This window comes from Alteromonas sp. G4i35 (assembly GCF_054960375.1).
Window position 1 is genome coordinate 1 of sequence record NZ_JBHNZD010000028.1, and the last position, 57,671, is coordinate 57,671.

Genomic DNA, 57,671 nt, shown 5'->3' on the forward strand with positions numbered 1-57,671 from the left:
CACTTGAAGCCATTGCTTCTTAGTGACTCACCCTGTTCGAGTGAGGTGCGCATTATACGCTGGAAGTTTTCGTTGTCAACACTTTTTGAAAATTTATTTTCTAAAGCGTTTCTTCTAAACTCCCGTCCTTACTGGCCTATAAAGGTAGTAGAGACTTACTTCAGGAGGCTTGCTGTTTTGCTTTTCCCCCGAAGCGGATGCGCATTTTAGGGAAATGAGCGCTCACGTCAACAAGTATTTTAAAAAAATCCTTATTTTTCGATCGTTTGCATAAACAATGCGCAATACGTTCATAAAAACCACTAATTCACCGCGCTTTTCACGATCTATAAGGTTAGTTAATTGGTAAGTCACGCTGTGTACTATAAATTAATAGAGCAGTATTTGAACGTGTACGTGGATTATTGAGGGGTTGGCATGAAGGTTTCTGAATTTAAAACCGCTGGAAAACTCATAACGGGTCTTGGCGCTATTAAAGCCCTCACGGATGAAATGGCGAGATTATCCATAAAGGAATGTGCCATCGTTACTGACAAGGGCGTTTCTTCATCTGGTCTTCTTGATCAACTACTCACACTATTACCCTCTTCACCCTTACTTATTATTGATGACATTCCACCAGAGCCTGAAGTGAATATCATAGAAGATAAGTTAGCGATACTTCGTGAGAAGCAAGTAGACGGAATTATTGCTCTTGGTGGAGGTAGCGCTATTGATAGTGCAAAAGTACTTGCAGCTACATACGATCATACTGGCTCCCTCAGTGAACTCTTCGGTGAAAATACGCTTTCAAAACGGCGTTTGCCTCTTATTGTTATCCCCACTACTGCCGGTACAGGTTCAGAAGTTACCAATATTGCTATCTTGTCAGATCCGATAGCACAGATGAAAAAAGGAATTGTTAGCCACTGCTTGCTACCCGATGTTGCGATCGTTGCACCTGAAATGACAAAAACCTGCCCCCCGTCCATTACAGCAGCGAGCGGTATAGACGCATTCGTTCACGCGCTTGAAGCTTATATAAGTGTAAATGCCAGCCCAATTACCGACGCATTAGCAGAGAAAGCACTGAAGCTTATCTTTAATTCATTACTTCACGCTTATAACAATGGTGAGAACTTAGCAGCACGTGAAGATATGGCCACCGGCAGTTTAATGGCCGGTCTTGCGTTTGGAAACGCGGGCGTGGGTGCAGTACATGCCTTAGCTTATCCACTAGGCGGGCGCTTTCATTTATCACATGGCATGAGTAACGCGGTAATGCTACCTCATGTGTTGAAAGTAAATGCGCCGTTCTGCCAAGACAAACTTTATTGTGTGGCTAAGCTTTTAAAGGTATGTGAGCGCCACCACTCAAAAGAGGAAGCAATTAAACTATTATTAGTTGCTATAGAAAAACTGTGTCGCGACGTAGACATTCCCGCTTCACTCACCCACTTTAATATTCCACCTTCTTGTGTAGGTGAATTAGCAGAAGAGGCGAGTAAAGTAACTCGCCTTCTTCGCAATAATCCCAAGCAATTGAGTATTGAAGAGATTGAAGATATCTATCGGCTTGCTTTTTAAAGTGGTCTTACCCACATATTTTTAAAGCTTACTAAATTGCCGTGATCTTGCAATTGAAGCGGCGCGCATCCGTGAGCTTTGTACTTAGGTGCACCGATCCATTCTGTTGTCCCTTGAATTTCAGTATGGTTCTGAACCACTACGCCGTTATGTATTACCGTAACATAACCTTTCGTTGCTAGCGCTTCACCGTTAAAGGTAGGCGCTTTATATATGATGTCGTAAGTTTGCCATTCGCCAGGCGCCTTCATAGCGTTAACTAAAGGAATAGTTTGCTTATATACGCTTGCCGCTTGTCCATTTGGATAGGTCTTATTCTGATATGAGTCTAAGACTTGAATTTCATATCGCTGCTGCAGGAAGATACCACTATTATTGCGCTGTTGTCCTTCCATACCTGCTTCTGGCTGTGGCGCTTTCCACTCTACGTGCAACTGAACATCACAGAACTCTGCTTTCGTTTTGATATCGCCTGTTCCCGGCTTCACTGTTAGAACACCGTTTTCCAGCGTCCACTTAGCATCACCTTTCTTTATTGAAGTCCAGTTAGATAAGTCATCACGAATTAAAGAGATGGCATCAGAGGGCACGCCTGCCTTATCAAAAGAAACCACTTCAGGAACAGGTTCCCAAACTTCCGTTTTAGCGGCCTGTTGTTCTCGGGTTAAACGCGATTCGCTTTTTTCAGTATCTGCATCTGTCGTTGCGCATGCAGAAAGTGGCATAAGCAAAGCCACAGTTGAAGCGACGAGTGTTTTATTCATAGTGTCAGTACCTTGTTTTATCCGTTGTATAACTGTGTTGTGTTTGGCTGCTCGATAGCGCAGGTTTAGGTTGCCCACGCTTTGTCGCCCTTTTTATAAGGGAATGCACCGTCGTAACGTCCAGGAATAGCCACATATCGAAGTACTTTAGTCGCGCCAACTTGAGACGTGAAAAAGCAATAAAGTGTTAGCTGTTTTAGTAGCGTAAAGTAGTGAGGGGTAGGCTCATCGGTGCCTGGCTCCCACTGACTTGGCTTTCCTGTTTCAACACCTTGATAAACACCGTTAGCAAGATTCGCTGCTTTTGCTTCTACATCCAGGTCGTTAAATAAAGCCTCTCGTTCTTGCTTGGTAAGCTGAACAAATTGCTTGTTGAAACGACTTTGACTTAACGAAGATATTTTCTTAATGCCATCGAGAAAGGTCTTTTGAAGTAAAGGTGTGTAGCAATCGGTTACCAACACAGCCATTGTCGCGCCAACGTTGGCTGCTTTTGCTCCAGGCGTGTCAGTTTGAGGAATGATCACCTCACCCATTTCATTCAGCAAGGCCACATCTTTTTCATTAAATAATGTGTCGCTAAGCGGTACAGCGGGCACATCTGTGTAGGCAAGTACATTACCTGCGAACAATGCTGTGCCTGTAGCAGTTGCGATGAGTTTAAGTAGTTCTCTGCGTTCCATTATAGATTTCCTCGCTTTAACTCTTCTACGGCAAAGTCTGCGGCTCTTGCCGTTAGTGCCATATAGGTCAGTGAAGGGTTAACACAACTGCCTGATGTCATTGCTGCGCCATCGGTTACGAATACGTTCGGTGCATCCCACACTTGGTTGTGTGCGTTAAGTACTGAGCTTTTGGGGTCTCTTCCCATACGCGCCGTACCCATTTCATGAATGCCCATACCAGGTGCGTAGTCTGCATCCCAGCCTTGAACATTTTTAAGGCCAGCCGCTTCAAACATCTCAATAGCGTCTTGCTGCATGTCCTTACGCATCTTAAGCTCGTTTTCTTTAATCTCTACATCCATTGCGAGTACTGGTAAGCCCCATTTGTCGGTGACTTTTTTATTCAAGTACACTTTGTTCTCGTGATACGGAAGAATTTCGCCAAACGCTGTCATGCCTATTGTCCAAGGACCTGGCTCGGTTATCGCATCTTTAAGCCCAGCACCTATACCAAGTTCAGCTATGTCTTTGCGCCAACCTGAACGGCTTGCGCCGCCTTGATAACCAAATCCACGCAAGTAATCTCGCTTATCACTTCCCCAGTTTCTAAACCTTGGCACATAGAAGCCACTCGGTCTGCGACCGTAGGTATATTTGTCGTCAAAGCCTTCTACGTCTGCCGAAGCACCTACTCTAAAGTGGTGATCCATAACGTTGTGACCCAACTCGCCGCTGCTGCTTCCTAAGCCACCGTCCCATACGTCTGTGGCAGAATTCATCAGTACCCACGCCGAGTTAAGTGCTGACGCATTTACAAAGATGATCTTGCTTTTAAATACATAGGTCTCGTTGGTTTCAGCATCGATAATTTCAACGCCAGTCGCACGTTTCTTGTCTTTGTCGAACAAGATCTCTTTTACTATCGAAAAAGGTCGAAGGGTTAAGTTACCTGTTTTAACCGCAGCTGGAAGCGTAGATGCTTGTGTACTGAAGTAGCCACCGAAAGGACAACCCAACCAGCACTTATTGCGGTATTGGCAATGAACACGCCCTTCTTCGGGCTTGCTTTGTGTCATGTTTGAAGTGCGGCCATGCACCATGTGCCGCGCGCCTTCATAGGCCTTTTTCACCCGCGCCGCGACACTTTCCTCTACAATATTCATTGGCATTGGTGGCTGGTATACACCATCAGGCAATACATCTAAGCCATCGCGATTACCACTGATACCCGCGAATTTTTCTACGTAGTCATACCATGGCGCCAAATCGTCGTAGCGAATAGGCCAGTCGACAGCAATGCCTTCTTTAGCATTGGCTTCGAAATCTTCTTTGTTCAAACGGTAGCTTTGGCGTCCCCACAACAGTGAGCGTCCACCTACGTGGTAACCTCTGTACCAGTCGAAGCGCTTGTCTTCGGTATAAGGGTTTTCTTTTTCATTTGCCCACATACCGTACGTTTTTTCATTTAGCGGGTAGTCGCGCTTAAGCACGGGATAATCCACTTTCATTGCTTGAGTAGGCAAGTCTCGGTGAGGAAAATCCCAATCTTCTTTGTGCGCATTTTTATAATCTTTAATGTGCTCGATATTTTGGCCACGTTCTAACATGAGCACTTTTAGGCCCTTCTCAGTTAGCTCCTTAGCAGCCCAACCGCCACTGATACCAGATCCAATAACTATTGCATCATATTCGTTACTCGCCATAACACGTCCTTAAAACTTAATTCGTCGCTGTGCCTGTTCGCACGTTACACATCACAGATATGGATCGCTTGTTGTAGCGACGCTATTCTGTTGGCTTTGGTTTTCGGTGTGGGTATAAACTCTTGTGCTAAGTAGCCTTTAAATCCGGTCTCGACAATGGCTTTAGCAATTGCTTCGTAATTGAGTTCTTGTGAAGCATCTATTTCGTGACGCCCAGGTACGCCGGCCGTATGGTAATGGCCAAAGTACTGATAGTTATCTCGAATAGTTCGGATGATATCTCCCTCATTAATTTGCATGTGGTAGATATCGTAAAGCAGTGAGAAGTGCTTAGAACCTAGGCGTTTGCAAAGTTCTATCGCCCATGCAGAATTGTCGGCCATGTAATCAGGGTGGTCGACTTTGCTGTTAAACAGCTCCATGAAAATCACTACGTTGCGTTTTTCAGCATGAGGTAAAATGCGTTTTAACCCTTTAACCGCATTTTCCAGTCCATCTTCTCGTGACATGCCTCGGGCGTTGCCGCTAAAGCAGATAAGGTTTGTATAACCTGCATCAGCGACCAAATCGATGTGCTTTATATAACGCGCTTCTAGTTCGTCGTGGAGCTCACTGTGAATGAAGCCGTCTTCAAGACTTATCTCGGCGCCGTTACACATAGAAGAGTCGATGCCGTACTGCTTTAGCACAGGCCAATCTTCAGGGCCTACCAAGTCAATGGCTCCAAATCCTAATTGCTTAACGGTTTGGCACAACTCTTCAATGCTTAAATCGCCGTAGGTCCATCGGCTTACCGAATGGTTTACATTTCCTTTAAGCGGCGTATTCATGGTGTTGCTACCTTTCGTGCCGTTTGTACTCGCTATAGCAGGCATCGCAGTGGCTAAACCAGCTGCTGCTAACCCTGTTCCGGCAATGCCTGCCCCTGTCATAGCCATACTTTGAAGTAATTTTCTGCGGGTAATGTTATGCATCTGCGTTCACCTTTTCCTTTCTGAACAGAATGGCGAATAGCACTAACACAACCGCGGCAAACCCTGCTGGGAATAACCAGACCTGCTGCCAACTATGCGCACCGGTTTCCATCGTGTAGGTATCGGTAATTGCGCCTGCCACTGCAAAGCCCACCAGCATACCTACGCCATATGTCGCTAAGGTAATTAGCCCCTGCGCTGCACTTTTTACGTTTTCTCCCGCCTTTGCATTGGTATAAATTTGCCCTGATACAAAGAAGAAGTCGTAACAAATACCGTGCAGTGCAATACCAACAATAAGCATGAACAAGCCTTCGTCAGCGTTTCCGAATGCGAACAGTGCATAACGTACAACCCACGCTGCCATGCCTATCACTAACGTGGCTTTAATGCCGAAACGGTTCAAAAATACCGGCAGGGCCAACATGAACAACACTTCGGAAACTTGACCTAGTGTCATTTTGCCCGTTGCATTTTCAACGCCTATTTCAGTAAGGAAAGGGTTTGCATTCTGGTAGTAAAACGCCAGCGGAATACAAATAAGTACAGATGAAAGAAAGAATACAAAGAAGTGTTTGTCTTTTAACAGTGCCAACGCGTCCAAGCCAAGAATGTCGCGAATAGTTACCGCTTTACCGCTAGATTGAGGTGGCGTGTTTGGCAGTGTAAAACTGAATACGCCCAACATTAGCGAGGCAACGCTGCACAATAAGAACGTGTTTTTGAGCATACCATCGGCAATAGACTGTGCAGAATCCCATGAGAAGACATAGCTAATCATAAGGCCTGCCACAATCCAGCCGATAGTGCCCCACACACGAACTTTTCCGAACTCTTTTGACGGGTCGACCATTTGTCCGAATGACACTGAGTTAACCAATGCAAGCGTAGGCATGTATGCAATCATGTATGCCAACACATAAGGGTAAAAGCTGGCAAAATCATTCGCTTGGTACATACAGTACATAAGCACGGCGCCAACAATGTGTAGTAATCCGAGGATCTTTTCTGCATTAAAGAACCGGTCAGCAATAAGGCCCACAATAAAGGGGGCAATGATGGCGCCCCAACTTTGGGTTGAGAAGGCCATGCCAATTTGCCCACCATTGGCAGACAGGGTATTCGATAGATACGTGCCTAATGTTACAAACCAGCCTCCCCAAATGAAGAACTGAAGGAACATCATCAAACTAAGGCGTAGGGTTATCATAGTTATTGTTATCCTATTGATGGCGCTTAGCGCTCAAGGCCTAAAATACGATTATTCTTCGCTTCGCTAACGTCTCCACCAGCAAAGTCGTCAAACGCATATTTGCTTGGCTCGATAATGTGTGAAGCGATAAACGGTGCGCCTTCTGCCGCGCCTTGCGCACTGTCTTTTAAGCAGCATTCCCACTCTAGTACTGCCCAACCTGTGAAGCCATACTGGGTGAGCTTGCTGAAAATACCTTTGAAGTCGACCTGGCCGTCGCCAAGGGAACGGAAACGTCCCGCGCGGTCTTGCCAGTCTTGATAGCCGCCATATACACCGTTTCTACCGTTCGGATTGAATTCGGCGTCTTTAACGTGAAACATTTTGATCCGGCTGTGGTAGCGGTCAATGAAGTCAAGGTAGTCAAGCTGCTGTAAAACAAAGTGACTTGGATCGAAAAGAATATTTGCTCGCGGGTGGTTATCTACCGCTTTTAAAAACTGTTCGAACGAAGCGCCATCGTGCAGGTCTTCCCCAGGGTGAATTTCGTAGCATACGTCAACACCCGCATCGTCGAATGCATCGAGGATGGGTTTCCAACGCTTGGCTAATTCAGCAAAGCCTTGCTCAACCAAGCCAGTAGGACGCTGAGGCCACGGGTAAACCAAGTGCCACATTAGTGCACCAGAAAAGGTAGCGTGAGCTTTCAATCCCAAGCGCTTACTGGCAATAGCCGCACATTTGAGCTGATTAATTGCCCATTCGGTTCGCTCTTGTGGCTTGCCGTGTAAGTGTGCCGGCGCAAAGTTATCGAATAACTCGTCGTAAGCGGGGTGAACCGCCACTAGTTGACCTTGTAAGTGCGTCGAAAGCTCAGTGATTTCTACGCCTGCGTCTTTACAAATTTTAGCAATGTTGTCGCAGTACTCTTGGCTCTCCGCTGCTTTTTCTAAATCGAACAGACTAGGATCAGTAGGTACCTGTATTCCCTTGTAACCAAGCGACGCAGCCCACTTCGCCATATTTTCGAGCGTATCGAACGGCGCTTCTTTTCCCATGAACTGAGCAAGGAAGATAGCCGGCCCTTTTATAGGTTGTTGATTAGTAGCCATAAACGCTCACCTTTTTCATTGTATGTTTTAATTGCATTACTGCGTTCCTTCCTGACTGACCGACTCCCATTTGGTGTCGCTGTCAGTACTGGCAAGCATGGCATCTATAAATACCATTCCGCGTATGCCTGAATTTATTCCTGGAACGCCATCAGCTTTGCCTTTTTGATTCGCGCGTACCGCTTTAGCAAAATCGGTATACAAGTTTGCCATTGCTTCTAAGTAGCCCTCTGGGTGGCCAGCTGGAACACGGCAACGTGCAGATGCAGCATCACATAACCCAACTTGACCTTGGCCGGCTCTATACACTTGATAAGGGGCATCAACAGGGCGATAGATAACGGAGTTTGGTTCCATTTGACGCCACTCCAAGCCGCCTTTGTCACCGTAGACGCGGATCTTCAATGCGTTTTCTTCACCTGCACAAACCTGTGAAGCAATCAACACGCCTGACGCGCCCTTCTTAGTTTTAATAAGCGCGGCGCCGTCGTCATCTAAACGACGTCCTTCAACATGGGTGTTTAACTCGCCACATAACGAGGTAACACTATCGTTTAATACAAACTCAACAAGTCCAAAGGCATGAGTGCCGATGTCGCCCATTGCGCCCGTTGCGCCAGAAATTGCTGGGTCGGTACGCCACTGCGCTTGCTTATTGTGCGTTTCTTCTTCGCCAGACAACCAGCCCTGTGGATACTCAACATACACTTTTCGAATTTTGCCCAGCTTACCGCTTTCAACGAGATGACGTGCTTGCCAAACCATAGGATAACCAAGGTAGGTATGAGCCAAGCCGTATAGCGATTCACTGGCGTGAATAACATCTTGAAGCTCTTTTACTTCTGCAAAGCTAACGCCTGCTGGTTTTTCACAGAAGACATGAAAGCCCGCCTTTATTGCGGCAAGTGAAATAGGTACGTGAAGATGATTAGGCGTTACGATAACCACAACCTGCATGCGCTGCTGCTCAGGTAATTTGGCTTCTTCTTCTAACATTGACTGCCAGCTATCGTATGTACGCGATGTTGATACGTTCAATGCAGAAGCAGTACGCGTATTATTTTCTTCGTTGCGGCTAAATGCGCCACACACCAACTGGTAGTTCCCATCTAACCCTGCGGCATGACGATGCACGGCACCGATAAACGCGCCTTCCCCGCCTCCGATCATTCCCATTCGAATTGGTTGCATTGAAATTCCTCTGTGTGCAAACGCACTATTGGTGTTACTAATGCCACAAAATGTAACCCGTTACATTTTAATGGTCAATACAAAAAACAGCATTTTATTAATCTAAAGTTTACAAATGGCGAGGTAATACCGGGGCTTTACTATCTTTAACCACCTATTCCTGCACCAAATTTGAACATTACACTAGCTCAGATTTACATAAATCCTACAAATAACCTTTGACGTTTTAATGAAAGTGCGTATTCTTTTGCCTAAAATGAAAACGGTTACATATTAATTTCACGTAAATTTTGAATTCGCTACCATCGTATAGACCACACCTCTACTGGGTTAGGTTTACAATGCGCGAGTGAATTAACAAACAACAATAACGTAAATGGCAAATATTAGAGATGTAGCAGATAGTGCCGGCGTGTCCGTCGCTACCGTATCAAGAACATTGCAACAACCTGAGCGTGTTTCTCCTAAAACGCGCAATAAGGTGATGGCCGCTGTTCAGGCAGTTGGATATAAACCTAACTTAATGGCAGTTAAGTTTCGTTCGGGAAAAACGCACAATTTAGTGGTACTGGTGCCTACGGTAGCAAACGTATTTTTTGCCCGTGTTATTAGCGGTATGCAGGAAGCGGCAGCCGAACTGGGCTATTCCATTTTACTTGCCAATACGCTTGGTAATAGTGAAATAGAAAGCCATTACGCCAAGATGGTAAGTACTTCTCAGGCTGATGGGCTTATACAGTTACGTGCGCACAACCCATTTGATGCCACGATGATCAACGACAATGGCCTACTTCCCATGGTGAATGCCTGTGAGGTGATTGACGATGGCCAATATCCTGTTGTGTCGTTAGACAACCGTGCTGCAGCCAAAGCAATGACCGAGCACTTAATTTCATTAGGCCATACCCGTATAGCCATGATCAAAGGACCTAATTCAAGTCCGCTTACCCAAGAACGCTTGGTTGGATATAAAGACGCATTAGCGCAAGCCAATATTGCCTTTGATGAGAGCTTGTTGTTCCCGGGGGATTTTACATTACAGGCCGGATACAACGCAGGGGAAACCATTAGTCACCTTGAAAGTAGACCCACCGCCGTATTTTGTGAGAACGACGAAACGGCTATTGGTGCCATGCAAGCCTTCAAGCAAGCCAACCTACATGTTCCTAATGACATATCGGTGGCAGGTTTCGATGACATTGCGTTTTCAGCATTTGTCGACCCACCGCTAACCACTATTGCCCAACCTGCAGAAGAATTTGGTAGAACGGCGGTTACGCTACTGGTGGACCTTCTTAACGGAAAAATTCGCAAGGCCCCCAAAGTTATTATGCCGTTTGAACTTATTGTGCGTGAGAGCACGGGCAAAGCTTTGGGTTAATTGATGATAGCAATGCGTCATCACCAATGTACCACTACAGAAAAGGAGCAAGCAGTGAATTTAAGTAAAACAAACTTAAGTAAGACAGCAATTTTAGACGCGGCCAGTAATATTGGCTCTGGCGTTTCAAGACGACAGTTCATTAAATATTCATCTGGTTTACTGGCGGCTATGAGCGCTCCTGCTGTTTTGGCGCACGGGCATGGTAGTGATAAAGGAGCTATGATGAAGGGCATGCACAAAAGTGCTGTTGGTCTGCAGCTTTACACGCTTAGAGATATTATGAAAGTAAGTGTGCCGGCTACGCTTAAACTGGTCGCTGATGTTGGTTATTCGGAAATGGAATTTGCAGGCTACTTTGACCATAGCGCAAAGGAAATTAAGCAACTGCTTGATGACAATGGCCTAACTGCGCCTTCGGCTCATATTCAGTTAGACGCGTTCGATACTAACCTGTCACAAATTTTAGATGACGCACAAACCGTTGGTCACAAGTACTTGGTAGTTCCTTGGCTTAGCGAAGCCCAACGTGGTACGGGAATTGCGCCATACCAAGCCCTTGCCGATAAGCTAAATACCATTGGCGAAGCGTGTAAGAAGGAAGGTATTACTCTTGCCTACCACAACCACGATTTTGAATTTGAAGTACGCGACGGTAAGACACCATTAGACGTGCTTATAACTCAGACCGACCCAGACCTTGTTGCCATGGAACTGGATTTATACTGGACGGTAAAAGCAGGTAAAAACCCCGTTGATTACTTTAAGCAGTACCCAGGCCGCTTTAAACTTTGGCATGTAAAAGATTTGGCTGAAGACGGCAGTTTTGCTGATGTGGGCACAGGCACGATTAACTTTAAAGAGATATTCGCGCACGGCAAGTTAGCCGGTATTGAACATAAATTTGTAGAGCGCGATCAAACTACCGACCGCATTGCCACTATTGAGCAAGGCTTTAAAGCAGTAAGCGCACTTAATAAAGGCGTTAGCTAACGCTTTTGACCTTACCGTGGTTATAATGGGCACACAATAAAAACGTCATAATAGTAGTAATTTTATGAGTGAACTTTTCAGTGCCCTTTCTCGCGCCTTAAGCCCCTATTACACCGAAATGAGCATTATGCTTATGGCCACTATTCTAGTGGTGTACGGCGACCTGATTAACGGCCATGTAAAACGCATACTGGCACCTTACCATTTCACTATTCGCGTTAGTTTGTTTGTAGTGCTGTGTGCCTTTGGCTATGGCGCACTGACCTTGTACGGCGCACCGTTCTTAAAAAACACCCTAGCCTACTTGCCCTGGCAGTACCAAGGTGCAGGCTATGTGGCATCGTTTCTATTGATTGGTTTTTTGGCGGAACGGCGTAGGTATATTTAGTTCTTTTAGATACTACCTTTACGCTACTGTTTTATTGTATTGCTCCACAAACTTTTTGGGTGGTAAGCTCATAACCTTTTTAAAGGACGTCGAAAAATAAGCTGCGGTGCCGAAGCCAACGTCTAGGCAGGTATCTAGAATGCTATTTCCCTCTAACAGTAACGGAATAGATTTTTCGATTCTGAAGCGTGAAAGAAACTCGCTGAAGTTGTATTCAAACAACTCTGACATTCTTCGATTCAAACTTCTAGGACTTATCAATAACTGCGATGCAGCTTGGTCTCTATTGAATGATTCATTGTGGTAGTTCTTTTCCAATACTGCGATAAAGTTCAAAAAGAACGCCATATCCTTTTCGTTATCAAACTCGGGGATTTTCAGGCATCCAAATTTAAATGCAGGCTCTTCGCTTTCCTCTTCCTCGCGTTCTTTTGCCTCTCTGACCGACAATAAATGCTCCACCCTAAGAGTAATTTCCTCTTTTGATGCAGGTTTTGCCAAAAAGTAGTCCACTTTTTCTTCTAGCGCTGATTTTTCTAATTCAGTTCCGGTTTCCGCAGTTAACATCAATATAGGAATACTGGCATAGCTGACGTTACCGCGAATTTCTCTTATTAAACTCAGCCCGTCCATTTCGTGCATCATTTGATCTGTGATAACTAGATCGACAAGGTAATGCTGCATAACGTCTAACGCCTGCACACCATTTCGCGCAACTAAACAGCGATATTTGCTAGAAAACAAATCAAATAGATAAGAGCGGAACTCTCTGCTGTCATCAACTATTAATAGTGATTTCTTGTTCGATTTGGCATTTGCGGGTGACAATTTTTCAGCATGCGAATTTACATACTCAATATCATCAATGGGTAACGTTACGGTAACTTTAGTTCCAATGCCTTTTTGACTCTCTAACGCAATTTCGCCCTGGTTCAGTTCAACTAAGGTTTTCACCATTGCTAAGCCAACACCATGACCTTCATGCTCACTGCTCCCTTTAGTGAATCGCTCGAATACTTTTTTGTGAAAGTGCTCATCAATTCCTTCTCCGTCATCACTAACGATAACTTTAAGTACTTTACTATCTTGTATAGCGGCTACTTTTATTGTGCCAAGTTCTGGTGTGAACTTAATTGCATTTTGAATTAGATTTGCCAGGATTTTCTCTAAGCTGTCGTTAATGAGCGATATTTCTTTTTTCCCTTTAATACGTAACTCTAAATTCTGCCGCTTCTGCTTGGCTAATGGCTCTAGCGATAGGACGATGAATTTTATGTTGTCCGGCGAGTAGGACCTGTAGTAGTCGGCAGCAGCCAAGGCTTTAGGGACATCTTGACTCATTTGATTAATCAACTGTTCGACCCTTTTCATATTGTCCTGAACACATATCAGTTCTTTGCTCGCTGCATGAGCTGTTTTGGATATGCCTTCTAACGATCCATTGATGAGCTGAATTGGGGTGCGAAGTTCGTGAGTGATTTCGTTAATGAAGCGTTCTTTGCTGCGAAGCATCTTTTCAAATTTAGAGTGCCCGTCGGTTATTTCGTAGCGGGTAAGATGGTTGTAGAGTTTAGTAGTTTTGAATTTGTTATATAGCCTGCCTAAAACCCCTATTCTCCACAAACTCAAAACCCCAGCCAATATAAATAAATATATAGTAAAGCCGATATAAGAAGCCCAAATAGGTGGATCTATATCAAAACTAATTGTCAGTTCATTTGTAGTACTTTTATCTGCTGGAACACGGACTCTAAGAGTATGCACACCAACGTTCATATCACTTAATGTTAAATTCATTACAGGTTTATTGTGAGAAACCCAAGCGTCATCATCCAATTTAAATTCAATACTGCTGCTTTCATTGTAGAAATCACTGACGATAAAGTTGAATGTTACTTCCTTAAAGCTACTTTTAAACTTGAAGTCAAAGTCCTCAGGAAAATATGTGATATGTCGTCCTTCTCCATCTCCCCATTGAACATAACTAAGAATAGTAGACATCTCCCCAATTGAATTTGCATTGAGACTCTCAATTAGCTTTTCTTCATCCAACAGGTAACTATATTTATCCCCCTTAACTAGCACTTTTTCACCAAGCGCTTCAAAGCTCTTATACTCAAAGTCTGTATCGAAGAGTCCATAACGAATACCCACTTTAGAAGCTGAGTTGCTTATATTGGGCTTAACAAACAGGCCCATGTTAGACGCTACCCAGAGGTTTTTCCCTTCGGTAACCATGGCACCTCTAATGAACCTTAGTTTCTCTAGGCCCAATATCGTGGAAGAGCTAACTTTTCCATTTTTCTTGTTGATTTCTTTTAGTCCAGCACCTGATGTACATACCAAATAGTTTTCTTGGAACTCTATTAAACATTGAAGCCCGAACCAGCCACCTTCTTTAGAGGTAACAGTACGCCAGTTGAATTTGGACAATTGAAAATGAACGTCATCAAATTCATCAATCGCAACGATTTCTCCACCACTCAACAAAGAGCTGAAGACCACTTTTTTAGGGGCTTTAATTGTGTCACGTATGGTGTTGTTAGCGATATAGTAGTAATTGGCATCGAGTCCATCATCAAAGTAGAAATAAAAGGCATTTTTACCGGCTTCTATATAATGGGAAAACTCGCTATTGCAGAGAACAGAAGGGTCTATTTCATTGAGACGTATAAAAGCTCTTTCCTGCCAAGAGGTACAAAACTCTGCCTTGTCTTTATCCAAATGAGTATTGACTAACTCCCCACTCTTCTCGTTTAACTGAAAGAGACCTTTTTCAGTTCGAACTATAGTTCCGTTTTCATTTATTGATGTCTTTTGAATATTTTCCCTTACAACGCTCCCATTAAATGACACTAGGTTTGTCACTAGCTTTGTTTTAGGTAATGAAACTAAGCCTAATTGTGAGGAGGCGATGAGGATGGAATTGTAGGGGTCTATAGCTATTTTGGTTACTGACCTTATCGCTTCAGACGTCAATATAGGATTCATGAAAGGGGGAGCCGATAGTTTTTCATCTTCTAGCAGTAAAAGGCGACCGTCGGAAACCCAGATCACCCCATCTTCACCTTTAACCACATCTTGGATGTAGGTGCCACTAATTCCCTCGGTTGGAACGAAGCGCTCGTTACTTCCTAATATGTACACCCCTTGTGGACCGCCGATATATAATTCATCATCAATTACTTTAATAAACGTTGCATTTGATAGTAATGGTAGCTTGCTACTCAATTTAAATTCTTGCAGATTATCTAATGCCCCTTCAATTGAAAGATAGCCCTTATTAGATGCTACATACGCATTGTGATTGTTTGCAAAAAGCGAGTAAGTGCCGTTTAACTTGAAAGATTCTAATTTGGAATTTAGGCTTGTCGTTTGCCCTGTAGTTCTATCTACTGCAATGACATCGTCAATGACTGAGAAATATAAATGACTAGATGTCATTGCCATAGTCCAAATAGAACTCGACCATTCACGATCACTAAATACTTGCTGCGAGTTTTTATTTTCTAGATTAACTTTAAAAACACCAACTCCATATTCAACAACCCATAGGTCCGTTCCATTCAGTTGAATATCAGAGATAACCCCTGTGGCGTGATTAGAAGTGTTGAAGTCTAATTTCTCAGACTCGTGTCCAACAACTTCAAACACCCCGTTTTCTGCCGCTACATAAACTACTTTGTTTGAAACCTCTAAGTCTCGAATAACACCTGATGGAATTCCATCAAATGATGTCCTCCCCTCTAAGTTAATACCGATAGCATGGCTCAATTTTGGAATAACTAAGAAAAAAATAAGAAATATTGGGACACAAGTATGGATTTTCTGTCGATAAGGACAAACTGTCTCAGTAAACATGTCTTACATCCCTGTTTAATTATTACTTTATGTGTGCTCATTCGAGCTTGAGAATCAAAAAACAAAAAGGAAAAGACATGAATATCGAACAAAAAACAAACATGCAAGAGCTTGCCGAGGCAGAGTATACTAAAGTATATGCTGGAACTAATGCACCAACGTTGGAAATAGACTTTTACGTTATATTACCAATTGGGCCTATCAAGCCAAAGAAACCAGATGTAAATAGTTAATACCTAAACCAAAAACCACTTCATCCCAGCATTCTCGGCGGCTTGCTGGTCATAAATAAAGTCGCCTACATACAGGCAGTCTTCAGGTTGAAGCTGCCATGTGTTCGCCACCATCAATAATGCGGTTGGGTCGGGCTTGGCTGGGGCATCTTCGCGGGTTAGCACGTAGTCGATGGGAATGCTGTTATTTGCTACCTTAATTGCGGTGGCTTGTCGGCAGTTGCGGGTAACTATTGCCATGGGAAGCTTGTGTGCCTGCACCTTTTCCACCATGGCTTTGCCAATGGGTAACCACTTAGCATTTTGCGCATCGTCAAGTTCGTGCTGCAATATAGCTCGGTGTGCACTCGCTTTGGCTTCGGCGCAGCTAAGGGCATCTACAAAGGTAAGAATATCTTCGTTTTGTGGGCAGCCTACGTCGGCGCGCATTTGCGTGAAGTTAAGGCTAGATTCTACCAAGGTGCCGTCTAAATCGAATATTACACCTTTAATACCGGTTAAATTCATCTGCTCAACGCTCACGCTTTTCTCGTCCTTTTACTTCACTGTTATTCTTAAACTTCGGTTAACGCCCACTTAATTGAGAACAGCGCTTAACTTACTCACGGATCTTACCACTAACATAATGCCACGAATGCCTTTAGCCTTCTGTTACGTTTGCTTAAGGCTTCAATATATTTAGTTAAAAACTACTGATGTGATTTAAGTTTACCCCGCCCACACCTTGCATTAGCATAGCCGCTCTTTTTGGCAAGCTACTTATTTGCCCCAGCGTTTTTGGGCAAAGTTTTAACAGGTAATTTATGGGTGTTTTTGCTGCGCTAGGTACAGCGCTTTGTTGGGCAATTGCTGCGCGTTTATTCCGTGGAACGGGTAACGCATTTTCGCCGCTTACCATGAACTTTTGGAAGGGGCTTATTTCTATTGCCATTTTGGCAGTGGTTTTAGTAGTGGTTCAGCCAACGGGGCTTAGTACTCATGCTGTTTTGTGGTTATTGCTTAGCGGGCTTATTGGTATAGGCATTGGCGACACCTGCTTTTTTAAAGCCTTACAAAGCATTGGCGATAGTCAAGCGGTGCTGGTCGCCGAAACTCTTGCGCCTTTATTCACTGCCCTTTTTGCTATGGCGTTTATTGGCGAATGGATTACCTGGCAGCAGTGGGTTGGCGTTGCAGTGGTACTGTTTTCGGTAGATATGGTTATAAAGGTACGTAAACGCAGCACTACTCATGTATTTGCTACCAGTGGCTATTTGTATGGTGTGGGCGCGGCGTTATGTCAGGCAGTTGGTGCCGTAGTTAGCCGCGACATTTTAAGTGCCGGTGAAATTGACGCTGCCAGCGCTGCGTTCTTACGCTTAGTGGGCGGTATGGTATTTGTGGTGCCGCTTATAGCCATAACCAAAACGCGCTACATGCCCGTTATTAACTATGAAAGCGACAGTGGAAAACGTGTATGGCCTGCTTTTGTGTTAGCCACGTTACTTGGCACTACTGTTGCTATTTACCTACAAATGTTTGCGTTTGCTTATGCGAAAGCGGCCGTGGTTCAAACCCTTATTGCTACAAGCGCATTAATGTCGCTAGGGGTTGCTTGGGTACTTGGTGAACGGGCGACTAAAGCAACTATTGTATGGTCTGCCGTTGCCTTGGTTGGAGTAGCTATATTGGTTAGTTTTGGTTCGCCTACCCATTAGCAATATAGCGTAAATACCTAACACATGCTTATATAGCCCAACGTTTTAGAGAATAGTAGACGCATTAAGATACAAAAAATACGTAACTTTTAGGTGCCCCGTGTAGTAGTTCTGGGCTCAAATCGATATTATGAAGAAAAAACAAAAACGTTATTTCTCATGTTTCAAAGGTTATCTTTAACAGTATTCTCTTTTTTGAGCGTTGCGCTAGCTTCTTTTGCCGCGTTGGCAAACGACAATATCGATGCCGTTATCGAAAAGGTACGCACGCCTTCGTATGATTGCCCTAATCAGTCTCTACTTCCAGAACTTGAAAACACACTTGCGCTTGAGTCACTTACATCACAACAACGTTTTGCCTTAACCGTAGCCAAAGGGCAGTTTCTAATTTGCCGTGGCAAGTACGAAGAAGCTGAAACTATGCTGCTTAAAGCCATTATGCAAAGCAATATTGATGAAAGCTCTTATGCGTTTGCATCGGCTATTTATCAAATTGGCTTTTCTTATGACGCCAGAGAAAACCCTGCACGCTGTAAGTACTACCAACAAGCCCAAGAACTATCATCGCCCGAGCGCCACAGCGATATCTTTACCAGCTCTTCTTTAGGGCTAATTAACTACTGCTCAGAAACCACTTCACCTGAAATAAGATTAGGTAAGATGTTTGGTGTGCTTAAGCGTTATTCAAACGACGGCAGCCCCGGTGAGTTAGCGCATATTCACAACGCAATTGGTTTACTATATGGCGATTTAGAGCAACATGCCTTAGCAGCAGAGCAATATCTAAAAGCACATGAAATGGGCTTGCTTGTATATGAAGGCAGTAATAAGGTAAGTATTCTTATCAGCGCCATTGTGTCATTGCTAAGCAGCGGTCAAACTGAGCGCGCCTACCAAAGCATTCTAGAACTAGGTGTACTCAATAGCGAAATAGACACACCGCTAACCAACTTCTTGTATCAGTATGCACTGTCTATTTACTATAGAAAAACAGAAAACTACAACCGACTTACCTACACCCTTCCCGATTTAGAAAAAGCGTCTTCGAACATCTCGAGTTCGTTAGGCGAACTTCTTGTTAACTGGCACAAAGCTGAGATTTGCTTACATGACAACGATCTCACCTGTATTAAGCAGTATATATCAGGTATTGAAGCGTTAAATGATGACGCGATACCGCCGGTCTTTCGTTCAAATTTGGATTACCTTAGCTTCAACGTATCCATGTATATCGCACTGCAGGACTTAGCTAAGGCGAAAGAAGCGCACGAGATTTATTCTAAAGAAGTGACTAAGCGCCGTGAAGTTACTCAAGACTCGGCCTTAATTATTGGTGCAGCTAACTTGTATACCCGCATTTATGATTTGGAATCTGCGATTGAACAAGCGGAACAGCAACGAAAGAACACGCTGTATACCGCTATTATTATTTTCCTTCTGGTAAGTGGTATTACTGGCTACGTACTTCGTAGAAAACACCTTGCGCGCAAAGCCATCGATCCCGTTACTCTGCTGCTTAATGCGAATTCGGCGATAGCCCGCATTAACAAGCTTGATGCGCCGAAAAAAGGCCGAGCCATTGCCATTGCTATCTTCGACATTAGCAACCTGCGTGAAATAACGCGGAAAATGGGGTCAACAAAAGGTGATTTAGTATTACGACAAATTGCACAAACTCTTCAAAATGTTACCCGCGGTAACGATATTTTAGGGCGATTTGGTACCGAGCAATTTATTTTGTGTCTGCACAATATTGAAGAACGAAGTGCGCGACAGTTTTTCGACCGCGTACAGAACGCGTTAGACAATACCTTTGAAAACGATGCGACTTCCGACCATATTGTGGTTGAGTCGCAGATGAGCGTATTTATCGCTAACGAGAAAATTACGGGACTAAACGACATACTCGATGATATTGCCATGTCGATTGATATGGGTAACCGCCCAGGCAACAATTAATATCTACACAACCAAAAAACGCGCGGCCCGTTGTTACGGTACCGCGCTTTTTTGTTTTAACCGAAGCTTGTTTACTGGTTCAGATATGTCTGAAAACGGGTATACACGCCATTGGTCCACCCGAAACCTAGCTGTACGTCATATTCACCGCCACCTGCTTTTATTTCCGGTTCGCACACATTGTACTTTTCAAGTAGCACACCGCTTGATGCAAAGTGACGCTCAATGGTTTTACAAAAGCGTAGCATGATGGTTTGAGCCTGCATTTCAAACCCATAGTTGCGCAGCCCTTCAACGGCAAACAGTTGAAGCGGTGCCCAGCCATTTGGCGCATCCCATTGTTGCGACGTCGCGTTTGAAGTGGTTACCACGCCACCTTCTTTTAGCAAGGTGTTCATTACCGCAGCCCGCACTCCCTCTGCCTGTTGTTCATTTGCGATACCAACGAACAACGGCACACACATAGCCGCTGACACTACATCGGTTTGAGTTTGTGTAGGGAAGTGATAGTCAAAATAGCCCGCCTTTTCAGCATTAAACAAATAGGTGTTTATTGCGTTAATTCGCGCTGTAGATGCCGCACTGTAGCGCACTTGCTCGGCACCTTTAGTTACGCTTGCCAGAGTCTGTTCAAGCGTAACTAAAAGCGCATTTAAATCTACGGGAATAATTTCAGTTGTACGAATACTTGCTAGTGAATTGGGATTAGCTAGCCAGCGCGAACTAAAGTCCCAACCCGATTCGCAAGCCGCGCGAACATGCTGGTAAAACTGACTTTTGTCAGCGCCTATGTGCTCTGCTGTTTCTATGTCTTCTCGATAAGACTCAGGGCGAGGCGTAGGCTCGGTGTCGAAGTAACGATTAAGTGTAGCGCCACACGGCATGGTAACCGTGCGCAGTTGTGCTACGCCCTTCTGTGACGCGTTCTCGGCCGCTTCATTCATCCAAAACTGGTATTCTTTCTTTAAGCCCCAGATAACGTATTCTTTTTGCTGGTCGCTTAGTGCGTCTTTAAGCAAATTATAAAACAACGCCAAAATAGGAGGCTGACTGCGAGAGTAATAATAGGCGCGGTTGCCATTAGGAATGCAGCCTACTTCATTTAAAATATCTACAAAGTTCACCAACATGTTAATTGCCATGTCGGTGCGCCCCGCGTCAATTAGACCTAACGCGGTAAAATATGTATCCCAGTAATAGATTTCGCGAAAGCGTCCACCCGGCACTATGTATGGGCGGGTTAGCGCTATTAAGCTGTCTTTCTGCTCAGTGTCGGGGGTACGCGTTAGCACCTGCCACATATGCTCAATATAATCGGCTACATTTTCAAACTTGGTTTGCGATGTTGCGCTAATCATTTCTGGAATATCGAAATGGGTATTAACAAACGTAGCTAAGTCTACTGCTTCGCCGCTTTTCTCAGCATCTAAACACGCTTGTTCATAAGCCGCTAAAACGGTATTGAGATCGGTTTTAACAATAGCGTCAGCGAAGGTTTTGCTGTCTGGGAATAGCTGTGCCATTTGCACATGTTTAAACAGGTCGCTGGCAAAAAACGACAAGCTGTCGCGCCAGTTGTGTGAAGAAGAACTCATAGTTACTGCGCACCTTTAGGCGATAGAGAAGAAGACGCTCGTTTAAAGAAGAATAGGGTTACCACTAATGCACCGATTGGAATAAGCGATAGATAAAATGCTTGTTGGCCCCCTACTGCGTCGAAAATAAATCCAGTCACGATAGAACCTGTGGTTCCCCCAAGAGCCGAAAATACAACAATTAGCCCTGTCATAGGTGCATGTTGATGTTGAGGTAGCGCGCTTAGCATTACCGAGTTTAATACAGGGTAAATAGGCGCCATCATCAATCCAATTAATGGAATAAGGAACGCAGCTATTGGTGCATCAGCCCAGCTGGCTATTGTGCTGTCAGCCACGTTTTCGGCAAGCGGTAAGCTTAGTAGCATTACCGTAGCCATACCCGCCAAACAGATATTTAAGAAGGGATACCAGTTCATTCGCGTAAGTACTGCGCCCGCAGTTAAGCGCCCAACGGCCAGCGCTATCGCAAAGATACTGGTTATTTGAATGCTGACTTGAGTAGGTAAGCCCAGCACCTCTTTGTTAAAAGTTGGCAGCCACGAACCTATGCCCTGCTCTATTAACACGTATAAGAAAATAGAGAAGATAAACACCAGCACTAACGGCTTATAGGCCAATTTCAGCATGCTGAAGAACTCGCTTGCAAGGCCTTCTGATTGCGCTTTTTCCACAGGCTTTATAGGAGCCAATGCCACAACGATTAACGTAAAACCAACCAGCGCAGCTAGTAAGTAGTAAACGTTCAGCCAAGATAAAGAAGCATCGTTATTGGGGTCGATAAACCCAGCGAACACCCAGTAGCCAGACAACACGCCCAACATAAAAATACCTTCAATGGTGTTCATTAACGATGAGTGCGCTTTAGTGGTAGACGACAGCTGCCCAATAATGGCGTACACCGACACTTTCACTAGCGCAAATGCAGTACCTATGCAGGCAAACAACACTTTAATGAACCAGAAACTTGCGATAGAAGGCGTCAGCGCACAGGCAACGGCCACTAATGCTAACCCAAGTAACATTGAAAGCTTGTAGCCAACTCTTGGAATGAAGCTGGCCACTAGGAACGAGACAATAGCAATAGAAAGATCTTTAAAGCCTTCTAGTGTGCTTGCTTCTGGCTTACTAATGTCGAAGCTATTGATCGATTGCAGAATAACAGTACCCACACTGTTAAGTAGTATGGCAAATACGTAGTAGCTAATGGCAATGGCTGCAATGACCATGAATCGGGACATGTGTAAACACTCTGTTAACTGAATTATGCAGGAGTGTAGTCGTAAGAAAATAAAAATGCAAACGTTTGCAAAGTGCTATCATTTTTTTGTTAGAGTTTAATATCGACACCCTGTTACCGTTAAATAATAGCGTTTATGCGTTAAAAAGCTGATAAAAAAGCGAAATATTAGTCGCTGTGCTGCGTAGAGCGACGGGCAATTAAGGTTGTTTCCACTACCTGGCTTTCTGTAGGTTTGTTTTCAAACTGGTTTAATAGCTGCGTAACCATCTCTATTGCGGCTTGCTGAGTATTCTGACGTACCGTTGTTAACGACGGGTGCATAAGTTCAGCTAAAGAAATATCGTCGTAACCCACAATGCCTACATCGCTTGGAATACCTACATAGCGCTCTTTTAACGCTTTTAACGCGCCTAATGCCACCATATCACTTACACAAACGATCCCGTCGAAATCTAACCCATTCGCCTTTATACGCTCGTTGATGTACTGGTACGCTGCTTTCGACGTAATATCGATGGCGCAGGTGCACTGCGTGTCTATTGGCACATTCGCATCGCGGTGGGCTTGCGAATATCCCTTGTGACGTTCCTGCATTTCCGCGTGTTCAGAGTCTCCAAGAAACAAGATGCGTTTGGCGCCGTGGCTCAGCAAATGCTGGGTTGCCGTATAGCCACCCAAATAGTTGTCGCCGCCGATAATGGGATATGGCGCGTCTGTTTTTGCATCGCCCCACACGACAATGGGAATGCCCGACTGTGCTGCACGGTCGATTTTGGCCGTGGATTTGCCTTGCCCAATGACAATAATGCCGTCGGCGCGCTGGCTGCGAATAAAGTAGTTCGCCCAATCGTCAGATGCCATAAATGAATTAGACAGCAGTAGCTCGTAGCCTTTGGCATTTAGCGCCTGATTTAGCTCTCCCACCAGCTTAAGCAGGAATGGGTCTGTAGTGCTTTGTTCGGTGTTGTCGATTAGATTTAAAATCACCGCTATCACGTGAGTTTTCTGCGTTCTTAAGCGGCTAGCGGCCGCGTTAATACTAAAATTGTGCTCTTTAGCTAGTGCCTGAATTCTGCTTCGGGTTTCCTGCTTAATAAGCGGGTTGTCTTTCAGTGCCCGTGATGCTGTCGATGTTGATACACCAGCAATATCAGCCAGCTTCGCTAAGGTGAGTTTTGTTTCAGAAACCAATGTGACCATTCTCTAATAATTTTCGGTATACCGGGTTACCCGTGATAGCACTACAAAATATAAGCGTAAAACCGCTACCTAAACCGGATAAATCGTCGACTCTACAGCCGAATTCACAATATAGCGCGAATCGTCTTGGCGTAAAACCATGTTAACAACAATAAACAAAAAATTTGCAAACGATTGCATTTTATTCTTGCAATCGTTTGCAAACAGATCTATTTTGTTTCGCAATCGTGATGCGTATAACAATTTTTAAACCTGTTTAACGCATTCAGTTAACAACGCAATAGAACATTTTCGGGAGCACACACCATGAAAACGTTGTTTACAAAAGGAATGCTGGCGAGTGCAGTAGCGGTAGCACTAACGCAGCCTGCCATGGCACAAGAAGACGTAAAACAACAAGCGAAAGACAACGCAGAGATCATTGTTGTCAGCGGTACGCCAGGCGGCGCAGGGATTAGAAAGATTGACGCAAGCTTCGCGGTAACCAACATCGACGCTAGCGACATTGAAAAATTGGCACCTAAGTCTACGGCCGATTTGTTTAAGGCCATTCCAGGTGTTTGGGTTGAAAGCTCAGGCGGTGAGTCTGGCGCGAACGTATTTGTGCGTGGTTTTCCAGGTGGTGGCGATGCGCCGTTCTTAACGATTGCGCTTGAGAACTCTCCTATCTACCCTGCACCTACGCTATCTTTCCTTGAGAACTCTCAGCTATTTCGCATAGACGATACCATTGAAATGGTTGAAGGTTTACGCGGTGGTCCAAACCCAGTAGTAAGCAACGGTCAACCAGGTCTTACAACAAACTTCCGCCTTAAACGTGGTGGCGAGTCGACAGAAGCGTCAGCGAAGTACACTATCTCTGACTACGGCCTAAACCGCATTGACGTGGTTGCAAGCGGCGCACTAGATGACGACTTGTACTACATGGTAGGTGGCTACATTAAGAGCTCAGAAGGTATTCGTGATGCCGGCTTTAACTCTGAGCAGGGTAACCAGTTCACCGTAAACATCACTAAAGTTTTCGAAAAAGGCGAGCTTAACCTTTATACCCGTCAAACTGACGATCGCGGCACTTGGTACTTACCTACACCTTTAAACGTTGAAGGTATCGACGCAAACTATACGCAAATTGGTCCATTGAATCGCCAAGGCACCATTACGTATGGCCCTAACGATACCACTGAGTCATTCGACTTTGGCGAAGGTCGTGGATGGGACGGTCACGTAAGTGGCGGTAGCATTAAGCTTGACTTAGGCAACGACTGGCAGCTAGTTGACCGCTTTAACCTTACCAAAGGTGAAGCCAATACTTTTGGTCTTGTACCGAATGGTTCTGCAACTACCGTTGCAAATGTTGCCGACAATGGCGAATCAGCCACTGGTGCAGTGACTGGCACAGTGTATGACGGTGATACGCCTATTCAGCAAATCGGCCGTTGGGTAGTACTTAAAGATATTGAAGCTTTCACTAACGACCTTGCTGTGTCGAAAAGCTGGGAAGACTTCGATACATCATTTGGTATTTACAGTGCATCAACCAAAGCTAATGACTGGTGGAGCATTGGTAACACGGCTTACCACGTGTTGCAGCCAGGCGGCGAATTGCTAGACGGGATCGAATGTAACACCGACGCACAAGGCTGCGATTGGAACTACGACATCAGCTCAGTAGGTGATGCAAGCACGTTCGCACTTTATGTAACGGGTACGTGGTACGCAACCACAGACCTGAGCATCGACTTAGGGCTACGCCGTGAAAATCACGAAGTGAACTATTCGGTAGATGAAGATCTTGACGGCAAAATAACTAAAGCGCTTGAGTACGACGAAACCAAAACGTCGTGGACAGTGGGCGCAAACTACGCGCTTAATGACACCAGCGGTGTATTTGTTCGTATGAACCGAGGCTATAAAATGCCTTACTTCGACGACTTCAGAGACAACTGGGGTGCCTACACTGGCGGTAACGACTTGATTCAAGAAGTTACTCAAGGCGAGCTTGGCTATAAGTTCATGAATGACAGCATCCAGTTCTTTGCGACTGCATTCGCAAACGAAGTTAAAGGCGATACGTTTGTACGCCGTCCGGGCGCACCGGCTGAAATTCTTACCAACGAAGCTTACGGTATAGAACTTGACGGTCGCTATAGCCACGATTCAGGCTTCTCGTTGAGCGTGAACGGAACTATTCAGGAAACTGAAATTACTGCCAGCGCCAATAACGAAGGCAATGAATCTCAGCGTCAGCCTGGTTGGCAAGTACGTGTAACACCAAGCTACGGCTTCGATATCGGCGATATGTATGCCACGGTATACGGTACATTATCAGCGGTTGATGATCGCTTTGGTAACAACGAAAACACAGTTGTACTAGAGGGATACGAGAAGATTGATGTAGGTCTAACGCTAGAGCCAACTGAATCACTTCGTCTTCAGTTCTCTGTTGATAACCTGACCGACGAACAAGGTATTACCGAGGGTGATCCGCGCAACCCAGATTCACCAAACGGCCGCTACATTATGCCTCGTAGCATGAAGCTTAGCGTTTCTTACTTGTTCTTCTAAGAACAAAAAGCGCAACACCTAAAAATAAAGCCGGCCTTAGTGCCGGCTTTTTGTTGTTCGTTTCTCTCAATATATTTCGTTCAAGGTTTATGAGGCTATTGCTGCCTTTTCTTGCCCCCCTTTCTTGTTAGATTCTTCTTATATCCTGTCAGCGTTAATTCATCGACATTGGTCGTAATGTGCTTTAGCAAAACCAATTCTGTTTTACAGTGGTATAAGCAACGAACAAGCTAAAAACGAAACGTACCGTTTACTATCATCAACTATAGGAAGGTGAATCGTGACGCCTAAGGTTATTTTCTTCGATATTAATGAAACACTACTAGACATGCAGGCCATAAAAACAGGCTTAGCGTCGGTGCTAAACGGCGATGAGACACTGGTAGACTTATGGTTTGCTAACTTATTGCATCACAGTTTAGTGGATGTTGCGTCTGGACAGTTTCACGATTTCATTGATATTGGAGCCGCAGCGCTTACCATGGTAGCTCACAGTAAGGATATATCTGTTGATGAGGCTACCGCAAAAGATATCATCAAACAGCATATTACCCGATTGCCAGCGCACGACGATGTTGTTCCTACATTAAAGGCGCTTCAAAGTGCTGGTGTAACCTTGGTCGCCCTTTCAAACTCATCTAAAGCCGGACTAGACGCACAGCTTGAGTTTGCCAATATTAAGCCCTATTTTTCCCATATATTAAGTGTGGAAAGTGTACGTACCTACAAACCACATGCTGCGGTTTATCACTGGGCCTGTCAGCAGGCTAACGTAAAGAACGAAGATGCCATGATGGTGGCGGCTCATGGTTGGGATGTAAGTGGTGCTAAGGCGACAGGTATGCAAACCGCATTCGTAGAACGCTCGGGGAAAATGATGTACCCGTTAGGTCTTGCTCCCGATCACAGCATTGCTTCGCTTACTGCGCTTATCGAAATGATAAGTTCGTAACGTGTTCTGTGTGAGGGCACAACGACCTCACTGTGCCTGAACGCTATAAATCTAGCGTAGTTGCAAAATAGTTAGGCGCAAACAAAAAAGTCTTACCGAAGTAAGACTTTTTTCAAATCGAAATACAAAACAATTAAACTTTTGCTAGCTCGGGCTGGTTTGGCTTAAAACCTTGTGTGCTGCAAGAATTGCGTTTCGTTTCTAGTGCGCTTAATTGACGCTTAAGCCATGACTTCTGAATACCTGACTTAGCTGCGTCCATTTCAGTGCTTACGCGAGTGATTTCTTTTCCGACGTTCACGCATGCTTTCTTATTCGGTTCAAAGCCGCCATTAGCCAAAACAGAAGAAGAAAACATTAAAGCTGATACTGCTATAAGCGTTTGCTGTTTCATAAGAGTCCCCAACTACTCGTTATAATCCCGGGTTAGTGTCATACCGTAAGAATGAGCATATATTTGCTCTCAAATCTGTAAGGAATATAGCAGGCCTTTTATTCTAGTTAGGTACTACAAAACATACGCAGTAATAAAACTTTGCCTACCTTGTTCTTGCTAACGCACATAAGCCATTGTCTTTTATATTATTATGTCGACAATGATTTACCTTACCATTCCACTTACGTATCGATTTTTATATTTTTACGCACTAAATAGTGAGCCTATCCATAGTATCGGCTACAGCAACAGCATTCTGCAGCAGCATTACTCACTATTAAGCGTTGCTATTAAAACACCTTAGCTTTTCTGGAACAAGAAAAGTTATAACAATCCTTTTACAGGTTTTAGGACAGAAATTGCATTCTGTAAGTATTTACTCACTATACTTACAAGCGACTACCTGCCGAGAGCTTTTCTACGGTTTGCATAACACTTCTGCCCATATCATCTAGGCTTATTACGCGCTTAGCGGCGCCCTTTTCTATGGCTACTTTGGGCATACCAAAAACTATACAACTAGCTTCGTCCTGACAAAATGTTTCGCAGCCCGCGTTAAACATTTCGTGAAGGCCGCTTGCGCCGTCGCTACCCATGCCCGTAAGTAAAACGCCTAACGCATTGCTACCAGCACTTTTACAGATAGAATTAAATAACACATCCACCGAGGGCTTGTGACCCGATACGCGCGCGCCATCGGTCAATCTAATCCGGTAATCAGCCCCGCTTCTTTCAATTTCCATGTGTTTATCGCCAGGTGCAAGGTAGGCTTGGCCTGGTAGTAAACGTTCTCCGCCTTTCGCTTCTTTGACCTGCATTTGGCACACGGCATCTAGTCGTTTAGCGTAAGTCGAAGTAAACCCTGCTGGCATGTGTTGTGTGATCACGGTGGCAGGAGCGTTCGCCGGAAAGGTGCGTAACACCTCTTTTATGGCTTCTGTTCCACCGGTCGAGGCACCAATTGCAATGATTTTCTCAGTACCCGAATAATTGACTTTGCTCACGGTAGACACTTTCGAAGGCGCTGATTTTTTTACTTTAGAGCGCGCAGCCGTACGTATTTTCTCAACAATCAACTGGTGATAGTCTGCCATGCCTTGCGCCACACCTATTTTGGGCTTTGCAACAAAGTCGATAGCTCCTAACTCCAAGGACCTCAGCGTGGCATCAGCGCCTTTTTCAGTTAGCGTAGAAATCATGACTACGGGCGTCGGCCTCGCATTCATCAGCACTTCTAGAAAGCGTAATCCGTCCACTTTAGGCATTTCTATATCAAGCGTAATAACATCTGGCGACTTTTCTAGAACCAGCTTTTTTGCCACGAAAGCATCGGGAGCAGCACCCACTAATGCCATGTCTGGCTCACTTTTTATAATCTCACTTAGAATTTGCCGGATCAGTGCCGAGTCATCTACCACCAAAACTTTTATCGTCATTGTTAGTCCTCGAAGATATCTACGCTACCAGTAGGTGCACGTCTAGACAGTTCCCACCGATGCTGACTTTCTCTTTCAATAATAGTGGCGTTGTTAAGCTCGTGAATTCGCTTCATAAAGACATTGCCGTTGCTTGGAAAAAAGTAAACCTTGCGCGCGTAAACATCACATAAGTCACTGGCCAATATCGGTATGCCTTCCGTGCTTAAAAAGTCTGTTACGAATTCTGCGTTGAACTTCCCAACATCGTGCTGCACGAAGGACGGCACCACTTTTCCACCACCAAACACTTTTGCTTTTATTCGGGCTTTATTGGCACCGGCTTTCACTAAGTCGTTGATAAGAATTTCCATGGCATGCACGCCATATTTGGCAGCCATACCTTGTGTTTTTTCGAACTCACTGGCAGTTTTATTTACTGTAGGCAACATAAAGTGATTCATGCCGCCAATGCCCGTTTCAGGGTCGTATAAACATGCCGCCACACACGAGCCCAATACCGTTACCAACATTTTATCTTGTGTTGTTACGAAGTATTGTCCAGGTAATAGCTTTACTGCGTCGATAGAAAAACGTTTGTCGTAATAGCTAATAGGTACTTCGAAATTACAAGATTCCACACGTGCTCCTAATGAACCGGGCGATATATAGTTTTACCTACCGGTCTCACAAGATTAGTACACATATTGAAGTTTTCAGAATGCCCTGCCATATAAAGTCCTGCAGGCTTTAACATACCCACCATTCTTTGTAACACGTTTAATTGCGTGGGCTTGTCGAAGTAAATCATTACGTTTCGACAAAAAATGATATCGAGCGGACCTTTTACATCCCACTTTGCATCGGTAAGATTGAGTTTTTTGAACTGCACCATATGTCTTAACTCATCCACTACTTTCACTTTTCCCTCGTTTGCACCTTTACCTTTATGGAAGAATTGTTTTTGTCTTTGGACGGGTATTTTCGCGATAGATGCTAAAGGATAAATACCCGCTTTGGCTTTTTGCAGTACCTTACTGTCTATGTCTGATGCAATGATTTTCACAGGCGTTTTGAAGCTTCCAAACGCCTCTGCGACGACCATGGCAATAGAGTAAGGCTCTTCTCCGGTGGAGCTGGCAGCACACCAGATAGTGGTTACTTCTGGATGTTTTTTTAAGTGCTCGGCCAGTGCAGTGAAGTGGTGTGGCTCGCGAAAAAACGACGTAAGATTGGTTGTCAATGCATTGATGAACTGCTCTAGCTCAGGTTCAGACCTATCAACTACGCCTAGATAATCGTTAAAGCTTGTGAGCTGAAGGGCTCTGATACGCCGAGCCAATCTGCTGTATACCATCGCTTCTTTAGCGTCTGACAACTTTATGCCTGCTTTTTTGAAAAGCATGTTTTGCACTTTGTGGAAGTCCGCCTTTTCAAAGGCGAACTCCCGGGTGCTATCGCGCGATGAAAGAACCGTTGTCATTAGAACGACTCCCACTCGGCTTCATCAGGCAGTGCGGGTTTCAGTGCTTGTGCTTGAGGCGCGTTGTTAATCACTGAGGCTACGCGTGGCTGCTTGAAGTCTGTGTGAGAGAGCGCAGCGATGTGCTTTTGTTCCATTGACAAGCCCTTTCCAACTTCAAATACCGAAACTCGCTCATTGAGTTGCAACGACTGCTGCTTCAAACTGTCCGCGGCGGCGGCAGCCTCTTCTACCAGTGCTGCATTTTGTTGGGTCATTTCATCCATTTGAATGACCGCTTTGCTCACCTCTTCAATGCCCGCCGCTTGCTCGGCAGACGCAGCGGCAATTTCAGACATAATGTCGTTTACGCGCTTAATGGAAGTTACTACCTCAGCCATGGTGTCTCCCGATTTCACAACCAGCTCGTTACCGCTGGCTATTTTGGTTACAGAGTCGGAAATCAGTTCTTTGATGTCTTTCGCTGCTTCGGCTGAGCGCTGAGCTAAGTTTCTTACCTCTGAAGCAACTACCGCAAAGCCTCGCCCCTGTTCGCCCGCGCGAGCAGCTTCAACGGCTGCATTTAGTGCAAGAATATTGGTTTGAAAAGCGATGCCGTCTATAACGCCAATAATGTCAGAGATCTCTTGTGCCGAGTCGTTGATTTGGGTCATGGTTTTCACCACTTCACCTATAACCTGCCCCCCTTCTGAAGCAATTTTACTCGCCTGTGCGGCTAAGCCATTCGCTTGCTCTGCATTCTCTGCGTTGAGTTTTACGGTTCCCGTTAGCTCTTCCATACTCGATGCAGTTTCTTCCAGACTAGATGCCTGCTGCTCGGTGCGGCTTGATAAGTCAGCATTGCCCGTTGCAATCTCACCCGACGCCACATTAATGGTTTCTACTGCTTCGTTAATACTTGTGATGGTGCCTCGCATTTCGTTGATGAACTGATTAATGGCCTCGCCCAATACAGCAAAGTCACCGTCTAAAGCATGTTCAATGTTGACCGTTAAGTCGCCCTCAGTCAGCTTGGTCATTACGTGTTTAATTTCATCAACAGCTTGGGTTCTACCCGTAATATCGGTAGCAAACTTAACTACACGGAAAGGCTTACCGTTGTGGTCTAAAATAGGGTTATACGTGGCTTGAATAAATATCTCTTTGCCGTTTTTACCCAATCGACGATATTCACCTGAAGAAAAAGTGCCGCTGCGTAGCGCATCCCAAAACGCCGCGTATTCAGGGCTAGCTCGGTGAGCAGGGTCGACGAACATGCTGTGATGCTTACCTTTGATTTCATCTAAGGTGTAGCCCACCGTAGTTAGAAAGTTTTCATTGGCATGCTGAATAATGCCGTCCATATTGAACTCTATGACGGCCTGAGACTTTCCTATTGCAGCTAACTGCCCTTCAAAATAGGCATTTTTAACTTTCTGTTCGGTGATATTACTGGCGTACTTCACCACTTTAACTACATTCCCACTCATGTCTAAAATAGGATTGTAGGTCGCTTGAATCCAAATATCTGAGCCGTCTTTCGCAATTCTGTGAAATTCACCCGAGTAAAATTGGCCTTCTGCCAGTTTTTTCCAAAACGATTGGTATTGTTCAGATTCTCGCTCTTGTTTAGTCACAAAAATGCGGTGGTGTTTGCCCTCAATTTCATCTAGGGAATAGCCAACCGTTGCCAGAAAGTTATCGTTGGCGACGAGAATATTGCCCTTTGTATCAAACTCGATCACCGCTTGTGATTTACTTATTGCGTCTATTTGCCCTGTGTTAAACGCGTTTTGTAGCTTTTGTTCAGTCACATCAGAGGCATATTTCACCACTTTTATTGGCTGGCCGAACTCGTCAAAAATAGGGTTATAAGACGCTTGGATCCAAAGCTCACTGCCATCTTTTTTTACCCGTTTGAATTCGCCTGACTTAAACTCACCTTTCTTTAAGTCACGCCAGAACGCTGCATACTCAGGGCTCATTTTATAGTTGGGTTCAACAAACATACTATGATGCTGACCTTTGATTTCGTTCAGCTCATATCCCGTTGTTGCGCAGAAGTTTGCGTTGGCGTTTTGAATAACGCCTTCAAGGTCGAACTCAATCACAGCAAGGGACTTGTCGATGGCATTGATTTGGCCTTCGTAGTCTGCATTTTTGCGTTTTTGCTCCGTTACATCGGTAGCAAATTTTACTACACGAACAATATTTCCGAGCTTGTCATAGATAGGGTTGTAAGAGGCTTGAATCCATACTTTGTCGCCGTTTTTCGCTACGCGGCAATATTCACCGCTGCTGTGCTCACCGTTTCGCAGCGATTCCCAGAATGATTTATATTCTTCAGACACGCCGTAGTCTGGCAATACAAAAAGGCGATGATGCTTACCAACAATGTCTTCTTTCGAATAGCCTGTAACCTTCAAAAAGTTTTCATTGGCATCTTCTACTATTCCCTCCGGCGTAAAGGAAATAATGGCTTGGCAACGATCTAACCCTGCCAATAAACCGGTTTTATATTGCAGCTCCTGATCATTAAGCCATTCCACCATGGTGCCGAGCTTGTCGCCCTCAACACTTTTAATGGTAGATAACTTAAGGGTAAAGAGTAAGTCGCCCACAGGCAGTAAAAAGGTATCGCTGCTATCACAGCTTTTGTAACGCAAATTCAGGTCGCTATTGTTGGCGAAAAACGCGGCCATAGTAGAGCCCGTCAGGCCTTGAAAATTAATGCCTGGTAAAACACGCTCGAACTGCGTTTGGTGCTCGTTGGCTAAAGCATAAAATGCTTTGTTAGCGAAGGTGATCGTTCCCTCGGCATCGACCAACATCAAACATGCGGTACTTTCGCTTAGCGCTTGCTCTTGAAAGCGTGAAAGACTTTGTGCCGCTACTAACTCTTCATTATGAAATATATTAAATACGCCCATTATTCCATCCACCTGATTTGCGACGCTCTGTTCTAAAAGCGTCAAACTAAATGCCGTGTAATAAAAAAGGCGAATTCCTTTTCAAGAATTCGCCTTCGCTTTTTTAGAACGACTCCCAATCGTCACTGCTTGGTACTTTTGGAGCCAGTTTCTTTTGCGTTTTAATTGCTGTAACCGGTGCAACGTGTTTATTCTTGTTTACTGATGCAACCTTTATTGGCTTTTCTTCACTGACCGTCGCTTTATCACCGATGTTAAATGCTGATACGCGTTCAGATAAACTTCCCGCTTGCTGCTGCAAACTTTCTGCGGCAGCCGCAGCCTCTTCCACCAGCGCTGCATTTTGTTGCGTCATTTCATCCATTTGCACAACGGCTTTACTTACCTCTTCAATTCCAGAAGCTTGCTCAGAACTCGCCGCTGCAATTTCCGACATAATGTCGTTAACTCGCTTAATGGAAGTCACCACTTCTTCCATGGTGTCGCCTGACTGATTGACGAGTTTGTTACCACCATCAATCTTGCTTACCGAGTCTGATATAAGCTCTTTGATTTCTTTTGCTGCTTCGGCAGAACGCTGAGCCAGGCTTCGTACCTCAGACGCAACTACCGCAAAGCCACGGCCCTGCTCACCTGCTCGTGCAGCTTCTACGGCAGCGTTTAATGCCAGAATATTAGTTTGGAATGCGATGCCGTCGATTACGCCGATGATGTCTGAAATTTCCTGCGCAGACTCGTTGATAGACGACATGGTGTCCACAACCTGACGGATTAGCTCACCGCCCCGCGACGCGATTTCACAACTCTGAGACGCTAAGCTATTGGCTTGTTCCGCATTTTCAGCGTTGAGCTTGACGGTACCGGTAAGCTCTTCCATGCTCGACGCCGTTTCTTCAAGACTAGACGCCTGCTGCTCGGTACGACTTGATAGGTCTGAATTCCCCGTGGCAATTTCAGACGAGGCCGTATTGATTGTCTCTACTGCTTGGTAAATTGAACCGATAGTGCCAGACATTTCACTAACGAATTGATTGATAGCATCGCCTAGTACTTGGAATTCACCCTCGAACTGTTCATCAAGCTCTGCCGTTAAATCACCGCCAGATAAGCGGGTCATCACATCACTGATAGAACCGATAATGCGACGCATATCGTCGATAAAGCGGTTGATTGACGTGCCAAGCTCTTTAAATTCACCCTCGAACTCATGCTCAATGCGGCAATCTAAATTACCCTGAACCAATTCATTCATGGCGGTTTTGATATCGCTAATGGCCTGTTTTCTACCAGTAATATCAATGGCATATTTCACCACACGGTGAGGTCTACCGTTTTGATCCAAAATAGGGTTATAAGACGCTTGGATCCAAACTTCTTTCCCGCCTTTGCCCACGCGCTTAAATTCATCAGTGAACTGCACGCCTTGGCGCAACTGTTCCCAAAACTGACTGTACTCAACACTGCGCTTATACTCATCTTCCACAAACATACTGTGATGCTTGCCTTTAATTTCATCCAGGCTGTAGCCAACCGTGTTTGTGAAATTCTCGTTGGCGTTTAAAATTTTGCCCTCAAGGTCAAATTCAATAACGGCCTGCGCTTTGTTTATTGCGTCTATTTGTCCTTCGAAATAGGCATTGCGTAACTTAGATGCAGTGATGTCGGTGGCGAATTTCACAACGCGAATAACTTTACCTTCGCCATCGAAAACCGGGTTGTAGGTGGCTTGGATCCAAATCTCTTTCCCCATTTTGTCGAATCGACAAAACTCGCCGTTTTGTGGCTTGCCCTCTTTGAGGTCGCGCCAAAATTGGGCGTACTCTTCTGAGCGAATGTATTGTGCGTCACAAAACATTTTGTGATGGTTGCCAACAATTTCATTGAGGCTGTAGCCAAGCGCATTAAGAAAATTGTCGTTCGCGTTTTGGATAACACCATCGGCGTTAAATTCGATAACAGCCTGGGCATTATTCAACACATTAAGCATTGTGCTTTTAATGAGTAATTCTGACTGATCAACCCATTCAACCATGGTGCCTATATTGTTATTCTCTTGGTCAAAAAACGGCGTAAGGGTGAGTTTGAAGTTCAAGTCGCCAATGCTAATCGTAGAGGTCATTGTCGATTTCAATTCAGCAAGGATATTGCGCTGATGCGAAGGATTGCGATGAAACTGGTCGATGTTTTGACCTTCCAAGTTGTCAGCAGAAAAACTGGGGAGTACAGCCTGAAGTTTCTTCTCGTTTTCTTTGAGCAGCGACTTTACAGACTGATTAGCATAGATAATATTTCTGTCTGCATCGGCCATCATGATGCAACAGGTTGTAGCATCAAGTGCCTGTTTATTTCTCAATGCTTGGTTAACGTCCGTTGCTTTTGTGAAGTCTTCTAACCACGTCATAATTCCCATTTTCTCAGCCCTCAACCACTTGTGCTTTTGTTTCAACTAAACCCAATTCGTTACTTGTAATTAAGCTTTCAATATTGACTAAAATAACCATGTGCTCATCGACATCGGCCAGTCCGTGAAGGTACTTGCTATCGAACGCCACACCGAACTCTGGTGGCGGCAGCATGTCTTCTTCGGAAAGGCGAATGACGTCAGACACGCCATCTACCACAATGCCAACGATCCGCTCGTGAACGTTAAGCATAATGACGATAGTAAAATCGTTATAAGTGGCTTCACCTACGTTGAACTTAATGCGTAAGTCGACGATAGGTACAATGTCGCCACGAAGGTTTATCACGCCTTTAATGAAGTTTGGCGCATTGGCAATTTTGGTAACCTGTTCGTAACCGCGAATTTCCTTCACGGTTGTGATATCAAGGGCATAGTGCTCCTCACCCAAGACAAAACTTAAGAATTCGTTCTCTTTCGATGCGCTAACGGCTTGTTGTAAGGCTGCTTCGCTCATAGTGAAACCTCTTCATTTGGAACATTTGTACAGTTAGTAGCCACCGAGTCTGCATCCAAAATCATGGCTACCTTGCCATCCCCCATAATGGTTGCACCTGCGATCCCTGCTACTTTTTTGTAATGTTGCTCAAGGCTCTTAATTACGACTTGTTGTTGACCCACAAGCGAATCCACCAGCACGCCATAGCGCTTCTTACTGCTTTCTAGTAGCACGACGATGCCTTTGGTTGGCTCAGTGATGCCGTCGTCTACCTGCATAAGTTGAGTAAGTGACACCAGCGGCCAGTACTGGTCTCTAATCCACAGTACTTTGTCATTGCCAAGGGTTTTCACTTGAGATGATGTGGGTTGAAATGATTCGATAACGTTAAGTAGTGGGATAACGAAAATTTGATCGCCAACCGATACACACATGCCGTCTACGATAGCGAGCGTGAGTGGTAAGTGGATATAAAACGCAGAGCCCTCACCCTGCGATGATTCAATTTCAATACGCCCGCCAATAGACTCGATGTTTCTGCGAACCACATCCATGCCTACACCTCTGCCCGACACATCAGTAACTTCTGCAGCAGTCGAAAAGCCCGCTTGAAATATAAGCTGCCAAATTTCACTGTCGGGCATATCTGGCGTAACCGTAAGACCGTTTTGTGTGGCTTTCTCTACAATGCGAGCTTTGTTTAAACCGGCTCCATCGTCGATAATACCAATGATGATACTGCTACCTTTCTGCTCTGCACTTAAGATAACTGTGCCGTTTTCGGCTTTGCCTGCTTCAAGGCGTTTTTCAGGACTTTCTATACCGTGATCGATACTGTTCCTCACTAAATGCGTAAGCGGGTCGACCAGTTTTTCGATTAGGCTCTTATCTATTTCGGTGTTGCCACCTTGAATCACCAAATCCACTTTTTTGCCTAGCTTCGAAGACAAATCACGTACCACACGAGGGAAGCGATTAAACGTCATGTTTACCGGCAACATGCGCATAGACATGACTGATTCTTGAATTTCACGGGTATTGCGCTGCAACTCGTCTATAGCAAGCTGTAGGCGCTCTCCGACTTGCCCTTCAACTTCCTGCCCCACGTTTGAAAGCATGGATTGAGTAATCACCAGTTCGCCGACCAGATTAACCATCGCATCGATTTTGGTGGTATCGACACGAATTGATGCTGCCTCTTTCGTCGCTGCTTTTGGCTTGGTTTTAACGGGCTTCACAATAGGTTGTTTTGGTGTAACTTGTTGCGAAGAAGGTTCAGTAGCGTCTGTTTTTACAGGAAGGGTGTCGGGTTCGAAAAAGCCAAAGCCCTCATCAGCTATGCCGACCTTGGTATTCGCTTCACCTTTAGCCTGCGTCTCTTTTGATGTTGCTTCATCTTCGAAAAGTCCGAAGCCTTCAATGTCATCTGAGATATTTTGACTTTGAGAACTTTCTAAATTGGTTTCTTGAGATTCAGTCTCGTCTTCATCAAAGAATCCAAATCCATCAATCTCGTTGTCTGTATTAGCTTCACCGTGAGCAGTTTGATCACATGTTTCTTCTGCGTTTTGTGGCATTTGTCCTGACGCACTTGCGAGGGTATCTTCAAGGACTTTTATGCTTGCATCAATTTGTTCTTGGGGAAGATCTGTTTGTTCTTTATATGCCGATAAGGTGTCTTTCAATACATCAAGGGTTTGCAAAAATATGTCGACAATGTCTGCCGTAACCTGAATTTCCTGGTTTCGGGCTTTGTCGAGCAAATTTTCCATTACGTGAGTCAGATTCATTAGTGCATCGAACCCGAAAATCCCACTGCCTCCTTTGATAGAGTGCGCCGCTCTAAAGATACTGTTCAGCTCTTCGGGGTCGGGCGCATCCACATCCAAGGTCATGAGCAACTGCTCCATATCTTGGAGATGCTCATCACTCTCGTCAAAAAACACACCGTGAAATTGGTTTACATCAATGGTCATGACTGACTCCCACTTACCCTATTCAAACCGACTCTGTTAACCTAGAACGCGCTTCATCACATCGAGCAGCTTATTGGGGTCGAAAGGTTTCACCATCCATCCGGTTGCTCCCGCGGCTTTGCCTTTTGCTTTCATGTCATCACCGGCTTCAGTGGTCAGCATGACAATTGGCGTCGACTTGAAGTTCGCTAAACCTCTGAGCGATTTGATAAGCGTTAATCCGTCCATGCGAGGCATGTTTTGATCGGTAAGCACGAAGTCGAAACGCGCGCCTTGGCATTTGTCCAACGCATCTTGGCCGTCTTGTGCAGTAGTAACGTTGTAGTTCGCTGACTTAAGGGTCATTTCTACCATCTGGCGGATGGACACAGAGTCGTCCACAATCAGTATGCTTTTGCTCATAACTCAATCACCTATAAAAATGTCAGGGTTAATCACACATCGTTGTGTAACTATTTATTCTTGCTGTTAAAAAAGTTCTACGTCACCTGCGTCCATTGACGTTGACGAAACAGGGTTGTGATCTGCTTGCCCTTTTTCCGTCAACGAAATCTGGTAGTTAGCTAGGTTGTCTTTCACTTTTGTCGCAGACTCAGGGCTTAGTTCTGAAAGCTGCAACACAATGAAATCAATAATCTCGCGGGTGTAGGTAAGGTTTTGACCGTTTATATCGCCAAATTGTAAGCCGCGAATAGCGGCAGCAGTTGAGTCTGCAAGTTGTTGGCGAATAGCTTCAAGCTCGCTTGCGCCCTGTATGTCGGCTTCGGCTTTTTTGATAATGCCTTTTAGCTGCTCGCTAATGGCGTCTTTCGCGTTGACCACGTGAGAAATGTCCTGAGAAGCAACCACTTCTGCAGTTTCCGTTAGTTTATCGATGAGCGATTTGATGTTTTCTATTTGCGTTTTTATAACGTCGCTAAACTGTGTAGAGCGGGTAGATAGCGCACGGACCTCATCGGCAACAACAGCAAAACCGCGTCCTGCTTCACCAGCACGCGCTGCTTCAATGGCAGCGTTTAGCGCCAAAAGATTGGTCTGAGAAGAAATATCATCAATACCACTTAACGCCTCAATGACAGTAGGCATGGCCTGCTGAATGGTTTGTACTTGGGTTTCTAACGCCCTTGTAGACTCGGTCATTTCAGTTGTTGAGGCGATGAATTGCGTTAGTGTGATGTCAGTATCAGAAGCAAATGTCCGCATTTTATCGGCATAGGCACAGTCGCTGTCGTCATCATCTGTCAGCAGATTATTGATGCTAGTTTCTTGTTGGCCTAGAAGGGTTTGTAGCGAAATAAACGAGTCGCTTAATGTGGCAACCGCGTCATTTTGTGTTGAGAATATGTCGGCCAGGTTTGATGAGGTGATCGTCAATATGCTGCTTGCTTCAGATACAGCAACACCCATAGCGTCATTGGCTAACGAGTTTGTGTTTGAATATGAAAAATCTTGTGATGGCCTGCTTGTGCTATTGGCTGCAGAGTCCTGATTACCCTTTGTCACTTTGAGAAGTACGAAAAGCAAAAATAAAACGCAAACAGAGCTGATAGCAAGCCCCAAGTGCGCTATCGAGGTGAAAGCCAGACTCCAACTCGCCAACATCATAAGAAACGCGATAATAAACGCGTTGCTCTTATTAGAGAAAAAGTTATCCAGATAATTTGCTGCAATGGCGACCACAATCCCACCTCAATTGTTACTACCGCGTTAACGGATGTGCAAAACACAATCAAATTATGGTCAAGTTTCCAGCTTCAACAATTATACTTTTGAATATTTTTGTTAACTTATTACTTTGGTGACATTTGTGACACCCAATCATCAGCATTGCGCTAGACTAAAAAGCTTCAATAGTTCAGCACTGTGGGCATTGCATTAAGATTAAAGGCGCGAGCCCGCGCCCAATGCTTCTAGCGTATCTAGAATTGCATCTGAGATATCTTCTAACGGCTTGATAAAACTCGCGGCTTTCATTTCTACAGCCACTTTAGGCATACCGTAAACAACGCAGGTTTTTTCATCCTGACAAAACGTAACAGAGCCTTTTGTGTGCATACTCTTAAGGCCTTTTGCTCCATCCCGTCCCATGCCTGTAAGCAGCACACCCACCGCGTTTGCGCCAGCATGCTCAGCCAGCGAGTCAAACATCACATCAACGGAGGGCTTGTGTCCCGATACCTTGGGCCCATCATCAAGGGTTAAACGATAGTCAGCGCCGCTACGCTCTACTTTTAAATGTTTATTACCTGGTGCCAAGTACGCAAATCCAGGCAATAAACGCTCCCCTCCGTGCGCTTCTCTCACGGTTATTTCACAAAGGCTATCGAGCCGCTTGGCGTAGGTGGTTGTGAACCCTGGAGGCATGTGTTGGGAAATAATGGTGGCCGGTGCATTGCGGGGAAAATGCATAATAACGTCTTTTATTGCTTCAGTTCCCCCAGTTGATGCGCCTATACCAATTAACTTTTCGGTTCCTGTGTAGCGCATAGAAGCATGTTTTGTGCAGCGTGTTTGCGTTGGTTGGCCTAACCTCGAATGCGCTGCTGCTTTTATCTTTTCAACAATAACCGCCGCGTATTCAGCCATACCTTGCGCTACGCCGAGCTTTGGCTTTGCCATAAAATCCACAGCGCCTAGTTCGAGCGCACGCAGTGTTGCGTCGGCACCTCTTTCAGTCAGCGTAGATATCATCACAACTGGGGTCGGCATCGCCTTCATCATTACTTCTAAAAAACGTAACCCGTCCACCTTCGGCATTTCAATGTCCAGAGTAATAACGTCTGGCCTGAACTCTTGCACCATTCGCTTCGCCGCATAAGCATCCGGCGCCGCACCCACAAGCGTTAAACCTGGATCACGGGTTACTATTTCTGAAAGAATTTGGCGGATTAACGCAGAGTCATCAACTACGAGGACTTTTATAGGCATGTGACTGTTCCGAAAATGAGATTACACCCGTCTTAGCTTGTTCAGAAAGTAGAACCCGGTGGGTAGATTCGCGCTCGTAAAGGGTAGCATTGTTAAATTCGCGAATACGCTTCATATAAACATTACCGTCGGCAGGAAAGTAATAAATTTTGCGAGCATAAGTAGACATTAAATCACTACTTATTAACGGTATGTGCGCGTCATCCAAATACTCCAAGACAAATTCAGCGTTGACTCGTCCAATGTCTTGCTGCACAAACCCAGGAAGCACCTTTCCTCCTCCGAATGCTTTAGCCATCAACTTATTTCGCCGTGCGCCAAGATGTACAAGCTGATCGATTAGCATGTTCATGGCGTGTACACCGTACTTTGTGGCTAGGCAAGCGTCGAGATTGGTGGTGAAGTTGAGGTCCGGCAACATAAAGTGATTCATACCGCCAATCTTCTTTTCTTGATCGAAAATACACGCTGCAACGCAAGAACCAAGAATGGTTACCAGCGCTTTGTCTGAAGCAGTGGCATAGTACTGACCCGGCAAAAGTTTAACGGCTTCTTTTTGAAGGCGGTTATCAAAGTATCGAATGGGATTTTCATCCTGACTCATACTGCAAATTCCTTTTAAACGACTGGCCGATAAATGGTTTTCCCCATGGGAGCGACCAGTTCAGGATACATCGTGAAGTTCTCAGAGTGCCCTGCGACATACATCCCGTCATTGCACATCATTTTAACCATTCGCGCTAAAATTTTGCGCTGCGTGGGTCGATCGAAATAAATCATGACGTTACGGCAAAAAATCACGTCCACTGGCGCATCTACACACCAGTTTGGCGACATCAAATTTAGTGGTTCGAACTGCACCATTTTTCTCAGCTCATCCACTACTCTTACTCTTCCGGTTTGTGCGCCTTTTCCCCTATAGAAAAATTGCGTTTTATAATCGTAAGAGAGCTGGCTGATACTGTTTTGGGCATACACTCCTTCCCGAGCCTTTTGCAGTACTTTACTGTCGATATCAGTGGCAAGTATTTGTACATTGGGAGTAAAGGTGCCAAACACCGACGCTACTGTCATTGCAATACTATAAGGCTCTTCACCAGTGCTGCTTGCGGCACACCAAATACGCTTGGTTTGAGGTCGCTTTGTCAGGTAATTGGCGAGTGCGTCAAAGTGATGTGGCTCTCTGAAAAAAGCCGTGAGGTTAGTAGTGAGCGCATTAATGAAGTGTTCCATTTCATCTTTACAGCTTCCTACATACGCTAAGTACTCTTTGAAGCTGTGTATCTCTAGTGCACGCAGCCGCCTGGCAAGGCGGCTGTATACCATCGCATCTTTTGAATCAGCTAAGTTAATTCCGGCTTGTTTAAAAAGCAGGCTTTTAACCCGTTCAAAATCTCTTCGGCTATATGGAAATTCCCTTTGCGCATCCGTGCTTTGTAGAGCGGTCATACACTAAAACGCCTCCCAATCTGACGCATCTGGTGCCGCTGGGTTCAGCGCTTTCATTCGCTGCTTGGGCACTTCACGCTCTTTAGGTAATGCTTTGCTGCCGTTTAGCGACTGAATGTCAGCATTCTGAGTGGGCTTGCGACTACTTCCCACTTTGAACACAGACACCCGTTGGGCTAGTTCACCCGATTGCTGTCTCATACTGTCTGCAGCTGCTGCTGCCTGTTCAACTAACGCAGCATTTTGCTGAGTCATTTCGTCCATTTGAACCACCGCATTGCTCACTTCCTGTATTCCGGTGGCTTGCTCAGACGATGCCGCTGCAATTTCAGACATAATGTCGTTAACGCGTTTAATTGCAGTGACGATGTTGGCCATGGTTTCCCCAGACTTATTCACCAACACGTTGCCATCACCAATTTTATCGACCGACGCAGAAATTAGCGCCTTTATGTCTTTTGCCGCCTCGGCAGAGCGCTGCGCCAGCGTTCTCACCTCGGAGGCAACAACGGCAAACCCGCGACCTTGCTCGCCCGCTCTTGCAGCTTCAACTGCTGCGTTCAGTGCGAGTATGTTAGTTTGGAAAGCAATGCCATCAATAACGCCGATGATGTCAGATATACGCTGGGCAGAGTCGTTAATCTCACCCATGGTATGCACTACTTGTTCAATGACCTTTCCGCCCTCTGATGCTACTTCTGATGCCTGGCTTGCCAAGCATTTTGCTTGATCGGCATTCTCTGCGTTCAGCTTCACTGTGCCCGTTAACTCTTCCATGGCTGACGCTGTTTCTTCTAAGCTAGACGCTTGCTGCTCGGTACGACTAGACAAATCGGCGTTGCCGGTGGCGATTTCATTTGAAGCCGTATCGATGGTTTCCACAGCGGTGTGAATTTTCACTATGGTGTCGCGCAGTTCACCAATAAAGTGATTAATAGATTCGCCAAGCACCTTAAAGTCACCTTCTAATGGCTCTTCTATCGTTTTCAGTAAATCACCGTCTGTCAGACTTGCCATAATAGACTTAATACTTTCTACCGCTAAGGTTCTTCCTGTCACGTCCGTGGCATATTTCACTACTCTAAACGGCTTGCCGTTTTGGTCTAAAATAGGGTTGTAAGAGGCTTGGATATAAACTGGTTTTCCTGCTTTATTGAAACGCTTATATTCACCGCTTGCATAAACGCCTTGGCGCAGCTGCTCCCAGAATGCCGCGTATTCTGGACTGCTTTTAAAAGCAGGGTCTACAAAAATACTGTGGTGCTTTCCTTTTACTTCATCAAGGGTATAGCCCATAGCGGCTAAGAAATTGCTGTTCGCGTTTAAGATCACACCTTCTAGGTCAAACTCAATGACTGCCTGAGACTTACTAATCGCGTTCAACTGACCTTCAAAATAAGCGTTTTTCAACTTCTCTTCGGTAATGTTAGTCGCGTATTTGACCACCCTAAACGGGTTGCCATTCATGTCTTCTATAGGGTTGTAAGAAGCTTGGATCCAAACGGCTTTTCCTGCTTTGCTTATGCGCTTAAATTCTCCTGAGAAGAAATTACCCTCTTTAAGTTCAGACCAAAAGCGCTGGTACGACTCTGACTGTCTGGTTTCTTCATCCACAAATAGCTGGTGATGTTTACCTTTGATTTCGTCTAGTCGGTAGCCCATGGTGTTGAGGAAGTTGTCGTTAGCAGTAATGATAGTGCCGTCGACATCAAACTCGATCACAGCCTGAGATTTACTGATAGCGTTAATTTGTCCTTCGAAATACGCATTTTTTAACTTGTCTTGCGTTACATCGGTGGCAAATTTAACGACTTTAAATGGCTTACCCGAGCTGTCGAAAATGGGGTTGTACGATGCGCGGATCCATATTTCCCTGCCACCTTTTGCAATGCGTTTATACTCACCCTCACTGTGCTCTCCGGCTTTTAAGCTTTGCCAAAAAGCAGCATATTCAGCGCTTAACTTATAGCTTGGGTCGACAAACATACTGTGATGCTGCCCTTTAATTTCTGACAGGCTATAGCCCATTGCGGCGAGGAAATTTTCATTGGCATTTAAAATGTTCCCCTCAAGATCAAACTCGATCACGGCCTGTGATTTCTTAATGGCCGTAATCTGCCCTTCGTAGTCAGCATTTTTTTGTTTTTGCGCTGTAATATCAGAGGCAAACTTGATGATGTAATCTACGTCACCGTTGTCATCAAATACTGGGTTGTAGGTCGCTTGGATCCACACCTCTTCGCCTTGCTTGTTAATTCTGCAAAACTCACCGCTGTGTACGTCGCCGCTTTTTAGCTTTTTCCAAAACTGCTGGTACTCTTCGCTTTGAGCATAATCACTGTCGACAAAAATGCGATGATGCTTTCCCACCACTTCACTTTCGCTATAGCCCATTGCGGATAAAAAGTTATCGTTGGCCGACAAGATTTCTCCGTCTGTCGTAAACGATATCACCGCCTGGCTTCGCATAATGGCATCGACCATACCTTTATTGCGTTTATTTTCAGTGTTGTCCTGCCACTCGGTGACATAAAGCTGAGTGCCGTTCTCATCTATCTTTATTGTAGATGCACTTACACAAAAACCGTGCTCTGCAAGAGAAACGAGTTGCTTATCGCCCGAAGTATGGGTAAGTAAATAGGACAGGTTTTCTGAAGCGCTTGCCCCATTTGCAATGTCGTCTATGTGCTTTCCTGATAGTGAAGACTCGCCATCGTTGACAGTAAAGTCCTTAGAGTAGGCCTTTGTCATTCGCAGGAATGCGGGAGTGTGATAGTGAATAACCCCCGACTTGTCGATAACCAACAAGTTTGAGGCACTGGCCTTTAGAATATTCGACTTCAATAGCGAGTCGTGCTTCGCTATTTTTAACTCTTCGCCGTTCAGAAAATTAAATACGCCCATAACTAATATTTCCCAATCTCAGGTGTTTGTGTTTAGTGAAGGACCTTGTAACTACGCGTCGTCTTTTACGCTCTCAGGTGCGACTAAACCCAGCTCTTCGCTGGTTATTAAGCTTTCTATGTTCACCAGAATGACCATGTTTTCATCTACATCAGCTAAACCGTGTAGATACCTACTGTCAAAAGCTACGCCAAACTCTGGTGGCGGAAGTACTTGTTCTTCAGACAAGCGAATAACATCGGATACACCATCTACCACGATGCCAACAATACGCTCTTGAATATTCAGCATTATCACTATTGTGAAGTCGTTATATGTGGCCTCGCCTACGTTAAACTTAATGCGCAAGTCCACGATAGGAACGATGTCACCACGCAAATTAATCACGCCTTTTATGAAGGCTGGCGCATTCGCAATCTTAGTGACTTGTTCGTATCCTCTAATTTCTTTTACTGTGGTGATGTCCAAGGCGTAATGCTCATCGCCAAGCACAAAACTCAAGTATTCTTTGTCCTGTCCGCCGGTAACCGCTTGATGCAAGGCAGTTTCACTCATGAAAGTAACTCCTCTATTTGACTGGAGGTATACGTTGTAGCAATGGAGTCTGCATCGATAATAAGTGCGACTTTTCCGTCGCCCATAATGGTTGCCCCCGCTATTCCAGCCACCTTACGGTAATGCTCTTCTAAGCTTTTAATCACCACCTGCTGCTGACCGACGAGCGCATCAACCAAAACACCAAAGCGTTTTTTACTGCTTTCAAGCAACACCACAATGCCTTCTGTGGGAGAAAGCGCAGCATCCTCTACTTCCATGAAGTCGTAGAGGGGCACCAAAGGCCAGTATTGATCTCGTATATAGAGAACGGTGTCGTTGCCCAAGGTTTTCAGCTGCTGCTTAGTAGGCTGGAAAGATTCAATAATATTTAAAAGTGGGATCACGAAGATTTGCTTACCCACCGACACACACATGCCATCAACTATGGCTAACGTAAGCGGCAGGTGAATGAAAAACGCTGAACCTTCACCGGCACTAGACTCGATATCGATACGACCGCCAATCGATTCGATATTGCGGCGCACCACATCCATGCCTACCCCTCTTCCCGATACATCGGTAATGGCTTCGGCAGTTGAAAACCCAGGTTGGAATATAAGCTGCCATACTTCTGAATCAGGCATGTCATCAGATACGGTGAGCCCGCTACTTCGCGCTTTATCGATAATTTTGTCGCGGTGAAGACCACCGCCATCATCAATAATGCTGATAATAATGCTACCGCCTTTCTGCTCGGCACTTAGAATAACCGTGCCTTTTTCTGGCTTGCCAGCAGCGACGCGTTTGTCGGGCATTTCTATGCCGTGATCGATGCTGTTGCGAACGAGATGGGTAAGGGGGTCGACGATCTTTTCAATTAAACTTTTATCAATTTCCGTGCTGCCTCCCTGGAGCACCAGTTCTACCTGCTTACCTAACTTACCAGCCAAATCTCTTACTAAGCGCGGAAAACGATTAAAGGTTGCGGTTAGCGGGAGCATGCGCATAGACATCACTGATTCTTGAATTTCCCGGGTGTTGCGCTGCAGCTCATCAATAGCTAGCTGTAGCCGCTCGCCAACCTGCCCTTCAACGTCTTGCCCTATCATAGACAGCATTGACTGGGTGATAACCAGCTCTCCGACTAAGTTAACCATGGCATCAATTTTAGTGGTGTCTACACGAATAGAGGCCGATTCACGGGCGGTGCTTTTTTTCGCGGAAGGTTTTGTCGGCGTTTTGGCTTGTGTTGTCGTGGGGGCAACGCCACTTGTTGGCGCTTTATCATTGTTAGATGTTGTTGCTGTATTTAATTGAGTACTGGCGCTTTGCGCGTTATTACTACTCGCAATTTCTAGGGAAGTATTGATATTGGTAGCTGACGGTGCGTCTTCGAAAAAACCGAAACCCTGCTCTACTTCAGCTGTTTCGGCTTTAGTCGTTGCAGTTTGTGCGCCGACTGTATTATTCGATATTTCATCATCGAAGAAGCCAAAGCCGTCATCCTCATTATTCTCACTTTTAGTGTTGTCGCCGTGAGAGAGCGCTTCGTTAACTGGTTCGTCGTCGAAAAAGCCAAAACTGTCGTCAGCGGCTTCAATAGCACTATTAGGCTCATCGTCAAAGAAACCAAAGCTGTCGTCCTGAGCGCTTTCGTTTTGCGCATTCACGCTTACTTCTGAAGAGTCGTCACCATCGCCTGAGGCTGCGTCTGTAGATTGACCGTTGATTACGCCATTTAGAATTTTAATGCGCTCGGCAATACAGTCTTCTGGTACGGGGGTCTCATCCCGGTAGGCGTTAAGCGTGTCTTTTAAAACATCGAGAGTTTCTAAAAGCACATTTACAATGTCAGCGGTAACACTAAGCTCATTGTTGCGGGCTTTATCTAACAAGTTTTCCATCACATGCGTTAAATTCATCAACGCATCAAAACCGAAAATACCGCTGCCACCTTTAATCGAATGGGCAGCGCGAAAAATGCTATTTAGCTCTTCAGGATCAGGGGATTCAACATCTAAACTCATCAATAGCTGTTCCATATCGTCGAGATGCTCATCGCTCTCGTCGAAAAACACGCCATGAAACTGTTCTATATCGATGCTCATTCCGAATCCTTCCAGACTTAAGGTTTTAGTAGATTGGCTTAACCCAAGACGCGCTTGGTTACATCAAGAAGTTTATTTGGATCAAAGGGTTTTACCATCCAGCCAGTTGCCCCTGCAGCTTTACCTTTTGCTTTCATATCGTCGCCCGCCTCTGTGGTAAGCATCACGACTGGGGTTCTGCTATATGCGCCTAGGCTACGCAAATTTTTAATTAGGGTTAATCCATCCATGCGAGGCATGTTTTGGTCTGTCAGTACAAAGTTAAACTGCTGACTCTTACATTTATCGAGCGCATCTTGCCCGTCTTGGGCTGTGGTGACGGTATACCCTGCCCCCTTTAGGGTCATTTCTACCATTTGACGAATCGATACAGAATCGTCGACAACTAAAATGTGTTTGCTCATATGCTCACTTCTCCAATGTAAGTCATTACTGACGATGCTTCCTGTTCCTTTCTTAGCTTAGAACAATTCAACTTCTCCAGCGTCCATAGAAGTTGCAGACACCGGGTTGTGGTCATTTTTACCTTTCGCAGCGATCCCTTTTTGGTACTCGTTTAACGCTCTTACAAAGCTTTCGATACTGTTAGCATTCAATGTTGCCAACTGCTCTAAAATAAATTTGATCATATCTTGGGTATACTCGATGTGCTGGCCGTTAATATCACCAAATTGCATACCCCGAATGGCTGCGTTTATTGACTCGTCAAGCTGAGAACCAATCTCTTCAATTTGTTTTGTGGTAACAAGGTCCGCTTCTGCCTTACGAATGATTTCCGATAGCTGCTCACTAATGTGAGCTTTGGCATTTACCACTTGCGAAATATCTTGCGAGGCTACAAATTCTGCCGTATCTGTTAGTTTGTCTACTAAACTTCGGATATTCTCCACTTGGGTTTTAATTACGTCGCTAAATTGCGTTGAACGAGTTGATAGTGCTCGCACCTCGTCAGCCACAACGGCAAAACCACGGCCCGCTTCCCCCGCCCTTGCCGCCTCGATAGCAGCGTTTAACGCCAGCAAGTTAGTTTGCGCTGCAATGTCGTCAATGCCGCTAAGTGCCTCTATAACTGTGGGCATCGCCTGCTGAATAGTTTGCACCTGCTCCATAAGGTGCTTAGTTGACGAGGACATTTGCTCGGTTGAATCGATAAATTGGGTAAGGGTTCCGTCGGTTTCTTGCGCAAACGTACGCATGCGTTCTGAATATGATTGCGTTTGCGTGCTATCAACGCTCAATAACGCGTCAATACATTGTGTTTGCTGTGCTACCAGTGCCTTTAGACTGCTAAAAGCATTGGAAAGGGTTTCAACAGCGTCGTCTTGAGTAGATTTAATGGACGATAAATTGGTATCGCACGTGCTCAATGATTGGGAGAGCTCTTCGCTCGCTTTTTTGATGTCAGCGCTACCCTCTGATTCGTCCTGCGCCAGACTTTCATAATTGGGATAAATCTCGTCGACCTCATCCGAGCTTTGTGAATAGACAAATACGCTAAAGACAACCACGCCCGTAAGTACCGCAAGCGCTGTAAGCGCAGATACAAAAAAGAATAAAGTCCAAGAAGCAGCTATGCCAACTCCACAAAGTACATATATGCTCTTTAAAGCCCCTTGCTGCATCAAAGGTAAGTTATTAAATGACAAAAAAACTCTCCTTGAAAAAACACTGTGACTTGAAATCAACAGCACTCATTCATGCTTGTGCACGTTACTTTGTTTGAGAAATACATCGTGCGGCGCACTAATGACTCGTGCCGAAAGACGCCATTGGCTAGCACAAAGAAAACATAAAGTTGCTAGTCATAACAGGTATCAGCGTTATGTTTAGCCAGCTTTGTTCACATTAAGTAAGCGTAGTACCCATTTTGAAAAGTAGGCAAGAACATGCATAAGTTTTTTATTAAAAAAGCGTTTTAGCCGCTATTTGTGTCTAACATCCAAATAAATGCTGTTAGCAAAGTACCGAATTGACATGCACAAAGCATAAGCCGAAACCTCTAGGCTTGTTGCCCCGTGATGATGATTATGTGCGAGCGACGTTTTAGCGACCCTCTAAGCGCTTGATGTAAAACATGACTATGTAAACTTCTAAAAATGGCCAGCTTGATTACAAGCTGGCTATTTTGTGTTTTTGTGTTTTTGTGTTTTTGTGTTTTTGTGTTTTCGCAACTCGAAATTACACACCGCGGCTTGGCAGACCTAAATGCATCCATTGTTTTAGCTGGATAACTTCACCACCGAGTTTGATCGCCGTTTTATCAGTCGACTGGTTTAGTACTTTTTTCGGTCACTGACAATTCATCGAGCTCTTGTTCTGCTAGCTTTGCCCGTTCCGCTTTAGAAATATAGGTTGGCTTATTGCTTTTATGAAGTTTAGCTTTGGCTTTCTGAATAATGGTGCCTCGACCCGGGATTGCAACGCGCGGCGCAGCCGCAGGGGCACGTTAGCGTGTGCCTGTGTTTTCAACCACCGGGATCAAAAAAGCCCTCGCATTTCTGCAAGGGCTTGAATGATGGTGCCTCGACCCGGGTTCGAACCAGGGACACGCGGATTTTCAATACAAATCACCACTCTAAAGCATTGAAAATATGCGACTTTTAATTTCTTTGCAAATTCTTTGCAAAGAGAGCTCTTTTCTGTTTTACTGGCGCTATGGCAAAACAGACTGAAAGACACGACATAAACGACGAGCTGTATATCTTTAAACAAGATAACAGTGAGCGCTGGTATGCGCGATTTATACTAACCAATCACAAAAAATGGCTCTGTAAATCAACTAAGAAGAAAGATAAAGACGAAGCTATCGCCATGGCACATCGAATCTTCTTAGACCACCAAATTAGACACGAAAATAACACACTAGTCCAAAGTAAGCGATTCAAAGACGTAGCTGACCGCGTCATCGAAAAGCTTGAAGAGCAACTAGAACACGGGGGCGGTAAACGCACCTATAAAGACTATATTCGAGCGTTAGAAAACTACCACATCCCCTACTTTTCGCGTACGTTTATCACCTCAATTGACCAAGAAGAAATATCTAAGTTTGATGAGTGGCGTAAGGGACGAATGAAGAAGTCTCCAGCCTCCTCTACATTATTAACTCACAATGCTGCTCTTCAGCTCGTTTTTAAAGAAGCTATTGAGCAAAAATGGATGATCGCCGCTCAAGTACCTGTTCTTTCTTCGAAAGGTGGAACAGGCACACGTCGTGCGGCTTTTTCTGAAGAAGAGTATGATGTTATCCTCAACGAAATATATGAAGGTGAGCAAAACGCTCATAGTGAAAAGACCCGTCAAATTCGTGAGTTACTATACGATTACTGTGAAATAGCAGTTAATACCGGAATTAGGCCCGGCACGGAGATGGAACACCTAACTTGGAAAGATATCGAGATTAAAACTCAAGGTTCAAAAGCTCAATTTTTCATCAATGTCTCTAAGGGTAAAACAACAAAATATACGGGACCGCGTAAAGTAGTTTGCAAACGTGATGTGATAGGAGCCCTAACGAACCTACGAGAACGCTTTCCATTGCGCACACCCAATCAAAAGCTATTTTTGCTAGCAAGTGGCGAGCCCACAAGGCAATTAGGTAAGGCATTTGAGAAAGCTCTTCAAAGTTCCGGATTAAAAGAGTCACCCAGAGGACCTCGAACGCTGTACTCTCTCCGACACACTTACATTACGTGGCAGCTTCTCAACGGAACCAGCATAGACGTAATTACGCGTCAATGTGGAACCAGTACAGAAATGATCGAGCAGCATTACAGTCATGTAAAACCCGAGATGTTTGCAGATGCATTATCTGGAGTTACTTTTGATAAAGAAGAACCAAAAGCATTGTCTAAGAAAACCTTACATAGACGCGCAAAGACCGCAGAGCGCGATGAAAAACGCTTCAAGGAATGGGTAGAAGAATATAAAAGGCGTGGGTGTATTTAGTCCACCATATAGGAGATAAGGTTACTTTTTTGTCGTTTAACGGTGGCTTCTTCGGTTGCTTTTAAAAATAAAGAATAGTTATTGAAGATATGTAAATTTAATCAATGCGCTCTAAAACAAAACGAAAATCATAACTCAGTAAAAAATTCAATTACTAGTATTGATTCATAATCTTCGAAAGTCTGCAGGAAGAACCTCAAAACCCGCAAAAATGTCCGTAAGAGAAGTAAATAGCACAGCGCAGCTCGTATGTTCATCTGTTTGAACTCAAGCTGTAACTGCTTTTGGAAACTAGAGTTATCAGGGATGAAGGAATTACCGAAGTTGTGCGTATGCTCCTATAGTAATCCCAAATATATCTGCATAAGCGACTCGAATAAAAGCGCCAAGATCATAGCCCAGATTTAAATCAGTTTTGAGATAATAAAGTCAGCTTTCAACCGTGCTTTTGGTTCTGAAACGTTTGCTAAGCCATACCCTCAAACTTCTTTAAGAGAGAAGCAAAGAGTGCTCTATTGTTCGCTTTTTAGTATCTAAAAAGACAATAATTTGCGAAACATTGTTTCATTAAAAACTAGTCCTGACGGGTGAGGTTTACATCTTCTCAGGTTACAGTTTTTACATTACATATGCTTGAACACTTTCGATGCTGAACAGCTTATTAGTAGAAACCCTGTAGCCGATTCAACTCCTGCTATCATTCGTAGATGTCCGTCCGGCTCGATACTTCCAAGACCCAATGTAGTAATCGTAGTTAGTGAAAAGTAAAAAATATCCATGGAAGTGGCAGGTTGCTTAAAATCGCCGAGCTCGAAATAAAGTCCAATTTCATACGCCAGAGTAAAAATGACTGCTAGTAAAAGTTGGCTCGAAATGGCAATAACGACTACCGACAGTGTTTTTATCCAAGCTCCCTTCAATCTCTCGCTGATATTGTCCGCGACTACTGAAATATTAAAAAGATGCAGCCCTACGCAGATCAACAGTGCAGCTAAAACTATTAATATAGACAAAAACATAATATTTCCTTGTTGGTACAAAACTTGACTAGTTAAGATTGATTGGTTTGTAACCTCTCTCAAGCTTTCTTTTGTTAGAAAGATTTACAAATATTAACTATTTCTTAAGTAAGGATTACATATGAAATACTCTAAGTTCGCTGCAATGATAATAACTTCAACTGTAGCGATGTTTTTAATGATGTACTTAAATACCTACGCTATCTCGCATGTCTGGTTCAGTGAGACAAGGACTTATATGGCACTCTATATGGGGGCAGGCATGGCGATTATAATGTTAGCTTTCATGTTAGGTATGTATAGCAACAAGAAACTCAATACAGCCATTTTTATAATAGCGGCACTTACTTTCGCCTTGTGTATCTATCTTGTTCGTTCACAAAGTACCATTTCAGATACCGCTTACACGAAAGCAATGATTCCTCATCACTCTATAGCTATTTTGACTAGTGAGCGTTCTAACCTTGAAGACGTTCGCGTACGAGAATTAGCAAACGGCATTATTAAAGCTCAGCGAAAGGAAATAAAGGAGATGGAGTGGTTGATAGAGGATATAAATAAGAATGGCAAGGTAACAACTCAGGAACAGGCCGAACAGCGTCCAATTCCTCAATTTGAAGGTAAATTGAATAAAGGAAAGGAAAATGAGTAAGAAAGCTATCCTATATAGAATGGTTACTAAAGAGCACATTTGCCCTTACGGTTTAAGGTCAAAAGACTTACTAGAGCGAGAAGGCTATTCAGTAGAAGACAATCATCTTACTTCACGTAATGACACCGATGATTTCAAGCAAAAGCATGGTGTAGAAACGACGCCTCAAACCTTCATCGAAGAAAAGCGAATTGGTGGATATGATGAGCTTCGTAAATACTTCGGGAAAGGAGAAGCGGGGCAGAACGGAACTACTTATGCACCTGTTATTGCGATTTTTTCTGTGGCAGCTCTGCTATCGTTAGCATTCCAGTTCTTTGTTTCTGAAGACTTCATCTCTATAAGAACACTGGTTCTCTTTATTGCTTTCTCAATGACACTACTTGCAGTTCAAAAATTGAAGGATTTGTATAGTTTTACAAATTCGTTCATAACCTACGATTTGTTGGCAATGAGGTGGCTTCGATATGGTTACATCTACCCATTTCTTGAAGCCTACGCGGGGATAGGAATGGTAGCTCAACTGCCTGCCATAGCTGTTGCGCCATTTTCACTATTTATAGGAACCGTTGGGGCAATTTCTGTCTTTAAAGCAGTATATGTGGATAAACGGGAGCTCAAATGTGCTTGTGTCGGTGGGGACAGTAACGTGCCGTTAGGTTTTGTTTCACTATCAGAAAACATTTTTATGATAGCAGGCGCATTACTCATGTTATCTTTTTAGTTACAAGAGTTGCTTATCGACTAAACTTAATAAAAGTAACTCTATCAGCTTTTAAGATTGAAAAGACTGCTTGTTTAACTACATAGGAAGTTGTTTATCTTAGTTACAAGCAAATGTCATTGATTAAAGTGTCCTTAAGACTTATCTTTTCTAAGGGAATAACGTCGCGTAAAGGTTGAGAGCAAATACAAAGTTATGAGATCTATTATTTTCACACTATGCATTGGATATTTATTGGTACTGTTTACCGTGCCAGTTGATGCGTGTGAAATGAAAATGGATGAACATAGCTCATTAACTAAGGTTTCTCACAAATTCGCAGACGCTCATGAGGAGAAACGTAGCAGTTCACCTAGTTCTAAGCATCAAAGCGCTCACACTGATGGACACCCCTCGCATTCGGGTAAATCAGGTTGCTGCAATGATGGATGTATGTGTATAGCTACCAATTGCTACCACTTTGCAAGTCTTTTTTACGTTCCCATTCGTCAATTTGAAACAACGTTTGCTGAGCAGTATGACATTATCGCTCTAGCTGTTCCCCCCAAAATTTTCACTCCACCTTTCCGCCCACCGATAGCCTAAGGTACTGACTTAGTTAGTAATACTTTTTAAATGGATGAAATTCCTTCGTCCAGTTAGTATCAATTCAAAGGCTAAAAACTATGAAAAATTCTATCGACAACGGTCGCAGAAGATTTGTGCTCGCTGCCCTGACCTCAAGCGCTGCGGCTGCGTTAACCAACGTTAGTCCTCTATGGGCAGCACCTGTTGGTCGCCATTTTAAAGATCAAGTTTTGACAGGTGATATTAAAAATCTCAATGTGTCAAAAGCGCAATTGCCAATAGGCTCAAATATGGGCTCACCTATAACGATCAACGGTCAAATGCCGGGCCCGTTGATTAGATTGAAAGAAGGACAGCGAGCGCACCTCAATGTAACTAACCACCTTAACCAAGATACTTCAATACACTGGCACGGGATTATTTTACCACCAGATATGGATGGCGTTCCGGGAGTTTCCTTTGCCGGAATAAAACCTGGCGAAACATTTAAATATGCATTCGATGTCGAGCAAAACGGCACCTACTGGTACCACAGTCATTCAGGCCTCCAGGAACAGTTGGGCCATTTAGGACCTCTTGTGATCGACCCCGCAGATGGGGACATTGGGGCTGATAGGGAACATACAATTATTTTAAGCGATTGGACGTTTTCAGACCCCCATGACGTTATGCGAAAACTGAAGGTAGCGGAAGGTTATTACAATTATCAAAAGCGAACTATTTTCGACACGTTAGAAGACGTAAAGAAAAAAGGGCTTGCCGATACATGGGAAGAGCGTGCCATGTGGGGTGCAATGCGTATGAGCCCTCGCGATATAGCTGACGTTACAGGCAGTACATATACATACTTAATGAATGGCCGGACACCACAAGATAATTGGCAAGCCCTGTTTAAAGTAGGCGAGAAAATCCGGTTGAGGATCATAAATGGTTCTGCGATGACTTATTTCGACTTTCGCATCCCAGGGCTTGAAATGACGGTTGTAGCTGCAGATGGTCAGCCTGTTAAACCAGTAAATGTGGATGAATTTCGAATTGCAGTAGCGGAAACTTATGACGTAATCGTTCAGCCAAAAGAGCGAAAAGCTTATACCTTTTTTGCGGAAAGTTTTGATAGAAGTGGATATGCGCGTGGCACCCTAACCCCGTCAATTGGCCTTACTGCAGAGGTTCCCCCACAGCGAGTTATCACAGAGCGTGGCATGGCGGCGATGGGGATGGACATGTCTGGTATGAAAGGCATGAATATGGATAAGTCCAAGGTCGACAGCTCGGGCATGGCTGCTCCAAAAGGTGAAATGAAAGGAATGGGGCAGCATAGCGCCCATACAATGCATGGCACCCAAATGGAAGGAGAAATGACCCCCTCCAAAAAGCTCCCAGTAGAAAGCATAGACATTGTCCACAGCGAAGACGGGCACGGCGCTGGTGCAGCGATGATTGCTAAAAATCCAAGCTCTAGGTTGGATGAACCTGGGATCGGTTTGGAAGACAGCCCACATCGTGTCCTTGTTTATACAGATTTAGTCGGTGAAAGTCCTTGGCCTGACGATAGAGAGCCGGAACGTCAAATTGAGCTTCACTTAACGGGCAATATGGAAAGGTACATGTGGTCGTTCGATGGCAAAAAGTTTAGTGAAGTAGACGGATATGTACGTTTCAATTATGGCGAGAGACTACGTCTGATCTTGGTTAATGACACTATGATGGATCACCCTATTCATTTACATGGTATGTGGATGGAACTTGAAAACGGCCAATATCCAAGACCTCGTAAACACACGATCAGCCTCAAGCCTGGAGAGAAGGTCTCGTTACAAATCAGCGCAGATGCCCCCGGTGAGTGGGCGTTTCATTGTCACCTGCTATACCACATGGAAGCAGGTATGTTTCGTGTTGTACAGGTCGCATAGGAGATTAAAATGAAACAGATATTAATAGCAGGCCTAATAACATTAACTTTGAGCGTTGACAATGCTTTGGCTCAATCAAGAGATGACTGGCCATCTCCTATTCCTAATGAATATTTTGGCCAAGTTCTATTTGACCGGCTTGAATATACTCGCACTGATGAGCAGCAAAATATAGCGGTCTGGGACATGCAGGCGTGGTATGGCGGAGATTACCATCGTCTTGTTTTTAAAAGCGAAGGCGAAAATACACAAAACGATGGAATGCCTACTGATCTGGAACGAGCAGAACTGTTGTACGGTTATCTCGTTTCTTCTTTTTGGTCTATACAATTTGGTGTGGGCACAAAGGGAGAGCTGTCATCCGATGCGGATATGGAAAACTATGCGGTGGTCAGTTATCAAGGTCTAGCGCCTTACTGGTTTGAAATGGAAAATTCACTGCGTATTAACGAAGACGGTGACATGCAGTTCATCAATGAAACCGAATATGACTGGCAACTAAGTCAAGTTTCCTATCTGCAACCGCGACTGGAAGTTGTTGCCAACCTCACCGATTCTGAAAAGTATGACCG

The 57,671-nt window shown here is 44.6% G+C and carries 46 protein-coding genes (1 of these 46 running past the window's edge); 14 read left to right on the forward strand and 32 right to left on the reverse strand.

The features are described from left to right. The first annotated feature begins 417 nt into the window (after positions 1-417). The gene (locus ACFI6L_RS16975) at positions 418-1,566 is read left to right on the forward strand and encodes an iron-containing alcohol dehydrogenase (RefSeq protein WP_061439201.1); all 1,149 of its coding nucleotides are present in this window, start codon (positions 418-420) and stop codon (positions 1,564-1,566) included. Here ACFI6L_RS16975 and ACFI6L_RS16980 read toward each other — a convergent pair. From ACFI6L_RS16980 to ACFI6L_RS17010, 7 genes are all read right to left on the reverse strand, one after another. Next, the gene (locus tag ACFI6L_RS16980; protein WP_061486901.1) at positions 1,563-2,330 is read right to left on the reverse strand and encodes a 3-keto-disaccharide hydrolase; all 768 of its coding nucleotides are present in this window, start codon (positions 2,328-2,330) and stop codon (positions 1,563-1,565) included. The genes ACFI6L_RS16975 and ACFI6L_RS16980 overlap by 4 nt on opposite strands. Positions 2,331-2,395: 65 nt before the next feature. Further along, on the reverse strand, positions 2,396-3,013 hold the full coding sequence (locus ACFI6L_RS16985; RefSeq protein WP_014947966.1) for a gluconate 2-dehydrogenase subunit 3 family protein: 618 nt from the start codon (positions 3,011-3,013) through the stop codon (positions 2,396-2,398). Continuing rightward, complete coding sequence (locus tag ACFI6L_RS16990; protein WP_014947965.1) at positions 3,013-4,698, reverse strand: GMC oxidoreductase; 1,686 nt, start codon at positions 4,696-4,698, stop codon at positions 3,013-3,015. Before ACFI6L_RS16990 ends, ACFI6L_RS16985 begins: the two co-directional genes overlap by 1 nt. 44 nt (positions 4,699-4,742) lie before the next feature. Continuing rightward, complete coding sequence (locus ACFI6L_RS16995; protein WP_015066065.1) at positions 4,743-5,672, reverse strand: hydroxypyruvate isomerase family protein; 930 nt, start codon at positions 5,670-5,672, stop codon at positions 4,743-4,745. Continuing rightward, on the reverse strand, positions 5,665-6,882 hold the full coding sequence (locus tag ACFI6L_RS17000; protein WP_462574467.1) for a nucleoside permease: 1,218 nt from the start codon (positions 6,880-6,882) through the stop codon (positions 5,665-5,667). The genes ACFI6L_RS16995 and ACFI6L_RS17000 overlap by 8 nt, the downstream gene beginning before the upstream one ends. A 26-nt stretch (positions 6,883-6,908) precedes the next feature. Continuing rightward, entirely contained in the window at positions 6,909-7,976 is a 1,068-nt protein-coding gene (locus ACFI6L_RS17005; RefSeq protein WP_462574468.1) for a sugar phosphate isomerase/epimerase family protein, read from the reverse strand. Between the two features lie 36 nt (positions 7,977-8,012). Further along, positions 8,013-9,167: a Gfo/Idh/MocA family protein gene (locus ACFI6L_RS17010; RefSeq protein WP_283627489.1), complete on the reverse strand. Its 1,155-nt coding sequence runs from the start codon at positions 9,165-9,167 to the stop codon at positions 8,013-8,015. A gap of 376 nt (positions 9,168-9,543) precedes the next feature. Between ACFI6L_RS17010 and ACFI6L_RS17015 the strand changes: the two genes are divergently transcribed. From ACFI6L_RS17015 to ACFI6L_RS17025, 3 genes are all read left to right on the forward strand, one after another. Next, complete coding sequence (locus ACFI6L_RS17015) at positions 9,544-10,548, forward strand: LacI family DNA-binding transcriptional regulator (RefSeq protein WP_012516940.1); 1,005 nt, start codon at positions 9,544-9,546, stop codon at positions 10,546-10,548. A gap of 54 nt (positions 10,549-10,602) precedes the next feature. Further along, positions 10,603-11,541 (forward strand): sugar phosphate isomerase/epimerase family protein, encoded by a 939-nt coding sequence (locus tag ACFI6L_RS17020; RefSeq protein WP_283617792.1) that lies wholly within the window; start codon positions 10,603-10,605, stop codon positions 11,539-11,541. A 64-nt stretch (positions 11,542-11,605) separates the two neighbouring features. Continuing rightward, entirely contained in the window at positions 11,606-11,929 is a 324-nt protein-coding gene (locus ACFI6L_RS17025; RefSeq protein ID WP_462574469.1) for a DUF3392 family protein, read from the forward strand. 18 nt (positions 11,930-11,947) lie between these two features. Here the strand turns inward: ACFI6L_RS17025 and ACFI6L_RS17030 are convergent, their stop codons facing one another. Next, on the reverse strand, positions 11,948-15,790 hold the full coding sequence (locus tag ACFI6L_RS17030; protein ID WP_462574470.1) for a hybrid sensor histidine kinase/response regulator transcription factor: 3,843 nt from the start codon (positions 15,788-15,790) through the stop codon (positions 11,948-11,950). Positions 15,791-15,867: 77 nt separating this feature from the next. Between ACFI6L_RS17030 and ACFI6L_RS17035 the strand changes: the two genes are divergently transcribed. Beyond that, positions 15,868-16,023 carry a hypothetical protein gene (locus tag ACFI6L_RS17035; protein ID WP_014947958.1) on the forward strand — a complete coding sequence of 52 codons (156 nt, stop codon included), beginning with the start codon at positions 15,868-15,870 and terminating at the stop codon, positions 16,021-16,023. 3 nt (positions 16,024-16,026) lie between these two features. Here the strand turns inward: ACFI6L_RS17035 and ACFI6L_RS17040 are convergent, their stop codons facing one another. Then, entirely contained in the window at positions 16,027-16,545 is a 519-nt protein-coding gene (locus tag ACFI6L_RS17040; protein WP_462574471.1) for an HAD family hydrolase, read from the reverse strand. Between the two features lie 281 nt (positions 16,546-16,826). Between ACFI6L_RS17040 and ACFI6L_RS17045 the strand changes: the two genes are divergently transcribed. Further along, entirely contained in the window at positions 16,827-17,720 is an 894-nt protein-coding gene (locus tag ACFI6L_RS17045) for a DMT family transporter (RefSeq protein ID WP_462574472.1), read from the forward strand. Between the two features lie 159 nt (positions 17,721-17,879). Then, complete coding sequence (locus ACFI6L_RS17050) at positions 17,880-19,679, forward strand: GGDEF domain-containing protein (RefSeq protein WP_462574473.1); 1,800 nt, start codon at positions 17,880-17,882, stop codon at positions 19,677-19,679. Positions 19,680-19,750: 71 nt separating this feature from the next. Here the strand turns inward: ACFI6L_RS17050 and ACFI6L_RS17055 are convergent, their stop codons facing one another. The 3 genes from ACFI6L_RS17055 to ACFI6L_RS17065 all read right to left on the reverse strand — a co-directional run bounded on the left by ACFI6L_RS17055 (position 19,751) and on the right by ACFI6L_RS17065 (position 23,717). After that, positions 19,751-21,274 carry a trehalase family glycosidase gene (locus ACFI6L_RS17055; protein WP_462574474.1) on the reverse strand — a complete coding sequence of 508 codons (1,524 nt, stop codon included), beginning with the start codon at positions 21,272-21,274 and terminating at the stop codon, positions 19,751-19,753. 2 nt (positions 21,275-21,276) lie between these two features. Next, complete coding sequence (locus ACFI6L_RS17060; protein ID WP_278343672.1) at positions 21,277-22,515, reverse strand: MFS transporter; 1,239 nt, start codon at positions 22,513-22,515, stop codon at positions 21,277-21,279. A gap of 167 nt (positions 22,516-22,682) precedes the next feature. Further along, positions 22,683-23,717: a LacI family DNA-binding transcriptional regulator gene (locus ACFI6L_RS17065; RefSeq protein WP_014947952.1), complete on the reverse strand. Its 1,035-nt coding sequence runs from the start codon at positions 23,715-23,717 to the stop codon at positions 22,683-22,685. A 306-nt stretch (positions 23,718-24,023) separates the two neighbouring features. On the opposite strand from ACFI6L_RS17065, the gene ACFI6L_RS17070 reads away from it, so the two are divergent. Both ACFI6L_RS17070 and ACFI6L_RS17075 read left to right on the forward strand, forming a co-directional pair. Then, a complete protein-coding gene (locus ACFI6L_RS17070) occupies positions 24,024-26,282 on the forward strand; it encodes a TonB-dependent receptor (RefSeq protein WP_462574475.1) in 2,259 nt (752 codons plus the stop codon). Between the two features lie 280 nt (positions 26,283-26,562). Then, positions 26,563-27,234, forward strand: coding sequence for a haloacid dehalogenase type II (locus ACFI6L_RS17075; RefSeq protein WP_239301998.1), 672 nt, complete (start codon positions 26,563-26,565; stop codon positions 27,232-27,234). 133 nt (positions 27,235-27,367) lie between these two features. Here ACFI6L_RS17075 and ACFI6L_RS17080 read toward each other — a convergent pair whose 3' ends face one another. The 19 genes from ACFI6L_RS17080 to ACFI6L_RS17170 form a co-directional block, all read right to left on the reverse strand. Next, complete coding sequence (locus tag ACFI6L_RS17080) at positions 27,368-27,628, reverse strand: hypothetical protein (protein WP_014947949.1); 261 nt, start codon at positions 27,626-27,628, stop codon at positions 27,368-27,370. Between the two features lie 431 nt (positions 27,629-28,059). Continuing rightward, positions 28,060-29,106: a protein-glutamate methylesterase/protein-glutamine glutaminase gene (locus ACFI6L_RS17085; RefSeq protein ID WP_014947948.1), complete on the reverse strand. Its 1,047-nt coding sequence runs from the start codon at positions 29,104-29,106 to the stop codon at positions 28,060-28,062. A gap of 2 nt (positions 29,107-29,108) precedes the next feature. Continuing rightward, entirely contained in the window at positions 29,109-29,726 is a 618-nt protein-coding gene (cheD, locus tag ACFI6L_RS17090; RefSeq protein ID WP_014947947.1) for a chemoreceptor glutamine deamidase CheD, read from the reverse strand. An 8-nt stretch (positions 29,727-29,734) separates the two neighbouring features. After that, positions 29,735-30,568, reverse strand: coding sequence for a CheR family methyltransferase (locus tag ACFI6L_RS17095; protein WP_462574476.1), 834 nt, complete (start codon positions 30,566-30,568; stop codon positions 29,735-29,737). Further along, on the reverse strand, positions 30,568-33,477 hold the full coding sequence (locus tag ACFI6L_RS17100) for a methyl-accepting chemotaxis protein (RefSeq protein ID WP_156087307.1): 2,910 nt from the start codon (positions 33,475-33,477) through the stop codon (positions 30,568-30,570). Before ACFI6L_RS17100 ends, ACFI6L_RS17095 begins: the two co-directional genes overlap by 1 nt. 103 nt (positions 33,478-33,580) lie before the next feature. After that, positions 33,581-35,887: a methyl-accepting chemotaxis protein gene (locus ACFI6L_RS17105; RefSeq protein ID WP_462574477.1), complete on the reverse strand. Its 2,307-nt coding sequence runs from the start codon at positions 35,885-35,887 to the stop codon at positions 33,581-33,583. A 4-nt stretch (positions 35,888-35,891) separates the two neighbouring features. Beyond that, positions 35,892-36,395, reverse strand: a complete 504-nt coding sequence (locus ACFI6L_RS17110; RefSeq protein WP_014947943.1) for a chemotaxis protein CheW — start codon at positions 36,393-36,395, stop codon at positions 35,892-35,894. Beyond that, complete coding sequence (locus tag ACFI6L_RS17115; protein WP_462574478.1) at positions 36,392-38,353, reverse strand: chemotaxis protein CheA; 1,962 nt, start codon at positions 38,351-38,353, stop codon at positions 36,392-36,394. Before ACFI6L_RS17115 ends, ACFI6L_RS17110 begins: the two co-directional genes overlap by 4 nt. A 36-nt stretch (positions 38,354-38,389) precedes the next feature. Further along, positions 38,390-38,755, reverse strand: coding sequence for a response regulator (locus ACFI6L_RS17120; RefSeq protein ID WP_014947941.1), 366 nt, complete (start codon positions 38,753-38,755; stop codon positions 38,390-38,392). A 66-nt stretch (positions 38,756-38,821) separates the two neighbouring features. After that, positions 38,822-40,033, reverse strand: a complete 1,212-nt coding sequence (locus tag ACFI6L_RS17125; RefSeq protein ID WP_462574479.1) for a methyl-accepting chemotaxis protein — start codon at positions 40,031-40,033, stop codon at positions 38,822-38,824. A gap of 201 nt (positions 40,034-40,234) precedes the next feature. Further along, positions 40,235-41,281: a protein-glutamate methylesterase/protein-glutamine glutaminase gene (locus ACFI6L_RS17130; protein WP_014947939.1), complete on the reverse strand. Its 1,047-nt coding sequence runs from the start codon at positions 41,279-41,281 to the stop codon at positions 40,235-40,237. After that, entirely contained in the window at positions 41,256-41,885 is a 630-nt protein-coding gene (cheD, locus tag ACFI6L_RS17135) for a chemoreceptor glutamine deamidase CheD (protein WP_061439163.1), read from the reverse strand. Before cheD (ACFI6L_RS17135) ends, ACFI6L_RS17130 begins: the two co-directional genes overlap by 26 nt. A 14-nt stretch (positions 41,886-41,899) precedes the next feature. Further along, positions 41,900-42,730 (reverse strand): CheR family methyltransferase, encoded by an 831-nt coding sequence (locus tag ACFI6L_RS17140; RefSeq protein ID WP_039234773.1) that lies wholly within the window; start codon positions 42,728-42,730, stop codon positions 41,900-41,902. 3 nt (positions 42,731-42,733) lie between these two features. After that, the gene (locus tag ACFI6L_RS17145) at positions 42,734-45,214 is read right to left on the reverse strand and encodes a methyl-accepting chemotaxis protein (RefSeq protein ID WP_462574483.1); all 2,481 of its coding nucleotides are present in this window, start codon (positions 45,212-45,214) and stop codon (positions 42,734-42,736) included. Positions 45,215-45,685: 471 nt separating this feature from the next. Next, positions 45,686-46,189 carry a chemotaxis protein CheW gene (locus ACFI6L_RS17150; protein ID WP_014947935.1) on the reverse strand — a complete coding sequence of 168 codons (504 nt, stop codon included), beginning with the start codon at positions 46,187-46,189 and terminating at the stop codon, positions 45,686-45,688. After that, complete coding sequence (locus ACFI6L_RS17155) at positions 46,186-48,279, reverse strand: chemotaxis protein CheW (RefSeq protein ID WP_462574480.1); 2,094 nt, start codon at positions 48,277-48,279, stop codon at positions 46,186-46,188. Before ACFI6L_RS17155 ends, ACFI6L_RS17150 begins: the two co-directional genes overlap by 4 nt. Before the next feature lie 38 nt (positions 48,280-48,317). Further along, positions 48,318-48,683, reverse strand: a complete 366-nt coding sequence (locus ACFI6L_RS17160) for a response regulator (protein WP_039217245.1) — start codon at positions 48,681-48,683, stop codon at positions 48,318-48,320. Positions 48,684-48,740: 57 nt separating this feature from the next. Then, the gene (locus ACFI6L_RS17165) at positions 48,741-49,901 is read right to left on the reverse strand and encodes a methyl-accepting chemotaxis protein (RefSeq protein WP_462574485.1); all 1,161 of its coding nucleotides are present in this window, start codon (positions 49,899-49,901) and stop codon (positions 48,741-48,743) included. A gap of 638 nt (positions 49,902-50,539) precedes the next feature. Next, entirely contained in the window at positions 50,540-50,695 is a 156-nt protein-coding gene (locus ACFI6L_RS17170; protein ID WP_462574487.1) for a DUF2986 domain-containing protein, read from the reverse strand. Between the two features lie 239 nt (positions 50,696-50,934). Here ACFI6L_RS17170 and ACFI6L_RS17175 point away from each other — a divergent pair, with 239 nt between their 5' ends. After that, positions 50,935-52,224, forward strand: coding sequence for a tyrosine-type recombinase/integrase (locus tag ACFI6L_RS17175; protein WP_014978046.1), 1,290 nt, complete (start codon positions 50,935-50,937; stop codon positions 52,222-52,224). A 623-nt stretch (positions 52,225-52,847) separates the two neighbouring features. Here the strand turns inward: ACFI6L_RS17175 and ACFI6L_RS17180 are convergent. Then, complete coding sequence (locus tag ACFI6L_RS17180) at positions 52,848-53,243, reverse strand: ion channel (RefSeq protein ID WP_044055684.1); 396 nt, start codon at positions 53,241-53,243, stop codon at positions 52,848-52,850. 121 nt (positions 53,244-53,364) lie between these two features. Here ACFI6L_RS17180 and ACFI6L_RS17185 point away from each other — a divergent pair, with 121 nt between their 5' ends. The 4 genes from ACFI6L_RS17185 to ACFI6L_RS17200 form a co-directional block, all read left to right on the forward strand. Continuing rightward, a complete protein-coding gene (locus tag ACFI6L_RS17185; RefSeq protein WP_012516919.1) occupies positions 53,365-53,895 on the forward strand; it encodes a DUF305 domain-containing protein in 531 nt (176 codons plus the stop codon). Then, positions 53,888-54,619, forward strand: coding sequence for a glutaredoxin (locus ACFI6L_RS17190; protein WP_342289908.1), 732 nt, complete (start codon positions 53,888-53,890; stop codon positions 54,617-54,619). The genes ACFI6L_RS17185 and ACFI6L_RS17190 overlap by 8 nt, the downstream gene beginning before the upstream one ends. A gap of 665 nt (positions 54,620-55,284) precedes the next feature. Next, positions 55,285-57,099, forward strand: coding sequence for a copper resistance system multicopper oxidase (locus ACFI6L_RS17195; RefSeq protein ID WP_462574481.1), 1,815 nt, complete (start codon positions 55,285-55,287; stop codon positions 57,097-57,099). A gap of 9 nt (positions 57,100-57,108) precedes the next feature. After that, on the forward strand, positions 57,109-57,671 hold the 5' portion of the coding sequence (locus ACFI6L_RS17200) for a copper resistance protein B (RefSeq protein ID WP_014978041.1). The gene runs 184 nt beyond the window's last position; 563 of the gene's 747 nt are visible here — the first part of the coding sequence; the start codon lies at positions 57,109-57,111; the stop codon falls past the right edge of the window.

Coding starts and splice junctions, on each gene's coding strand:
- ACFI6L_RS17100 (WP_156087307.1), bottom strand. CDS start 33,477: ATGGGCGTATTTAATATATTTCATAATGAAGAGTTAGTAGCGGCACAA.
- ACFI6L_RS17060 (WP_278343672.1), bottom strand. CDS start 22,515: ATGTCCCGATTCATGGTCATTGCAGCCATTGCCATTAGCTACTACGTA.
- ACFI6L_RS17005 (WP_462574468.1), bottom strand. CDS start 7,976: ATGGCTACTAATCAACAACCTATAAAAGGGCCGGCTATCTTCCTTGCT.
- ACFI6L_RS17035 (WP_014947958.1), top strand. CDS start 15,868: ATGAATATCGAACAAAAAACAAACATGCAAGAGCTTGCCGAGGCAGAG.
- ACFI6L_RS16995 (WP_015066065.1), bottom strand. CDS start 5,672: ATGCATAACATTACCCGCAGAAAATTACTTCAAAGTATGGCTATGACA.
- ACFI6L_RS16980 (WP_061486901.1), bottom strand. CDS start 2,330: ATGAATAAAACACTCGTCGCTTCAACTGTGGCTTTGCTTATGCCACTT.
- cheD (WP_061439163.1), bottom strand. CDS start 41,885: ATGAGTCAGGATGAAAATCCCATTCGATACTTTGATAACCGCCTTCAA.
- ACFI6L_RS17085 (WP_014947948.1), bottom strand. CDS start 29,106: ATGACGATAAAAGTTTTGGTGGTAGATGACTCGGCACTGATCCGGCAA.
- ACFI6L_RS17140 (WP_039234773.1), bottom strand. CDS start 42,730: ATGACCGCTCTACAAAGCACGGATGCGCAAAGGGAATTTCCATATAGC.
- ACFI6L_RS17080 (WP_014947949.1), bottom strand. CDS start 27,628: ATGAAACAGCAAACGCTTATAGCAGTATCAGCTTTAATGTTTTCTTCT.
- ACFI6L_RS17025 (WP_462574469.1), top strand. CDS start 11,606: ATGAGTGAACTTTTCAGTGCCCTTTCTCGCGCCTTAAGCCCCTATTAC.
- ACFI6L_RS17155 (WP_462574480.1), bottom strand. CDS start 48,279: ATGAGCATCGATATAGAACAGTTTCATGGCGTGTTTTTCGACGAGAGC.
- ACFI6L_RS16985 (WP_014947966.1), bottom strand. CDS start 3,013: ATGGAACGCAGAGAACTACTTAAACTCATCGCAACTGCTACAGGCACA.
- ACFI6L_RS17175 (WP_014978046.1), top strand. CDS start 50,935: ATGGCAAAACAGACTGAAAGACACGACATAAACGACGAGCTGTATATC.
- ACFI6L_RS17070 (WP_462574475.1), top strand. CDS start 24,024: ATGAAAACGTTGTTTACAAAAGGAATGCTGGCGAGTGCAGTAGCGGTA.
- ACFI6L_RS17095 (WP_462574476.1), bottom strand. CDS start 30,568: ATGACAACGGTTCTTTCATCGCGCGATAGCACCCGGGAGTTCGCCTTT.
- ACFI6L_RS17180 (WP_044055684.1), bottom strand. CDS start 53,243: ATGTTTTTGTCTATATTAATAGTTTTAGCTGCACTGTTGATCTGCGTA.
- ACFI6L_RS17010 (WP_283627489.1), bottom strand. CDS start 9,167: ATGCAACCAATTCGAATGGGAATGATCGGAGGCGGGGAAGGCGCGTTT.
- ACFI6L_RS17030 (WP_462574470.1), bottom strand. CDS start 15,790: ATGTTTACTGAGACAGTTTGTCCTTATCGACAGAAAATCCATACTTGT.
- ACFI6L_RS17185 (WP_012516919.1), top strand. CDS start 53,365: ATGAAATACTCTAAGTTCGCTGCAATGATAATAACTTCAACTGTAGCG.
- ACFI6L_RS17190 (WP_342289908.1), top strand. CDS start 53,888: ATGAGTAAGAAAGCTATCCTATATAGAATGGTTACTAAAGAGCACATT.
- ACFI6L_RS16990 (WP_014947965.1), bottom strand. CDS start 4,698: ATGGCGAGTAACGAATATGATGCAATAGTTATTGGATCTGGTATCAGT.
- ACFI6L_RS17055 (WP_462574474.1), bottom strand. CDS start 21,274: ATGAGTTCTTCTTCACACAACTGGCGCGACAGCTTGTCGTTTTTTGCC.
- ACFI6L_RS17130 (WP_014947939.1), bottom strand. CDS start 41,281: ATGCCTATAAAAGTCCTCGTAGTTGATGACTCTGCGTTAATCCGCCAA.
- ACFI6L_RS17105 (WP_462574477.1), bottom strand. CDS start 35,887: ATGGGAATTATGACGTGGTTAGAAGACTTCACAAAAGCAACGGACGTT.
- ACFI6L_RS17160 (WP_039217245.1), bottom strand. CDS start 48,683: ATGAGCAAACACATTTTAGTTGTCGACGATTCTGTATCGATTCGTCAA.
- ACFI6L_RS17150 (WP_014947935.1), bottom strand. CDS start 46,189: ATGAGTGAAACTGCCTTGCATCAAGCGGTTACCGGCGGACAGGACAAA.
- ACFI6L_RS17045 (WP_462574472.1), top strand. CDS start 16,827: ATGGGTGTTTTTGCTGCGCTAGGTACAGCGCTTTGTTGGGCAATTGCT.
- ACFI6L_RS17145 (WP_462574483.1), bottom strand. CDS start 45,214: ATGGTCGATGCCATTATGCGAAGCCAGGCGGTGATATCGTTTACGACA.
- ACFI6L_RS17195 (WP_462574481.1), top strand. CDS start 55,285: ATGAAAAATTCTATCGACAACGGTCGCAGAAGATTTGTGCTCGCTGCC.
- ACFI6L_RS17000 (WP_462574467.1), bottom strand. CDS start 6,882: ATGATAACCCTACGCCTTAGTTTGATGATGTTCCTTCAGTTCTTCATT.
- ACFI6L_RS17110 (WP_014947943.1), bottom strand. CDS start 36,395: ATGAGCGAAGCAGCCTTACAACAAGCCGTTAGCGCATCGAAAGAGAAC.
- ACFI6L_RS17115 (WP_462574478.1), bottom strand. CDS start 38,353: ATGACCATTGATGTAAACCAATTTCACGGTGTGTTTTTTGACGAGAGT.
- ACFI6L_RS17065 (WP_014947952.1), bottom strand. CDS start 23,717: ATGGTCACATTGGTTTCTGAAACAAAACTCACCTTAGCGAAGCTGGCT.
- ACFI6L_RS17120 (WP_014947941.1), bottom strand. CDS start 38,755: ATGAGCAAAAGCATACTGATTGTGGACGACTCTGTGTCCATCCGCCAG.
- ACFI6L_RS17165 (WP_462574485.1), bottom strand. CDS start 49,901: ATGCAGCAAGGGGCTTTAAAGAGCATATATGTACTTTGTGGAGTTGGC.
- ACFI6L_RS17050 (WP_462574473.1), top strand. CDS start 17,880: ATGTTTCAAAGGTTATCTTTAACAGTATTCTCTTTTTTGAGCGTTGCG.
- ACFI6L_RS16975 (WP_061439201.1), top strand. CDS start 418: ATGAAGGTTTCTGAATTTAAAACCGCTGGAAAACTCATAACGGGTCTT.
- ACFI6L_RS17015 (WP_012516940.1), top strand. CDS start 9,544: ATGGCAAATATTAGAGATGTAGCAGATAGTGCCGGCGTGTCCGTCGCT.